Here is a 57,671-nt window from a genome sequence, read left to right on the forward strand (position 1 = left end):
TTGCGGGCGGTGGCCAGGATCAGACCGCAGGCCAGTTCGGCGGCGGTCACGATGTTGGAGGTCGGGGCGTTGACGACCATCACACCGGCCTTGGTGGCGGCGGAGACGTCGACATTGTCCAGACCGACCCCGGCGCGGGCGACGACCTTCAGTTTCCTCGCGGCGGCGATGGCCTCGGCGTCGACCTTGGTCGCGGAGCGGATCAGGATCGCGTCGACGTCGGCGATGGCGGGGAGCAGTTCGGCGCGGTCCGCGCCGTTGCAGTGCCGGATCTCGAAGTCGGGGCCGAGCGCGTCGACGGTGGCGGGCGACAGCTCTTCGGCGATGAGTACGACGGGGTTCGAGCTCACGTGAGTCCTCACATGTCCGATGCGGACGGCCGTCCCGACGGCCGCAGGCGGTGGAGGGGGAGCACACCGGGCTTGGCCGGTGTCGCTTGGCCGCGTGGAAGACGCACGACGCTGTGGGCCTGACGCGTATGTAATACGGCAGTGTATCGGCGCGGCACCGGGCGTCTTACGCCTCCGCGGAAGGATCACCCGGAAGGGAAACTCCAGTGTGTATGAGTTCCTCGCAGGTCCGGGCAACCGCCCGTGGCGGTGCCCCGTCGTCGGGGCACCGCCACGGAACGGATACGGCTCAGGCGTCCTCGTTCACCCAGGACATCAGCTTGCGCAGCTCCTTGCCGGTGGTCTCCAGCAGGTGCTCGGCGTCCTGCTGCTTGTACTCGTTGTACTTCTTCAGACCGCCGTGGTACTCGTCCATCCAGTTCTGGGCGAAGGTGCCGTCCTGGATCTCGGCGAGGACCTTCTTCATCTCGGCCTTGGTGGCGTCGGTGATGATCCGCGGGCCGGTGACGTAGTCGCCCCACTCGGCGGTCTCGGAGACCGACCAGCGCATCTTCTCCAGGCCGCCCTCGTACATCAGGTCGACGATCAGCTTCAGCTCGTGCAGGCACTCGAAGTAGGCGATCTCCGGCTGGTAGCCGGCCTCGACCAGGGTCTCGAAACCGGCCTTGACCAGGGCGGACGTACCGCCACAGAGGACCGCCTGCTCACCGAACAGGTCGGTCTCGGTCTCCTCGGTGAAGGTGGTCTTGATGACCCCGGCGCGGGTACCGCCGATGCCCTTCGCGTACGAGAGCGCCAGCGCGAAGGCGTTGCCGGTGGCGTCCTGCTCGACGGCGGCGATACACGGAACGCCGCGGCCCTCCTCGTACTGGCGGCGGACCAGGTGGCCGGGGCCCTTGGGGGCGACCATGCAGACGTCGACACCGGCGGGGGCCTTGATGAAGCCGAAGCGGATGTTGAAGCCATGGCCGAAGAACAGCGCGTCGCCGTCCTTCAGGTTCGGGGCGATGGACTCCTCGTAGACCTGGCCCTGGATGGGGTCCGGGACGAGGATCATGATGACGTCGGCCTCGGCGGTGGCCTCGGCGGGGGTGACCACGCGCAGGCCCTGCTCCTCGGCCTTGGCCTTGGACTTGGAGCCCTCGTGCAGACCGACACGGACGTCGACACCCGAGTCGCGCAGCGACAGCGCGTGGGCGTGGCCCTGGCTGCCGTATCCGATGACCGCGACCTTGCGGCCCTGGATGATGGACAGGTCGGCGTCGGCGTCGTAGAACAGCTCGGCCACTTTGGGTTCTCTCCTTGGGGTGCAGATGGTGCGTCCCACCGTATGACGGCGGGGGGAGGGGAAGTCTCGGGGTCTCGAAATACGGGCGGCACCGGGGCTTGTCCCGGGCCGCCCGGCCTCCGGTGTTACGCGGACCGGTCCAGGGCGCGCAGCGACCGGTCGGTGATGGAACGGGCGCCGCGGCCGATCGCGATGGTGCCGGACTGGACCAGTTCCTTGATGCCGAAGGGTTCCAGCATCTTCAGCATGGCCTCCAGCTTGTCGCTGGAGCCGGTGGCCTCGATGGTCACGGCCTCCGGGGAGACGTCCACGGTCTTGGCGCGGAACAGCTGGACGATCTCGACGATCTGGGAGCGCGTCTCGTTGTCGGCGCGGACCTTCACCAGAACGAGTTCGCGCTGGACGGCCGAGCCGGGTTCCAGCTCGACGATCTTCAGCACATTGACCAGCTTGTTGAGCTGCTTGGTGACCTGTTCGAGGGGCAGTTCCTCCACGCCCACCACGATGGTGATGCGGGAGATGTCGGGGTGCTCGGTGACCCCGACGGCCAGCGAGTCGATGTTGAAGCCGCGGCGGGAGAACAGGGCGGCGATCCGGGCGAGGATGCCGGGGGTGTTCTCCACCAGGACGGAGAGCGTGTGCTTGGACATGATCGTGGGGTTCTCTCTCGCTCGGTCTCGCTCAGTCGTCTTCGCTGTCGCCGAAGTCGGGGCGGACGTCCCGGGCGGCCATGATCTCGTCGTTGGAGGTGCCGGCGGCGACCATCGGCCAGACCATCGCGTCCTCGTGGACGACGAAGTCGACGACGACCGGGCGGTCGTTGATCGCGTTGGCCTCCTCGATGACCTTGTCCAGGTCCTCGGGGGACTCGCAGCGCAGGCCCACACAGCCCATGGCCTCGGACAGCTTCACGAAGTCCGGCACGCGGGTGCCCTTGGCCTGCGGATTGACATCGTCGGGGCCGGAGTGCAGCACGGTGTTGGAGTAGCGCTGGTTGTAGAACAGGGTCTGCCACTGGCGGACCATCCCGAGGGCGCCGTTGTTGATGATGGCGACCTTGATCGGGATGTTGTTCAGGGCGCAGGTGGTCAGTTCCTGGTTGGTCATCTGGAAGCAGCCGTCGCCGTCGATGGCCCAGACGGTCTGGCCGGGGGCCCCGGCCTTGGCGCCCATGGCGGCGGGCACGGCGTAGCCCATGGTCCCGGCGCCGCCGGAGTTCAGCCAGGTCGCGGGCCGCTCGTACTGGATGAAGTGGGCGGCCCACATCTGGTGCTGGCCGACGCCCGCCGCGAAGATCGTGTCCTCGGGGGCGAGCTGTCCGATGCGCTCGATGACCTGCTGCGGGGAGAGCGAGCCGTCGGCGGGCTGGTCGTAGCCGAGGGGGTAGGTCTCGCGCCAGCGGCTGAGATCCTTCCACCAGGCGGTGTAGTCGCCCTGGTGGCCGTCGGCGTGCTCCTTCTGGACGGCCTGGACCAGATCGGCGATGACCTCGCGGGCGTCCCCGACGATCGGGACGTCGGCGGCGCGGTTCTTGCCGATCTCCGCCGGGTCGATATCGGCGTGCACGATCTTGGCGTACGGGGCGAAGCTGTCCAGCTTGCCGGTGACGCGGTCGTCGAAGCGGGCTCCGAGGGCGACGATCAGGTCGGCCTTCTGCAGCGCGGTGACGGCGGTGACCGATCCGTGCATACCCGGCATTCCCACGTGCAGCGGGTGGCCGTCGGGGAATGCGCCGAGCGCCATCAGGGTGGTGGTGACGGGCGCTCCGGTGAGTTCGGCGAGGACCTTCAGCTCGGCGGTGGCGTGGGCCTTGATGACCCCGCCGCCGACGTAGAGGACGGGCCGCTTCGCGCTGGTGATCAGCTTGGCGGCCTCGCGGATCTGCTTGGCGTGCGGCTTGGTCACCGGGCGGTAGCCGGGCAGGTCCATGACCGGCGGCCAGGAGAAGGTGGTGCGCGCCTGGAGGGCGTCCTTGGCGATGTCGACCAGGACCGGGCCGGGGCGGCCGGTGGCGGCGATGTGGAACGCCTGGGCGATGATCCGGGGGATGTCCTCGGCCTTGGTGACCAGGAAGTTGTGCTTGGTGATCGGCATGGTGATGCCGACGATGTCCGCCTCCTGGAAGGCGTCGGTGCCGATCGCCTTGGAGGCGACCTGGCCGGTGATGGCGACCAGGGGCACCGAGTCCATATGGGCGTCGGCGATGGGGGTGACCAGATTGGTGGCGCCGGGTCCTGAGGTGGCCATGCAGACGCCGACCTTGCCGGTGGCCTGGGCGTAGCCGGTGGCGGCGTGCCCGGCGCCCTGCTCGTGGCGGACCAGGACGTGACGCACCTTGGTGGAGTCCATCAGCGGGTCGTACGCGGGAAGGATCGCACCACCGGGAATGCCGAATACCGTGTCGGCCCCGACCTCCTCAAGCGAGCGGATGAGGGACTGCGCACCCGTGACGTGCTCGGGGGCGGACTGCTGTCCTCCGGATCGGGGCCGCGGCTGCGGATGATGGGCCCCGGTGGCCTGCTCGGTCATCGGCATTCTCTTCTCGATGCTGAGGGTTTTTGCGAGGTTTGTACGGTGTACGACTGCTGTACGGGCGGTGCTGGTGCAACAAAAAACCCCTCGTGCCGAAAGGCAAGCGAGGGGAGCGCGCCGGGTGTGGTCGCTGGGTTCCGGAGTCCGATCCGGTGATTCCCAGCTCAGCCGACGCGCTGTCCAAGTACGAGAATTCGGGTGCGCATGGCACAGACCCTCCCCCTCCCACACACTCACTGTCAAGTGGGTGGGACGGGAGTCTCATTATGTGAGCGCAGGGGCGATCCGCCGCCGAACACCGTACCGACCCCCGGCCCGCCGTACATCCCGGCGCCACTGCTCTCCATGGCCCGCTCCCCGCGCGCGCCCGCGTAGGCGGGTTCGACCGGGGAGGAGGGCGGCGCGCAGTGGCCCGAGGACAGGGCCCGGCGCAGCCGGTACTCGTCCAGCGGACCGGAGAACGCCATCCCCTGGCCGTGGGTACAGCCCATCGCGCGCAGCGCCGCCGCTTGCTCCGGCAGATCCACCCCGTCGGCCACGGACTGCATCCCGAGGTCGCCCGCGATCCGCAGCAGCCCGGCGGTGATCTTGTGCAGCCGGGCGGACTCCACCACGCCCTCGACCAGGGTGCGGTCGAGCTTGACGAGGTCCAGCGGGAGTCTGCCGAGGACGGTGGCGGGCGCGCAGCCGGTGCCGTAGCCGTCGAGGGCGATGCGGACGCCGAGTCTTCTGAGGGCGGCCAGCCGCCGCTCCAGCTCGTCCAGGGAGCCGCCGGTCTCCGGGTCGCACAGCTCGATCTGGAGCGCCCCCGGCGACAGCCCGTGCCGGGTGAGCAGCGCCTCGATGGAGCCGAGCGGCAGTGAGCGGTCCAGCAGCCGGCGGGCGCTCAGCCGGACCGCGACCGGCACCGCGATCCCGGTGGCGGTGCGCTCGGCGGCCTGCTCGACGGCCTCCTGGAGCATCCACCGGCCCAGCTCCGCGGTCCGGTCGCCGTCGGCGGCCACCCGCAGGAACTCCGCGGGGGTGAACAGCACCCCCTGCGAGGAGCGCCAGCGCGCCTGTGCGGCGACCGCGGTGATCCGGCCGTCCTCCAGCCGCGCCACCGGCTGGTGCAGCAGGGTGAACTCCCCGTCGTGCAACGCGGCCCGCAGCCGGGTGGCCAGCTCCGCCTTGCGGACGACGTCCTGCTGCATCTGCGGCTTGTACAGCTCGACGCGGCCCTTGCCGGCCGATTTCGCCCGGTACATCGCGAGGTCGGCGTTGCGCAGCAGCTCCCCCGCCCCGAGGCCCGGTTCGGCGAAGGCGACCCCGATGGAGGCGGCCACCCGGACGTCGTTGCCATCGATGTCGTAGGGCTGTGAGAGGGTCAGTCTGAGCCGGTCGGCCAGTTCCAGGATGTGGCGCTCGCGGGCCGCGCGGTCGCGGGTGGAGTCGCCGACGATCAGGGCCGCGAACTCGTCGCCGCCGAGCCGGGAGGCGGTGTCGGTCTGGCGGACCGAGTCCTGGAGCCTGCGGGCGGCGTGCACCAGCAGTTCGTCCCCGGCCTGGTGGCCGATGGTGTCGTTGACGGCCTTGAAGCCGTCGAGGTCGATGAAGAGGACCGCCGTGTTGCGCAGTGCCGGGCCCCGGTCGGAGCTGCGGCGGCCGGCGAGGGCCTGCTGGACGCGCCGGGTGAACAGGGCGCGGTTGGGCAGATCGGTGAGCGGGTCGTGCTCGGCGTTGTGCTGGAGCTGGGCCTGGAGCCGGACGCGTTCGGTGACGTCCCGGCTGTTGAAGATCAGGCCGCCGTGGTGGCGGTTGACGGTGGACTCGACGTTCAGCCAGTCGCCGCCGCCGGAGCGGAAGCGGCACTCGATGCGGGTGATGGGTTCTTCGAGCGGGTTGGCGGTGAGGAAGCGGCGCACCTCGTGCACCACACAGCCCAGGTCGTCCGGGTGGATCAGCTCGGCCAGCTCGGAGCCCACCAGGTCCTCCGCGGGCCGCCCGTAGACCCCCGCGGCGGCCGGGGAGACATAGCGGAGCAGGCCGGTGGGGGTGGCGATCATGATGACGTCGCTGGACGACTGGACCAGGGAGCGGAAGTGGTTCTCCTTGTGCGCCAGTTCCTGGGTGAGGGTGATGTTGTCCAGCAGCATGATCCCCTGGCGGACCACCAGGGCGAGCACGACCGTGCCCCCGGTGAAGAGCACCACGCGGTCGACGCTGCGGCCGTTGAGGACGTTGTAGAGGATGCCCAGGGTGCAGACGGCCGCCGCCAGATAGGGCGTGAGGGCGGCCAGCGAGCCGGTGATCGGGCGGGTGGCCGGATACCGGCCGTGCTCGGCGGGCGGCAGCGGGGGGCGCGGCCCGGGGACCGGGGGGCGCATCCCGCGCGGGTGGGCCTCGGCGGCGCGGCGGGCGCAGCGGACGGTGGCCCAGGGGGCGTAGGCCAGCAGGACCGAGCCGGCGAACCAGCCCGCGTCGAGGAGCTGGCCCGAGCGGTAGTTGCTGTGCAGCAGCGGTGAGGTGAACAGGGCGTCGCACATCACCGTCAGGGCCAGGGCGCCGATCGCGGTGTTGATGGCCGAGCGGTTGGCGCCGGAGCGCCGGAAGTGCAGGGCGAGGACCATGCTGACCAGCGCGATGTCCAGCAGCGGGTAGGCGAGGGAGAGCGCGGTGTGGGCGACGCCGGCGCCGCCGGAGCTGGCGGTCTGGGCGAGGGCCAGGCTCCAGGACAGGGTGAGCAGCGAGCCGCCGATCAGCCAGGCGTCCAGCCCGAGGCAGACCCAGCCGGCCCGGGTCACCGGCCGTTTGGCCAGGACGAGCAGTCCGATGATGGCGGGCGGCGCGAAGCAGAGGAAGAACACGTCCGCCGAGCTGGGGGTGGGGACCTGGCGGTCGAGCACCACCTCGTACCAGCCCCAGACCAGGTTGCCCATGGCCGCCATCGCCGAGGAGAGGGCGAACAGCAGCCAGGCGGCCCGGAAGCGGACCCGGCGGGTGCGGGCGTAGAGGAAGCAGGAGACGGCCGCGGCGCCCGCGGCGGCGCTCAGCCCGAAGTCGCCCATGATCAGGGCGAGTTGCTCGGATCCCCAGCCGAGGGCGGAACCGACGCCGTAGCCCGCGCAGACCACGGCCAGGGCGAGTTGATGGAGGGTGCTCCAGCCGCCGCCGAGGGCCGGCGGGGCGGGGCGGGGCCTCGGTACGGACTGGGGGCGCGGCCCTGCGTCGAGGGCGGCCGTGGGAGGTGACAGCGAGTTCACCGGGTCCTCCCGGTCCGTGCCGCCGCGGGGTCCCGCGGGTCCCGGAGTGCGCCGTTCCTTCGGTCGCCATGCCTGCGGTGGTGGCAGTGATGGCCGCCGTGCCCCGTGTGATGACCGCGTCTGTGCGCGGCCGTGCGCCAGGGCCGTCGCCGGCCTCGCCGCGTCGGATCGTTCGTCCATAGGCCGTGCATCGCCCGTCGCCCCCCTCACAGTCTGAAATGTCCATCCCCGGCGCGCGCCGAACGGCGCGCGGCGCAGCCCCTGTCCGGGACGATACACCAGTCTCGTCACTCAGGGACATAGTCTCTCTACGCTCCGTGACGACCAGCGGGGATGTCGGCACGGACCGCTTCCGGGGGACTGCGGAGGGTGCACGAAGCGGAGTCCGGGCCCGCGCGCGGGGGTCGCGGGCCCGGCGGGCGGCTCCGGCCAACCGCCCCTCGTGCGGGGCCGGTTGGCCGGATCCGCCGGTGGTCGGGCGGTGGTCGGTCAGTGGATCCGCCGGTGATCTGCCGGTGATCCGCCGGCAGTCGGGCGGTGAGCGGTCAGTGGTCCCCGGGAGGTTCCGTCGTAAGGATCACGTTCGCCAGGGGCTCCCGGTTCACATAACGGGTCAGCTGGTCGACCAGCAGCCGCCGGGCGCGCGGCATGAACGCGGAGGTGGGGCCGCCGACATGGGGGCTGATGAGCACGCCGGGCGCCCGCCACAGCGGATGCTCGCGCGGCAGCGGCTCGGGGTCGGTGACATCGAGGGCGGCGGTGATCCGCCCGGTCTCCAGCTCGGCCAGCAGGGCCTTGGTGTCCACCACCCCGCCACGGGCGATGTTCACCAGCAGCGCCCCGTCCCGCATCCGCGCCAGAAACGTTTCGTCGACCAGACCGCGGCTGCTGTCGTTCAGGGGCGTGGACAGGATCACCACATCCGCTTGCGGGAGCAGAGCGGGCAGTTCGGCGAGTGGATGCACGGGACCACGTTCGGTTGTGCGCCCGGAGCGCGCGACGCGCACGACCCGCGCGAGCTCAAACGGTACGAGCCGGTCCTCGATGGCGGCACCGATGGACCCGTACCCCACGATCAGTACGGTCCGGTCGGCGAGGGCGGGGCGGAAGCCGCCGAGCCACTCGCCCCGGTCCTGGGCCCGCACGAAGTCGGGGATGCCGCGCAGCGAGGCCAGGATCAGGGCGAGCGTCAGCTCGGCGGTGCTCGCCTCATGGACCCCGCGCGCATTGCACAGCCGTACACCGGGGCGCAGTTGCTTCAGGCCGGGCTCCACATGGTCGATCCCGGCGGACAGCGTCTGCATCACCTCCAGCGAGCGCATCGCGGGCATCGGGCGCATGACGACCCCGGGCGACTGCATGTAGGGCACGACGTAGAACGCGCAGTCGGCCGGGTCCTCCGGGTAGTCCTCGCCGCCGTTCCAGTAGCGGTAGTCGAGGCCCTCCGGGAGCCCTTCGATGTCGTCCGGGGGGATGGGGAGCCATACATGTGCGGTGGTCATGTCCAGGAGGCTAGGGCCTGTCGCCGTGTTCCTCTCCCCCGGGCGGCGTCAGGGGCGGGCGCGGGCAGAGGTTAGGTTGGGTGCCGCGGACAGGGAGGGTTACGGGCAGGTGGAGCGCAGGACGATCGGCGCGACGGCGCTCGCGGTGGGGGCCGTCGGACTCGGGTGCATGCCGATGAGCTGGGGGTACAGCTCCTCCCGGCAGCGGGGGGACACATCGCTGAGGACCGTGCACCGGGCCCTGGACCTGGGCGCGAATCTGCTGGACACGGCCGATATGTACGGCCCCTTCACCAATGAGCTGCTGCTGGGGCGGGTACTCAGGGAGCGCCGCGCGGAGGCGATCGTCTCCACCAAGGTGGGGCTGCTGGTGGGCGAGCAGCACATCGTGGCCAACGGCCGGCCCGGCTATGTGCGGCGGGCCTGCGACGCCTCGCTGCGGCGGCTCCAGACCGATGTCATCGACCTCTACCAGTTGCACCGCCCCGATCCCGAGGTGCCCGTCGAGGAGACCTGGGGTGCGATGGCGGACCTGGTGCGGGCCGGGAAGGTGCGCGCGCTGGGCTTCTGCGCGGTGGGCGCGCGGGGCGGCCGGCGCACCGGGACGGGGCTGTACGACACCACGATCCGCCAGCTGGGGCGGGTGCAGCAGGTGTTCCCGGTGAGCGCGGTCGAGGCGGAACTGTCGGTGTGGTCCCCGGAGGCCCTGGAGTCCCTGCTGCCGTGGTGCGCCGCCCGGGGTGTGGGCCTGCTCGCGGCGATGCCGCTGGGGAACGGTTTCCTCACGGGCACACTGACGCCGGGCGAGGGCTTCGAGCCGGACGACATGCGGGCCCGGCACCCGCGCTTCACCGCCGAGATGATGGCCGCCAACCAGCCGATCGTCGCCGGGCTGCGGCGGATCGCCGCCCGGCGCGGACCGGAGGTGACCCCGGCGCAGGTGGCCCTGGCCTGGACGCTGGCCCAGGGGCCCCAGGTGATACCGGTGCCGGGGACGAAGCGGGAGCGGTGGGTGACGGAGAACGCCGGGGCGGCGGAACTGCGGCTGACCCCGCGGGACCTGGCGGAGCTGGAGTTGCTGCCGGGGGCGCGGGGGTCGTGGGAGTGAAGGGGAGGGAGGGGAGAGGGGGGAGGTGCGATGAGGGAGGAAGAGGGAGGAGAGGGGAGGAGGGGGAGAGCGGGTGGGGGGAAGTGGATTTCTTGATCGGGAACCTGTGGGGCGCGAGCGGTGTATGACAAGTAGGAACCGCGGGAACCGTGGGGACCGCGAGGGAAGAACGGGGGGAGACCCCGCGTCGAAGGGACCCTGATCGTGCAACGTCATGCTGTGACGGCCGTGCTGGCCGCGACCGCGCTGCTGCTGACGGCCGGCTGCACCTCCGACGACCCGGGCGGCACCTCCCCACCGAGTACGACGGGCAGTGCGACGGGCCCGAGCCCGGGGGCGGGCTCGGGGTCACCGTCCGGGCCCGCCACCGACGCCCCGCCGCCCGCCAAGGGCTCGGCGGAGGTGGTGCGCACGGTCGCGGAGGGCCTGGACAGCCCCTGGGGCGTCGCCCCGCTGCCGGGGGACGGCGGGCTGCTGGTCTCCTCGCGCGACGAGGCGACGATCTCCCTGATCGACACCGAGAGCGGGCAGCGCACGGAGGTGGGCGAGGTGCCGGGCGTCTCCCCGGCGGGCGAGGGCGGGCTGATGGGCCTGGCCCTCTCCCCCGACTACGCCTCGGACCACATGGTGTACGCGTACTTCACCTCCACCGGGGACAACCGCGTGGTGCGGATGCTCTACGACCCCGAGGAGCCGGCCGGCCAGCAGCTCGGCGCTCCGGACACGGTCTTCCGGGGCATCCCCAAGGGCGTGATCCACAACGGCGGCCGGATCGCCTTCGGCCCGGACAAGATGCTGTATGTGGCCACGGGCGAGGCCGGGGACACCGGGCTGTCCCAGCAGCGGGACTCGCTGGGCGGCAAGATCCTGCGGATGACCCCGGAGGGCGAGCCCGCGCCGGGCAACCCGTTCCCCGACTCGACGGTCTACACCCTGGGGCACCGCAATGTGCAGGGTCTGGCCTGGGACTCCGAACAGCGGCTCTTCGCCGCCGAGTTCGGCCAGGACACCTGGGACGAGCTGAACGCCATCGAGCCCGGCGCCAACTACGGCTGGCCCGAGGTCGAGGGCGAGGCGGACGACAGCCGGTACCGCGATCCGCTGGCCCAGTGGAGCACCGACGACGCCTCCCCCAGCGGGATCGCCTTCGCCGAGGGCTCGATCTGGATGGCGGGCCTGGGCGGCGAGCGGCTCTGGCGCATCCCGCTGGACGGCACGGAGGCTTCGGCGGAACCGCAGTCCTTCCTGGAGGGCGAGTACGGGCGGCTGCGGACGGTGGTGGCGGCGGGCGACGGCAGACTCTGGGTGGTGACTAGCGAGACGGATGGGCGTGGGTCTGTGGAGGATGGGGACGATCGGGTTTTGGAGGTGGAGGTGAGGTAGGGGGTGGGTGGGGGGTTGGGGTGCGGGGGGGGGGCTGGGGTGCGTGGGGCGTTGGGATGCGTTGGGGGCTGGGGTGCGTGCGGGTCTGGGGTGGCCTGGGGCTCTGGGGCTCGGGTCGCCTTAGGGGCTCGGGCCGCCTTAGAGGTTAGGGCTGGCGCCGGTTGTCCTTGCCGGTGGTATCGCCGGTGGTTTCTTCGCCGGGGTCGGGGGCGTCCGGGGCGGGGGCGTCCGGGGCGGTGGTTGGCTCCGCAGTGTCCGGTCCGGCGGTGGTGGGCTCGGGGGTGGTCGGCTCGGCAGCAGCCTGCTCGGCGGTGGTCGGCTCGTCCGGTGGGGTCGGGCGGACCACTACCCTTCCCGACTCCAGGTCTATCGGGCCCCGGCCCGGGTCCGCGTCGCCGACGTCCTCGCGGGTCAGTGCCAGGCGGTTCTGCTCGTCGGTGGTGTGTTTGCGGCCGGGGGCGAAGAGTTCCTCGAACGGGTTGAACATGGCTCTCCCTGGTCGCGGTCCGGCTCGGCGGCTCTGGCCGAGCGGCCCTGGCTGGGCGCCTTCGAGCGGGCGGCTCTGCGTGGGCGGCTCTGCACAGCGCCCTCAAAGGCGTTCACAGGCACAACGACCGGGGGTTCCCGCATCATCCCGCCGCGAGATGCCCGCCGTCGGCCGTGGCCGGGAAGAGGCCCAGCCGGTGGGAGAGGGCAGCGGCCTCGCCCCGGCCGGAGACTCCGAGCTTGCCGAGGATGTTGGAGACATGGACGCTCGCCGTCTTCGGGGAGATGAAGAGTTCCTCGGCGATCTGGCGGTTGGTGCGTCCGGCGGCGACCAGGCGCAGGACATCGCGTTCCCGGCTGGTGAGGCCGAGGGCCTCGGCGGGGTCGGCGGGGCTGAGGACACGGTCCTGGTCCCGGCGGAGGGTGAGGCGGGCGCGCTGGGCGAGGCGGCCGGTGGCCTCGGCGAGCGGGCGGGCGCCGAGATGGTCGGCGACGGTGTGGGCGAGGCGGAGCAGTTCGGTGGCGCGGGCGCGGTGGTCCTCGGTGAGGGAGGTGGCGGTGTCCGGGGCGTCGCCGGGGGCGTCCGGGCCGGTGGCGAGGAGGGACTCGGCGAGGCGGTGGCGGACGCGGGCGAGGTCGTAGGGGCGTTCCAGATGCTCGAAGGCGGTGACGATCTCGGACCAGGTGTCGGGGGTGGCGGTGCCGTCGGCGCGGCGGAGTTCGGCGCGGACCCATTTCTCATGGGCCTGCCAGACGGGGGCGCCGGTGGTGAGGTGCTTGGCGGTGTCCAGGATGCGGGTGAGGGCGGCCTCGCGGCCCGGGGCGGCGTCGGGCAGGGTGCGGTGGTCGGCCTCGGCGCTCGCGGCGGCGACGAGGAGCTTCCAACCGAAGACCTGGGTGCCGGGCGGGAGACCCGCGTCCAGGGCGCGGTCCAGGGCGGCGCGGGCGTCGGCGATGCGGCCCTCGGCGGCGGCGACGCCCAGGGCCAGGGCGGCGACGGGTATCCACTGCTGGGGCATCTGGTCATGGGTGCCGAAGTGGGCCTCGGCGGCGGCCAGTTGGCGGGCGGCCTCGGCGATGTCGCCGCGGGCCAGGGCGATCTGGGCGAGGCAGAGGGCGCTGGCGCCCTGGGGTTTGTCGCCCAGGCCGCGGCGGCGGGCGGTGCCGGCGGCGTCCGCGGCCTCCGTCCAGCGGCCGAGGGAGAACAGGGAGTCGGAGAGATTGCCCCAGATCCAGGTCTCGGAGCCCAGCAGGCCGTAGCGGCGGGCGAAGCCGACGCCCTCCTGGAGGAGGTCGACGGCCTCCTGGGAGCGGCTGACGGTCTCCAGGCCGTGGGAGAGATTGACGTAGGCGCGGCCGGCGGCGTGGGGGATGCCCTCGGCCAGGGCCAGATCGCGGACCTCGTACAGCTCGTCCAGGCCGGCGTCGGTGCCGCCCGAGTCGACGAGGAGGATGCCCCGGGTGACACGGGCGTCGAGTTCGATCTCCCGGGAGTGGACCATGCGGGCGTAGTCGACGGCGCGTTCGGCGGCGGCGAGGGCCTCGGCGCCCGGGGTGTGCAGCATGCACCAGCCGGCGACATTGCTGAGCACCTCGGCGTGCACCTCGGACGGGGGCAGCCCGCGGACCAGGTCCTGGGCGGTGGCCAGTTCCGTCCAGCCGTCGCCGCGGCCGTTGCCCTGGACCAGCCGGGAGCGCTGGACCCAGAACCAGGCGGCGAACAGCGGGTCGTCCTCCTCGTCCAGCAGCCGCAGGGCCCGTTTGGTGATCTTCAGGGCGCGGTCGCGTTCGCCGCAGAAGCGGCCGGCGTCGGTGGCGGCGGCCATCAGATCGAGATAGCGCAGCGGGGTGGGGGCGCAGTCGCCGGTGTCGGGGGTGCGGTAGATATCGGCGTAGTCGGCGGGGCGCAGGGCGGCGCGGACGGGCTCGGGGGCGCTGTCCCACAGCTCCATCGCGCGCTCCACGAGCCGTAGTTGCTCGGCGTAGGCATGGCGGCGGCGGGCGGCGACGGAGGCGTCGAGCACGGCGGGGAGGGCCTTGGCGGAGTCATGGGCGTGGTACCAGTAATTCGCCAGGCGCATCAGGCGCTCGCCCTCGGGGACGAGGGTGGGGTCGGCCTCCAGGGCCTCGGCGTAGTGGCGGTTGAGGCGGGAGCGCTCGCCGGGGAGCAGATCGTCGCTGACGGCCTCGCGGACCAGGGAGTGGCGGAAGCGGTAGCCGTCGGCCTCGGGGGTGGCGAGCAGGATGTTGGCGCCGACCGCGGCGCGCAGGGCCTCGATCAGATCGTCCTCGGTGAGCCCGGCGACGGCGGCGAGCAGCCGGTACTCCACGGTGGAGCCGCCCTCGGCGACGATCCGGGCGATCCGCTGGGCGCTCTCCGGCAGGGCCTCGACCCGGACCAGCAGCAGATCGCGCAGCGAGTCGGTCAGCCCGCCGGCCTGGCAGCCCTCGCTGGCGGCGACGGCGAGTTCCTCGACGAAGAAGGCGTTGCCGTCGGAGCGTTCGAAGATGGCGTCGACCTGGGCGGGGTCGGGTTCGGCGGCGTGGATGCCGGCGAGTTGGCGGGCGACCTCCGCGCGGTTGAAGCGGCCCAGGTCGAGCCGGCGGACGGTGCGCAGCCGGTCGAGTTCGGCGAGCAGGGGGCGCAGCGGGTGGCGGCGGTGGATGTCGTCGGCCCGGTAGGTGGCGAGGACGACGAGACGGCCGGTGCGCAGGGTGCGGCAGAGGTAGGCGAGGAGGTGGCGGGTGGAGGCGTCGGCCCAGTGCAGATCCTCCAGGACGACGACGACCGTGCGGTCGGTGGCGACGCGCTCCAGGAGGCGGGCGGTGAGTTCGAAGAGGCGGGCCATGCCCTCCTCGTCGTGGCGGCCCGCGCCGGTCTCGCCCAGCTCGGGCAGCAGCCGGGCCAGTTCCCCCTCCTGGCCGGCGGCGGCGTCGGCGAGGGCCTTCGGCAGGGCGCGGCGGACGGCGCGCAGGGCGGCGGAGAAGGGGGCGAAGGGGAGGCCGTCGGCGCCGATCTCCACGCAGCCGCCGAGGGCGACGACGGCGCCCCGGCGGTCGGCGGTCGCCGCGAACTCCTCCACGAGGCGGGTCTTGCCGACGCCTGCCTCGCCGCCGAGGAGGAGGACCTGGGGTTCTCCTGTGGGGGTGGTCGCGGCGCGGGACAGTGCGTCTTCGAGCGCGCTCAGCTCGTCTGTGCGGCCGACGAATACGGGGCTGAGGGACCTGTTCTCCACGAGGGCGAGCATGGCATGGGGGTCTGACATCGGGAGAACGGTTTTTGGGGGTGGGGGGGTTAGGGGGTGGGGGGTGCGGGTGGCTGTTGGCTGGCCCGGCGTCGTGGTTTTTCGCGCAGTTCCCCGCGCCCCTTCCGGGTTCGGCTCGCCCGCCGTCGTGGTTGCTCGCGCCGTTCCCCGCGCCCCTTCAGGGTTCGGCTTGCCCGGCGTCGTGGTTGCTTGCGCCGTTCCCCGTGCCCCTTCAGGGCGTGGGGGTTCGGGGGGTGATGGGTTCGGGTGTGCGGCAGGGCCGGCGGCCGGGGGGTTCCCGGTGCCGGCCCTGGCCCCCGTTGTCATGCGGCTCTGGGGAAGCGGAGGCGGCGGTGGCGGGGGGTATGGTCCTCGCCGGTCGCGCCGCTTCCCTGGGTCTGTTGCTCCGCCTCGCGGCGGGCGTCGCGGCTGCGGCGGACGGTCTCGCGGGCCAGCCGCGCCCGGTCGGCCTGCCGGATCAGCTCGTCGGAGCGGTACCGGTGGATCTCGTACTCGTACATCTGTTGCTCCTGGGAGAGGTGGTCGCGGGGAGTGTTCTCCGCGATGCCTCTACCTTCGTCTCCCAGGGGGTGCCGCCACATCGGGAGAGTTCCGCATCTTCGACGGCGGCCGGGGCCTTGGAAACAGCTAAGGGGCCTCAGGACGTACGGGAATGACCTAGGTACGTTCTGAGGCCCCCCGAGGAAGGCCCCCTGAGCAGGGTCAGCTGGTGGCGGGGAGGCCGAGCAGCAGGTCGGTGTACTTCAGGACGGCCAGGATCAGGCCGATGACACCGAGGGCCGCTCCGGCCCAGGCCACGGACTTGATCCAGGCCGGCTGCGGCGCCCCCGGCGCCCCGAACGCGGGCCGGACCAGCGTCACGACCGCCACGAGCAGTCCGAGCAGGGCGAAGGCGCCCGCGTAGAGGGCGGTGGCGTTCCAGGCGTCGCCGTAGCCCTCCTTGACGATGGCGGCCACATCGGTGGATCCGGAGGTCTGCATCCCACCGATCAGGGTCTCGCGCGCGGAGGCGACCGTACCGATCCAGCCACCGGTCAGGGAGACCAGGCCGAGCACGGCGGCGACGATCGCGGCGGCGCCCTGGCCGACGAAGCTGTTCTCCGTCACCGGGGGCTCGGTCCCGTCGGTCTCGTCGACGTCGTCCGGCTCCTCGGTGTCGAGGGCGGCGCCCGTGGTGTCCTGCGGGGTCACCGGGGTTCCGGGGGTCTCCTTCTGGAGGGCCACGCGCGTGCCCGCCGCCTCGTCGTTCTCGGTGGCGGGCGTCCCAGCCGCCTCGTCAGTCGTCTTGGTTCCCATGCCGGGCACCGTACGGACCGAGTCTGAGAAGTCCCTTAATGATCGTTGTGGGGGGGCAGGGGGCCGCCGGGGTCAGGTCGCGTCGCGGGCCGTGCGCCATTCGTCTGCCAGGACCGCCCAGATCTCGGTGTCCTGGCGGACGCCCTTCCAGGGGAAGGATTCCCGGAGCACTCCCTCGCGGGTGAAGCCGAGGCGCTGGGCGGTGCGGACGCTGGCGGTGTTGAGGGCCGCCGCGTGCCATTCGACGCGGTGCATGCCGCGGTCGTCCACGGCCCAGTCGATCAGGACCCGGCAGGCGCGGGTGATCAGACCGCGTCCGGTAGCGGCGGGTTCCAGCCAGCAGCCGATCTCGCAGACACCGGTGGCGGCGTCGAAGATCCGGAAGAGGACCCCGCCGACGAGCGTGCCGTCCAGCCACAGCCCGTGCAGGGACCCGCTGTCGGTGCCGCGGAGATCGGCGTACCGCTTGAGGATCTCGCGGGCGGAGTCGGTGTCGGTGGCCTGGGCGCCGAAGGGGATGTACCGGGTGATGAAGTCCCGGCCGCGGTCGAGGTGGGCGAGGAACTCCTCGGCGTGCCAGGTCTCCAGGGGGCGCAGTTCGGCTCTGTCGTCACCCAGTGATATCGCGTACATCCGGTCTCCGCTCCGTACCCTGGCCTTCGAATCCTTGACCTTCGAATCCTTGGCCTTCGAACTGTTCTGCGACTGCCGAGAGCCTCTCATGGATGGGATCCGGCGGGCTCAGGGACCTCTGGCGGCACTCGGGCGGCTCGATGCTGATCCGGGGCAGCCGCCGGTCCAGGGCCTTGGGCAGCCACCAGTTGGCGCCGCCCAGCAGATGCATCAGGGCCGGCACCAGCAGGGTCCGCAGGACGAAGGCGTCCAGGGCGACGGCGGCGGCCAGCGCGATGCCGAACATGGCGATCACCCGGTCGCCGCTGAGGACGAAGGCGAGGAAGACGGAGATCATGATGACCGCGGCCGAGTTGATCACCCGCCCGGTCTCGGCGAGCCCGACCCGGACCGCGCGCCGGTTGTCGCCGGTCTCCAGCCACTCCTCGTACATCCGGCCGACCAGGAACACCTGGTAGTCCATGGAGAGGCCGAAGAGGACCGAGACCATGATCACGGGGAGGAAGGGCTCGATGGGCCCGGCGCTGCCGAGGCCGAGCAGTTCGCTGCCCCAGCCCCACTGGAAGATCGCGACGACCACCCCGAACGCGGCGGCGACCGCGGCCACGTTCATCGCGGCGGCCTTGAGCGGTATGCCGATCGAGCGGAACGCCAGAAGCAGCAGCAGACAGCCCAGGCCGACGACCACGCCGATGAACAGCGGGAGTTTGCCGATGATCACATCCGCGAAGTCGTCATGGCCCGCGGTGACCCCGCCGACCTGGAGGTCGAGGGTGGTGCCGGTCTCGGCGCGGGGCAGGACGTCCGCGCGCAGCCGGTCGACCAGGTCGCTGGTGGCCCCGGACTGCGGGGCGGATTCGGGGACGACGGTGAGGTAGGCGGTGTCGCCGCCGGAGTTGAAGACCACCGGGGTGGCGGAGGCGACGCCCTCGGTGCCGCGCAGGGTGGCGTCCAGGTTGTCGAGGGCGAGCTTGTCGGCGGCGCCGTGGACCTCGGTGACCACGGTGAGGGGTCCGTTGACGCCGGGGCCGAAGCCGTCGGCGAGCAGGTCGTACGCCTGCCGGGTGGTGCTGGACGCGGGGTCGTTGCCCTGGTCGGAGGTGCCGAGGCGGAGCGCGAGGGTGGGCAGCGCCAGCACCGTGATCACCAGCAGGGCGAGGGCGCCGAGCTTCTTGGGGTGCCGTTCCACGAACGCCGACCAGCGGGCGGCGAACCCGGTGGGCAGTTCCGGTTCGGGCCCGTGCTCGGCCAGTCGGCGCCGCTCGCGGCGGCTCAGCGCCCGCATCCCGATCAGGGAGAGCAGGGCGGGCAGCAGCGTGATGCAGGCGGCGACGGTGAGCAGCACGGTGAGGGAGGCGGCGACGGCGACCCCGTTGAGGAAGCTCAGCCTGAGGATCAGCATGCCGAGCAGGGCGATGCAGACCGTCGCACCCGCGAACACCACGGCTCGTCCGGTGGTCGCGACGGCGTTGGCCGCGGCCTCGGGGACGTCCATCCCGCGTTTCAGTCCGCGCCGGTGCCGGGTGACGATGAACAGGGCGTAGTCGATGCCGACCCCGAGCCCGATCAGCATCCCGAGCATGGGCGCGAAGTCGGCCACGGTCATGACGTGGCCGAGCAGCACGATCCCGGCGTAGCCGGTGCCGACGCTGACCAGGGCGGTGGCGATGGGCAGCAGCGAGGCGGCGAGCGACCCGAACGCCAGGAACAGCACCACGGCGGCCACCGCGACCCCGACGACCTCGGCGAGATGCCCGCCGGAGGTCGGGGTCCCGCCGGTCGCGGTGCCGCCGACCTCGACCTGGAGCCCGTCGGTCGCCGCCGCCCGCGCGGTGTCCGTCACGGCCCGCACCGGCGCCTCACCGACCTCTCCGGCCGGGCCGTCGAAGGTGACCCCGGCGTAGGCGGTCCGGCCGTCGGCGCTGATCCGGGCGGCGCCCTGGTCGTCGTAGGGGCCGCTGACAGCGGTGACGGAGGGCAGGGCGGCGATCTCGTCCAGGGCGCGGGTCATGGTCTGCTCGACATCGGCGGCGCGGACGGTGCCGCTCGCGGTGTGCCAGACGATGGTGGCGTCCTCGCCTCCGACGCCGGGGAATCCATCGGCCAGGAGCTGGGTGGCGCGGCCGGACTCGGTGCCGGGGACCTCGTAGTCGTTGGAGTAGGCGGAGCCCATGACGGTGGCGGCGGCGCTGACGCCGCCGAACGCGAGCAGCCAGAGGAGAACGGCGACGAGGCGGTGCCGGACACACCAGCGCGCGAGGGCTGCCACGAAACGTGCTCCCAGAGGTGGAGGGTGGTCTTTGACCGGGACCGGGAGCAGTCGGGAACCATCGGAAACAGTCGTCCGCGCGCTGAACGGCCCGCAAAGAACGGATGAGCAGTCGCGGACCACTCTTACAGGCGGAAATGATCGTTTGCCGGGTTCGTGTGGTTTTTCACAAGACCCGGTCACTCAGATGAACGGGCACCGGCCGCCGAGGGTTCCCGGACCCGGAACCGGACATGGGGAAGGGCCGCACCGATGCCGGTACGGCCCTTCCCACCAGGGAAAATGCCCGGTCAGGACAGTGCCCGGTCAGCCCTCGGCAACGCCCAGCCGCTCCAGGATCAGCTCCTTGACGCGGGCCGCGTCGGCCTGGCCGCGGGTGGCCTTCATGACCGCGCCGACCAGCGCGCCGGCCGCCGCCACCTTGCCGCCGCGGATCTTGTCCGCGATGGCCGGGTTCCCGGCGATGGCCTCGTCCACGGCGGTGCCGAGCGCGCCCTCGTCGGAGACGACCTTGAGGCCGCGCTTGTCGACCACCTCGTCCGGGGTGCCCTCGCCCGCGAGGACGCCCTCGATGACCTGGCGGGCCAGCTTGTCGTTGAGGTCGCCGGACGTCACCAGCTCGGTCACCCGGGCGACCTGCGCCGGGGTGATGGCCAGCTCCTCCAGCGCCGTACCGGACTCGTTGGCGCTGCGGGCCAGTTCGCCCATCCACCATTTGCGGGCGGAGGCCGCGTCGGCACCGGCGTCGATGGTGGCGACGATCGGTTCCAGCGCCCCGGCGTTGAGGATCGCCTGCATCTCGGTGCCGCTGATCCCCCAGTCCTCGCGGAGCCGGTTGCGGCGCACCAGCGGCAGTTCGGGCAGCACGGCCCGCAGCTCCTCGACCCAGGCGCGGGACGGGGCGACCGGGACCAGGTCGGGCTCGGGGAAGTACCGGTAGTCCTCGGCCTCCTCCTTGATCCGGCCGGAGGTGGTGGAGCCGGTGTCCTCGTGGAAGTGCCGGGTCTCCTGGACGATGGTGCCGCCGGAGTCCAGGACCGCCGCGTGGCGCTGGATCTCGAAGCGGGCCGCGCGCTCCACGGACCGCAGCGAGTTGACGTTCTTGGTCTCGCTGCGGGTGCCGAACGTGTCGGCGTCCTTGCGCATCAGCGACAGGTTGACGTCGCAGCGCATCTGGCCCATCTCCATCCGGGCCTCGGACACGCCGAGCGCGCGGATCAGCTCGCGCAGCTCACGGACGTACGCCCGCGCGACCTCGGGGGCGCGCTCCCCGGCACCGGTGATCGGCTTGGTGACGATCTCGATGAGCGGGATGCCCGCGCGGTTGTAGTCGAGCAGCGAGTGCGAGGCGCCGTGGATCCGGCCGGTCGCGCCGCCCACATGGGTGGACTTGCCGGTGTCCTCCTCCATATGGGCGCGCTCGATCTCGACGCGGAAGGTCTCCCCGTCCTCCAGCTGGACGTCGAGATAGCCGTTGAAGGCGATCGGCTCGTCGTACTGGGAGGTCTGGAAGTTCTTCGGCATGTCCGGATAGAAGTAGTTCTTCCGGGCGAAGCGGCACCATTCGGCGATCTCGCAGTGCAGTGCGAGGCCGATCTTGATCGCGGACTCGACACCGGTCGCGTTGACGACGGGCAGCGCGCCGGGCAGACCGAGGCAGGTGGGGCAGGTCTGGGTGTTCGGATCGGCGCCGAGGGTGGTCGAACAGCCGCAGAACATCTTGGTGCTGGTGCCGAGTTCGACATGGACCTCAAGGCCCATGACGGGGTCGTAGGACGCGAGCGCGTCCTCGTACGACACCAGGTCGGTCGTGGTGGTCACGGTGGAAACTTCCCTCTCAGCCCAGCAGGACGTCGTCGTCGCCCAGCCGCTTCAGCTCGCGGTAGAGGATGGCGAGGCCGGTGACGATGGCGACGGCGGACACGGTCGCGTCGATGAGCCGCAGATTGTCGTGCTCGGCGCGGGCCTTCTTGATCTGCTTGGCGACACTCACCGCGCCGAACGCGGTGGTGGCCATGGACAGGTACGTGCCGGACTTGGACTTCTTGAAGCCCTTGGCCTTGGACAGTGCATTGCTCACAGCGACGGAGCCTCCTCCAGGAGCGGATGTCCCCACTTTTCCACGAAGGCGGCCTCGACGGCGGCGCCGACCTGGTAGAGCCGCTCGTCCTTCATCGCCGGGGCGATGATCTGGAGACCGACCGGGAGGTTGTCCTCCGGGGCCAGACCGCAGGGCAGCGACATGGCCGCGTTGCCCGCCAGGTTGGTGGGGATGGTGCACAGGTCTGCGAGATACATCGCCATCGGGTCGTCGGCGCGCTCACCGATCGGGAAGGCGGTGGTCGGGGTGGTCGGCGAGACGATCACATCGACCTGCTCGAACGCCTTCTCGAAGTCCTGGGTGATCAGCGTACGGACCTTCTGGGCGCTGCCGTAGTAGGCGTCGTAGTAGCCGCTGGACAGGGCGTAGGTGCCGAGCATGATCCGGCGCTTGACCTCGGGGCCGAAGCCAGCCTCGCGGGTGAGCGAGGTGACCTCCTCCGCCGAACGGGTGCCGTCGTCACCGGTACGGCGGCCGTAGCGCAGACCGTCGAAGCGGGCGAGGTTGGAGGAGCACTCGGAGGGCGCGATCAGGTAGTACGCGGAGAGCGCGAGGTCGAAGGACGGGCAGTCCAGCTCGACAATCTCGGCGCCGAGGCCCCTGAGCAGCTCGACGGACTCGTCGAACCGCTGGATGACCCCGGCCTGGTAGCCCTCCCCGCGGAACTGCTTGACCACGCCGACCCGCATCCCGGCGACCGTGCCGTTGCGGGCGGCCTCGACCACCGGGGGGACCGGGGCGTCGATGGAGGTGGAGTCCAGCGGGTCGTGCCCGGCGATCACCTCGTGCAGCAGCGCCGCGTCCAGCACCGTACGGGCGCAGGGCCCGCCCTGGTCGAGGGAGGACGAGAACGCGACCATGCCGTACCGGGACACCGCCCCGTAGGTCGGCTTGACGCCCACCGTGCCGGTCACGGAGGCCGGCTGGCGGATGGAGCCGCCGGTGTCGGTGCCGATGGCGAGGGGCGCGAGATAGGCGGCGAGCGCGGCGGAGGAGCCTCCTCCGGAACCGCCGGGGATCTTGGTGAGGTCCCAGGGGTTGCCGGTCGGGCCGTAGGCGCTGTTCTCGGTGCTGGACCCCATGGCGAACTCGTCCATGTTGGTCTTGCCGAGGATCACCACGTCGGCGGCCTTGAGCCGCTTGGTGAGCGTGGCGTCGTAGGGGGGGATCCAGCCCTCGAGGATCTTGGAGCCGACGGTGGTCGGGATGCCCTCGGTGGTGAAGATGTCCTTGAGCGCGAGGGGGACCCCGGCCAGCGGGCCGAGCGTCTCGCCCCGCTCCCGCTTGGCGTCCACCGCGCGGGCCTGGGCGAGCGCCCCTTCCCGGTCGACGTGCAGAAAGGCGTGCACCTTCTCGTCCACGGCGTCGATCCGGGCGAGATGGGCCTCGGTGACCTGGACGGCGGTCAGCTCGCCGGAGGCGATCCTCGCGGCGGTCTCGGCGGCGGTGAGCTTGATGATGCTGTGGTGGTCCATCACGTTGTCCGTCATGGCGGTCACTCCTCTCCCAGGATCTGCGGCACCTTGAAACGCTGCTGCTCCTGGGCCGGGGCGCCGGAGAGCGCCTGCGCGGGGGTGAGCGACGGACGGACCTCGTCCGGCCGCATGACGTTCGTCAGCGGCAGCGGGTGGGAGGTCGGGGGTACGTCTTGGTCGGCGACCTCGCTGACGCGTGCGACCGCGCCGATGATGTCGTCGAGCTGGCCGGCGAAGTGGTCGAGTTCTTCGGGCTTCAGCTCCAGACGCGCCAGCCGGGCGAGGTGGGCGACCTCCTCGCGCGTAATGCCAGGCATGCAGCGATCCTCTGGTGGTGGTGTGTGGTTTGGCTCAATCCTATGGGGAGGGGGTGGGTGGGCGTTAAACGGTTCGGGGACGGCGCCGGGCGGGCGCGGGGGAATCGCCGGGGGGCGCGGGGATCCCCGTGGTGCGCGGGGGACTCCCCGGGGTGACGGAGAGCCGCCGGCGGCGGGACGCCCGACCGGCGACGGTCACTTGTCATCGGGGCGTCATAGGCGGCCGGGGTGGGAAAACTACTCGGGAAGCGCCGCGGGCTCGCGCTGGGCCCCCCGCGCCCGCAACCACGCCGTGGTCTCCTCCGGCGGCATCGCGGCAGCGACGAGCCACCCCTGCACCGCGTCGCACCCCAGATCGCGCAACCGCTCCCACGTCTCGTCGTCCTCCACGCCCTCCGCGACGACCAGCAGCCCCAGCGAGTGCGCCAGATCGACCGTGCAGCGCACGATCTCCGCGTCCTCGGTGTCCACCGCGAGCCGGGCCACGAACGACCGGTCGATCTTCAGCTCGCTCACCGGCAGCCGCCGCAGATGGACCAGCGACGAGTACCCGGTGCCGAAGTCGTCCAGCGACATCTTCACCCCGTGCCCGGTCAGCCCGGCGAGGGTGTCCGCGGCGCGCTGCGGGTCCTCCAGCAGCACATGCTCGGTGATCTCCAGTTGGAGCGCTCCCGCGGGCACTCCGTGCCGGGCCAGCCGGGCTGCGACGGATCCGGCGAAGCCCGGGGTGTGCACATCGCGCGGCGAGACATTCACCGCGACCGGCACGAACAGCTCCTGCGCCCGCCACCGGGCGACCTGGGCCAGCGCGGTGTCCAGGACGTACTCGGTGAGATGCGGCATCAGCCCGGACGACTCGGCGATGGCGATGAACTCGTCCGGCGGCACCTTCCCCCGCTCCGGGTGCACCCAGCGCACCAGCGCCTCCAGCCCGGCGACCTCGCCGTCGAAGCGCACCTTGGGCTGGTAGTGCAGCTGCACCTCGTGCGCGTCGAGCGCGCGGCGCAGATCGGCCAGCAGGCCGAGCCGGTCGGGGGTGTTGGAGTCCCGCTTGGACTCGTAGACCTCGACGCCCGTACGGTCCCGCTTCGCCTGGTACATGGCGACGTCCGCGCGCCGCAGCAGCCCCTCGGCGTCCAGCGCGTGGTCCGGGTAGACGGCGACCCCGGCGCTGGCCTCCAGGACCAGGGTGAGCCCGTCCAGGTCGAGCGGGGAGCCCAGTTCGGCGACGATGGAGCGGGCGATGCGGGTGGCGGCGGTGATGGAGTCGGCGATCGGCAGCAGGACGGCGAACTCGTCGCCGCCGAGCCGGGCGACCTCCGCGCCGCGCGGCAGCGCCTTGCGGACCCGGTCGGCGGTCTGGAGCAGCAGCCGGTCCCCGGCGAGATGGCCGAGGGTGTCATTGACCGAGCGGAAGCGGTCGAGGTCGATCAGCATCAGGGCGGTGCGGGCGCCGATGCGTTCGGCGTCGTCCAGCGCGGTCCAGATGCGCTCCAGCAGCCACTGGCGGTTGGGCAGGCCGGTGAGGGGGTCGCGCAGTTGCTCCTCGGCGCGGGCGCGGGCCATCCACAGGGCGGAGTCGAAGGCGATCAGGGGGATGGCGAACAGCGGCAGCAGGATCGGCTTGGCGATGGCGATGACGCAGATCAGCGGGGCGATCCCGAGCAGGGCGAGGGCGAGGAGGCCCTGTCTGACCAGGGTGGTGCGGGCGACGGTGGGGAGCTTCCCGGCGCGCGGCGCGTTCAGGTACCAGAGCAGGGCGCGGGTGACGGCGAGATAGGCGAGCGCCACCAGGATCACATCGGTGGCGGTGTAGGGGGTCCAGGTCTCCGGCAGCCAGGGCCGCTCCACCGAGGGCACGGGTCCGAAGAAGGACCGCAGCAGGGCGGCGGCGCCGATGCCGAGGATGTCGACCGCGCCGACCAGCACGCCCTGCCGCCAGCGGTGGCGCCGGGCTATCCCGACCAGGACGACGACGGTGAGGCTGACCATGCCGGCCGGCAGCCAGCCGTAGAGCAGCAGGACGGCGAGGGTGAGGGCGGCGCCGGAGCCGGTGCCGCCGCTCCAGCGGGCCCGGCCGAGCAGCACCAGATGGCCGACGACGATGCCGGTGAGCAGCGCCAGCGACCAGCCGACCGCGCCGGACGGGAACAGCGCGTGCCGGCTGGTGAAGGCGTGGTAGAAACCGGCGCCGAGGACGAACGCCGCGGCGGCGACGACCGCCGCGGGGAGCGCGGGCCAGGTGTGCCGCTCGCCGTCGGGGTCGCTGTCGGGGGGAACGGCGGTGTGGAGCACGGGTGGCCGGACGGTGACCGGCGCGTCCGCCGGGGGCCGCGCCGCCACGCGCCCCGGTGCGCCCGCCCGGCCCGGCGGTGTACGGCTCTCCCGCCAGGCGCCGGCCAGTCGGCGCAGCCGTGAGTCCGGGGCGGCGCTCTCGGTCGGTTCCATTCCCGTCCCTCTCACGGCCGGCGGTGCCCGTGCCAGGCGGCCCGATGCCCGACTTCGATCCAGGGCACCGCGTCGGAAAGCCCTTTCCCCGGCTCCTGAACAGCACGGGGCTGCCCCGACCGCAGCTCGGCACGGCAGGCGCACCTCTCAACAGTAGGCCGCGAAGGGCTTCCACGGGCAGCGGTCGGCGACGGTTGCCCGAATGCGCCCCGGCCACCCGTATGCGTCGGATATGCGCCGAACGGGTGGCCTTCGACCGCCATTTCACCCCCGGCGGGCGTGGCGCGCTGGACTCAGCCGGACGCCTCCGCCACCGGAAGCGCCGCGTCCGCCGCGGCCTCGGGCCCCTGTTCGAGCAGCACGGTGAAGCCGTCCTCGTCCAGCACCGGCACCTTCAGCTGCATCGCCTTGTCATACTTCGATCCCGGATTGTCCCCTACGACCACAAAGGATGTCTTCTTCGAAACCGAACCGGTCACCTTTGCTCCACGCCGCTGGAGTTCCTCCTTGGCGCCGTCCCGGGTGAAGTGCTCCAGCGTGCCGGTGACGACGACGGTGAGGCCCTCCAGGGGGCGCGGCCCCTCGTCCTCGGCCGAGCGCTCGTCCGCCATCCGGACGCCCGCGGCTCTCCACTTCCGCAGGATCTCCTGGTGCCAGTCCTCGGCGAACCACTCCTTGAGCGAGGCGGCGATGATCTCGCCGACCCCCTCGGTGTCGGACAGCTCCTTCTCGCTCGCCTGCTCGATCCGATCGAGGGAGCCGAACGCGCGCGCGAGCGCCTCGGCCGCCACCGGGCCGACATGACGGATCGACAGCCCGGTCAGGAACCGGGCCAGCGGACGCTCCTTGGCCGCCGCGATGTTCGCCAGCATCGCCACCGCGTTCTTCTTCGCCTCGCCCTGCTGGTTGGCGAAGACCGTGGCGATCTTCTCCTCGCCGGTCTTCGGGTCCCGCTTGGGCAACCCGCTGTCCTGGTCCAGGACGTACGCCTTGATGGGCAGCAGCTGCTCCACCGTCAGATCGAACAGATCGCCCTCGTCGGCGAGCGGCGGCTCGGCCGGCTCCAGCGGCTTGGTGAGGGCGGTGGCGGCCACATAGCCGAAGTGCTCGATGTCCAGCGCCTTGCGGCCCGCGAGATAGAACAGCCGCTCCCGCAACTGGGCCGGGCACCCGCGCGCGTTGGGGCAGCGCAGATCGACATCGCCCTCCTTCATCGCCTTGAGCGGCGTACCGCACTCGGGGCACTCGGTGGGCATCTCGAACGGGGTCTCGCTGCCGTCCCTCAGATCGGCCACCGGGCCGAGGATCTCCGGGATGACATCACCGGCCTTGCGCAGCACCACCGTGTCCCCGATGAGCACGCCCTTGGCCTTGACCACGTCCTGGTTGTGCAGGGTGGCGAACTCCACCTCCGAACCGGCCACCGTCACCGGCTCCACCTGCGCGTACGGGGTGACCCGGCCGGTGCGGCCGACGCCCACCCGGATGTTGACCAGCTTGGTGTTGACCTCCTCCGGCGCGTACTTGTAGGCGATGGCCCAGCGCGGGGCGCGGGCGGTGGAGCCGAGGCGGCCCTGGAGCCGGATCTCGTCCAGCTTGACGACCACTCCGTCGATCTCGTGCTCCACCGAGTGGCGGTTCTCGCCGAAGTGGGCGATGAACCGCCGTACGCCGTCGAGGCCGTCGACCACCCGGTTGTGCGGGGAGGTGGGCAGGCCCCAGGTCTTGAGCAGGTCGTACGCCTCCGACAGCCGGTTCATGCCGTCGAAGCCGGCGAGCGCGCCGATGCCGTGCACCACCATGTGCAGCGGGCGGGTGGCGGTGACCCTCGGGTCCTTCTGGCGCAGGGAACCGGCCGCCGCGTTGCGCGGGTTGGCGAACGGTTTGTCACCGGCCTCGACCAGCCGGGCGTTGAGCGCCGCGAACTCGTCCATCGGGAAGTAGACCTCGCCGCGGATCTCCACCACGTCCGGCACCCGGTCGCCGTGCAGCCGGTCCGGGATCTCGGCGATCGTGCGCACATTGGGGGTGATGTCCTCGCCCGTGCGGCCGTCGCCGCGGGTGGCGGCGCGGGTGAGACGGCCCTGCTCATAGGTGAGGTTGACGGCGAGGCCGTCGACCTTCAGCTCGCACAGGAAGTGGTACTCCTGCTCGCCCAGCTCGCGCGCGATGCGGTCCGCCCAGGCGGCCAGCTCCTCGTCGTTGAACGTGTTGTCCAGGGACAGCATGCGCTCGCGGTGCTCGACGGCCGTGAACTCCGTGGCATAGGACCCGGCGACCTTCTGGGTCGGGGAATCCGGCGTGCGCAGCTCCGGGTACTGCTCCTCCAGCGCCTCCAGCGACTTCAGGAGCTGGTCGAACTCCGCGTCGCTGACGACCGGAGCGTCCTTCACGTAGTACCGGAAGCGGTGCTCCTCGACCTGCTCCGCGAGCCTGGCGTGCTTCTCGCGTGCCTCGGCGGGCACCGCCGTCGTCTCCGCTTGCTTGTCGCCGGCCACCGTGTCGTCCTCCCGTTACTCTGGGTTGTCCGCGAGGGATCTCGCCGCCCGGACGCAGTGGGCGAGGGCCGTGCGGGCGTAGTCGGGCGAAGCGCCCGCGAGACCGCACGCCGGGGTGATCGTGACGGCGTCCGCGAGCAGGCCCGGATGCAGCCCCAGCCTGCGCCACAGCGTCCTGACACCCATGACGCTACCGGCAGGGTCTGACAATGGGCCGTCCGTGCCCGGCACGACACCCGTGAACAGCCGGGTACCGGCCTCCACGGCCTCGCCGATCGCCTCGTCGTCACGCTCGGTGAGGAGGCTGAAGTCGAAGGAGATCCCCTTCGCCCCGGCCCGCCGCAGCAGCGCGAAGGGCACGTCGGGGGCGCAGGAGTGCACCACGACCGGCCCTTCGGCATGGACGCCGATGACGTCCCGCAGGGTTGCCTCGATCACCTGCCGGTCCACGGCCCGGTGGGTCCGGTAGCCGCTGGCGGTCCGCACCTGCCCGCGCAGTACGGCGGTCAGGGAGGGCTCGTCGAGCTGGAGCAGGAGCCGGGCCCCGGGGATACGGCGGCGCAGTTCCGCGAGATGCAGGCGCAGGCCCTCGGCGAGGGAGGCGGCGAGGTCGCGGCAGGCGCCGGGGTCGGAGAGCGCGGCCTCGCCGCCGCGCAGCTCCAGCGCGGCGGCGAGGGTCCAGGGGCCGACCGCCTGGACCTTGAGGGGGCCGGTGTGGTCGTAGGTGAACTCCTCCAGGGCGTCGAGGTCCTCGCCGAGCCAGGAGCGGGCCCTGCGGGTGTCCCGGCCGGGCCGGTCCCCGATCCGCCAGCCGCTGGGCTCCACGCGCGCGTACACATCGACCAGGAGTCCGGCGGTACGGCCGATCATGTCGGCGCCGGGGCCTCGGGCGGGCAGCTCGGCGAGATACGGAAAGTCCTCGAAGGTCCCGGTGACGGTCCTGGCCGTCTCCCTGGCGTCGCCGCCGGGCATGGACCCTACGCCGGTGGCTCCGCCGAAGCGGGGGGTGTTACGGGGGGTGTTGTCGCTCACCCCCGAAGCGTACGTACCCGGCGACGCGGTGACCGCGCCTGGGCTCCGCCCCGCTCCCCGTGACCGCCCCGCCCCTCGCCGTGACCGCCCCTGGGGGCTCCGCCCCCAGACCCCCGGACCTATGCCCACCCTGCCACCCGTCTCGGGACGTGAAAGAGGGAACCGCCCAAGCGGCCCCCGCCGCCCGCCTCGGACACCCCACAACCCCAGCCCCTACCCTCCCCGCCCCTACCTCCCCGGCCGGACCGTCACGTCGGTCAGTTCCGCATCCCCCGGCAGGTCCAGTGCCGTCACGATCGTCGTCGCGACCGACTCGGGGTCGATCCAGCGGGTCGGGTCGTAGTCCTGGCCCTCCTGCTGGTGGGTGCGGACCTGCATCGGCGTCGCCGTGCGGCCGGGGTAGACCGAGGTGACCCGGACCCCGTTGCCGTGCTCCTCGTGCCGCAGGGAGTCGGCGAGGGCCTTCAGACCGTGCTTGGAGGCGGCGTACGCCGACCAGTCGGCGCTGGCCCGCAGTCCCGCGCCCGAGTTCACGAACAGGACGTGCCCGCGCGCGGCCCGCAGCTGGGGCAGGAAGAGCCGGGTCAGCTCGGCGGGGGCGATCAGATTGACGTCGAGCTGGTGGCGCCAGGTCTTGGGGGTGAGGTCCCCGACCGGCCCGAGGGCGATGACCCCGGCGATGTGGAGGAGGGAGTCGACCCGGTCGGGGAGCGTCTGGTGGGACAGGGCCCAGGAGAGCCGCCCGGGGTCGGCGAGGTCGCCGACCAGGGTGCGGGCGCCCGGGAAGCGGGCCGCCAGTTCCTTCGCGCGGCCCGCGTCGCGCGCGTGGAGCACGACCTCGTCCCCGCGCGCGTGCAGCCGCCCGGCGACGGCCGCGCCGATACCGGAACCGGCCCCGGTGATCACATGTGTAGCCATGCCGCCATGCTCGCATCACCGCGAGGGGCATCCGTGGGACGACCCCCATCGGACGACCCCGTCAGACAACCCCCGTCGGACGACCCCCACCCGACAACCCCGATCGGATAACCCCCATCGGACGACCCCCGTCGGACAACCTCCGTCAGACGCCCCCCATCAGACAGCCCCCGCCCGACAACCCCCGTCAGACAACCCCCATCGGACGACCCCCGTCAGACAACCCCCGCCCGACAACCTCCATCGGACAACCCCCACCGGACGACCCCCGTCAGACAACCCCCCCGGACGACCCCGTCGGACAGCCCCCGTCACACGACCCCCACCGGACAACCCCGACCGGACAGCCCCCGTCAGACAACCCCCGCCCGACAACCCCCGTCAGACACCCCCCCGCGTCTCCTCCAGATGCGCCAGCGCCCCCACCGGCTCCTCGGCGAAGAACACCAGGTCGGTCAGCGGGATCGGGAGGAAACCCTCCTCCTCCATCCGCCGGAACTGCTGCTTGAGCCCGTCGTAGAAGCCCGCGGTGTTCAGCAGGACGACCGGCTTGTCGGTGTGCCCGTGCTTCTTCAGCTCCAGGATCTCGGTGGCCTCGTCGAGCGTGCCGGTGCCGCCGACCATGACGACGACCGCGTCGGCCTTCTCCAGGAGCAGCTTCTTGCGCTCGGCGAGGTCCCGGGTGATCACCATCTCGTCCACCCCCGGACGGGCCTTCGCCGCCAGGAACTCCACCGAGACGCCCACCAGGCGCCCGCCGGTCTCCTGCACGCCGTCCGCGACGACCTTCATCAGACCGGTGTCCGAGCCGCCCCAGACGAGGGTGTGCCCGCCCTTGCCCATCAGTTCCGCGAACTCGCGCGCGGGGCGGGTGTAACGGTCGGCGAGATCGTTGGCGGAGAGGAAGACACAGATACGCATGGGGACAACCGTACGGGGGTGTGTCGGGGAAGAACCGGGGGCCGGTGCGCGCTGACGCCTTTATGACTGCTGACGGACACACGATCACCATCGAACCCAGCCCGGACCGGGTGCGCGCGGTCCACGACGGCCAGGTGCTGGCCGAGAGCGACCGGGCCCTCGTGCTGCGCGAGACCGGCTGTCCCCCGCGCTTCTACATCCCGGCCGAGGATGTTCGCCTGGACCTCCTCACCCCGTCCGAGACCCACACCTACTGCCCCTTCAAGGGCACGGCGTCCTACTGGTCGCTACTGCCGGATGCCACCGATCTGGTGTGGGGGTATCCGGAGCCCAAGGACGGCGTGGCGCGGATCAAGGACCATCTGTGCTTCTACGAGGTGGAAGTGGACCGGGCCCGGTAGACCGGATCGGCGTCAGACCGCCGCCGTCGTCGCGGTCGCCGCCGTCGCCCGCGTGGTCGCCGCGATCGTCGCCGAGCCGACCACCCGGGTGCCGTCGTACAGCACGATCGCCTGGCCGGGGGCCACCCCCCGGACCGGGTCGGTGAAGCGGACGCGCAGTTCGCCGCCGTCGACGACCTCCGCGCGGACCTCGGTCTCGCCGCCGTGGGCGCGGAGCTGGGCGGTGTAGGTGCCGGGGCCGGTGGGGGCCGTGCCGCACCAGCGGGGGCGGATCGCGGTGAGGGCGGTGACGTCGAGGGCGGCGGCGGGGCCGACCGTCACCGTGTTGTCGACCGGGGAGATGTCCAGGACGTAGCGCGGCTTGCCGTCGGGGGCCGGGGTGCCGATCTTCAGGCCCTTGCGCTGGCCGATGGTGAAGCCGTAGGCGCCCTCGTGGGTGCCGAGGCGGGTGCCGGACTCGTCCACGATGTCGCCCTCGGCGGTGCCCAGGCGGCGGGCCAGGAAGCCCTGGGTGTCGCCGTCGGCGATGAAGCAGATGTCGTGCGAGTCGGGCTTCTTGGCGACGGCCAGGCCGCGCCGCTCCGCCTCCGCGCGGATCTCGTCCTTGGTGGTGAGGGTGTCGCCGAGCGGGAACAGGGCGTGCGCGAGCTGCCGCTCGTCCAGCACGCCGAGGACGTACGACTGGTCCTTGGCCATGTCGGAGGCGCGGTGCAGTTCGCGCGAGCCGTCCGCGAGGGTGACGACCTTGGCGTAGTGGCCGGTGCAGACCGCGTCGAAGCCGAGCGCGAGGGCCTTGTCCAGCAGCGCCGCGAACTTGATCTTCTCGTTGCAGCGCAGGCAGGGGTTCGGGGTGCGGCCCGCCTCGTACTCGGCGACGAAGTCCTCCACCACGTCCTCGCGGAAGCGGTCGGCGAGGTCCCAGACGTAGAAGGGGATGCCGATGACGTCCGCGGCCCGGCGGGCGTCGCGGGAGTCCTCGATCGTGCAGCAGCCGCGCGCGCCCGTGCGGAAGGACTGGGGGTTCGCGGAGAGGGCCAGGTGGACGCCGGTCACCTCATGGCCCGCTTCGGCGGCTCGGGCGGCGGCGACGGCGGAATCGACCCCGCCGGACATGGCGGCGAGGACGCGGAGGGGACGGGTGCGCTGCGGGGTGTCAGTCATAGCCTCTCCAGGGTAAGGGGGCTCGGGAACCAGGGCCCGCGAGTATGCGTTCTCGATCACATGGAGGACACGAAGACGCCCGGCTCGGGTGCGCGGATCGGCAGGCGGGCGCTCATCGCCGGGGGTGCGGCGGCGGTCGTCGGCGCGGGCGCGTGGGCGGCGCACGACCGGTTGTCGCGGCTGTGGTGGCAGGTGCCGGGGGTGGAGAAGCCCCGGGTCGAGGGCGCGGTGGACTTCACGGGCGCGAGCTGGGTGGCGGCCTCCTCGGCGAACTGGCGGCGCGCGGACCGGCCCGCCGACTACTCGGTGGACATGGTGATCGTCCATGTCACCCAGGGCAGTTTCGACAGCGCGGTACGGGTCTTCCAGGACCCGGGGCACGGCGCCGCGTCGCACTACATCGTGGGGCAGGACGGCGCGATCACCCAGATGATCCGCGAGCTGGACGTGGCCTACCACGCGGGCAACCGGGACTACAACGAGCGCAGTGTGGGCATCGAGCACGCCGGTTTCGTGGACCGCCCGGAGGATTTCACGGACGCGATGTACGAGGCGTCCGCCCGGCTGACGGCCGGGATATGCGGGCGGTACGGCCTGCCCGTCGACCGGGAGCACATAATCGGCCATGTGGAGGTGCCGGGCACGGACCACACCGACCCGGGGCCGCACTGGGACTGGGACCGCTATCTGGGGCTGGTGCGCAACGCGTTCACGGCGTCCGTGACCACCGCCCCGAGCCCGGGACCGTCGTAGAGCCCCGGCCCCGTCCGGTTCAGCTCAGCCCGGCCGCCCGCGCCCGCTCCACCGCCGGGCCGATCGCCTTGGCGACCGCCTCGACATCCGCCTCGGTGGAGGTGTGGCCCAGGGAGAAGCGCAGGGTGCCCCGGGCGAGGTCGGGCTCGACGCCCGTCGCCAGCAGCACATGGCTCGGCTGGGCCACCCCGGCCGTGCAGGCGGACCCGGTGGAGCACTCGATGCCCTGGGCGTCGAGCAGCAGGAGGAGGGAGTCGCCCTCGCAGCCGGGGAAGGTGAAGTGCGCGTTGGCCGGAAGTCGCCCCCCGGGCTCGGGGTCGCCGCCCAGGATCGCGTCCGGTACGGCTGTGCTGACCGCGGTGACCAACCGGTCCCGCAGCGCCCCGATCTCCCGCCCGAACCACTCCCGCCGCTCGGCGGCGAGCCGCCCCGCGACGGCGAAGGAGGCGATGGCCGGCACATCCAGCGTCCCGGAGCGCACATGCCGCTCCTGCCCACCCCCGTGCAGCACGGGTACGGGGCTGTACTCCCGGCCCAGCAGCAGCGCCCCGATCCCGTACGGCCCGCCGATCTTGTGGCCGGAGACGGTCAGCGCGGCGAGCCCGGACGCCCCGAAGTCGACCGGCACCTGCCCGAACGCCTGCACGGCGTCGGAGTGCAGCGGGATCCCGAACTCGGCGGCGGCGTCGGCGAGTTCGCGGACCGCCATCACCGTACCGATCTCGTTGTTGGCCCACATCACCGTGGCGAGGGCGACATCGTCCGGGTCGCGGGCGATGGCCTCGCGCAGGGCGTCGGGGTGGACGCGGCCCCGGGAGTCGACGGGGAGGTACTCGACGGTGGCCCCCTCGTGCTCCCCGAGCCAGTGCACGGCGTCCAGCACGGCGTGGTGCTCGACCGGGCTGGCCAGCACCCGGGTGCGGGCCGGGTCGGCGTCGCGGCGGGCCCAGTACAGGCCCTTCACGGCGAGATTGTCGGCCTCGGTGCCGCCGGAGGTGAGGACGACCTCGCTGGGCCGGGCGCCGAGCGCCTCCGCGAGGGCCTCCCGGGCTTCCTCGACCGTGCGGCGGGCGGCGCGGCCGGACGCGTGGAGGGAGGAGGCGTTGCCCGTGATGCCCAGATGGGCGGTGAGTGCCTCGGCCGCCTCCGGAAGCATCGGAGTCGTCGCGGCGTGGTCGAGATAAGCCATGGTGTGCCGATTCTACGGCGGACCGGCGGGCTCGTTCCCCGGGGGGACGGGCCGGTCCGGGAACGGCCGACGACTGCCGGGGGCACAGGGCGTCACACCCCGAACGGCGGGGTGGCGCGCGGCCGGTGCACCCACCCCTGGCGACCGGCCCGCGGGGCCCGCAGGGCCCGACAACGGACCGGAGGTCAGCGCATCCGTACCCGCGCCAGCTGCCGCGACTGTGCCACCAGCCGGTCCGCGCTGTCCCAGACCTCCGCGTCCTCCTCCAGGAAGCCACCGGCGAGATTGCGGGTGGTGAGGGAGACCCGGAGCGGGCCGGGGGCCGGCCGGCAGCGGACATGGACGGTCAGCTCGATCGTGGGCACCCAGCCCATGATCCCCATCTCGAACGCGGTCGGCGGCAGCGCGTCCACCGCCAGCAGCAGGGAGAGGGGGTCGGCGTCGCGGCCGTCGGCCAGGCCGAACCAGGCGCGCATCTCGCCCTTGCCCGAGGGCCGCCCGAGCGCCCAGCCCAGCGTCGCCGGGTCGAGTTTGATCATCAGCCGGTCGGTCATGGTGGAGTCGCCCGGCATCGGGGCGGGGGCGTCCTCCGGGCCGAAGCATCCCGCCGGCGGCGGGATCGCGGGCGGGCGGGCCGAGGTCCGGACATCGTCCGGGAGCGCGTCGAGATCGCCGTACGAGGCGAGGACCCTCAGGCGTTCGACCTCGCGGCCCTCGTCGTCGTACTGGAACAGGGACGCCTGGCCGGTGGAGAGGGTGCGGCCGGAGCGGACTACGTCGGTGCGGATCACCGCCGGGCCGGGGTGTGAGGCCGTGAGGTAGTGGGCGGAGACGGTGAAGGGGTCGGGGTGCGGCAGCGCGTCCTGAAGGGCGCGGCCCAGGACGGCCAGCAGATAGCCGCCGTTGACGGCGCCGAGGATCGTCCAGCCGGGCGAGAGATCGATGTCGTAGACGCCCTCGGAGCGGGGGGTCACCGCGGTGTCGCGGTCGAACTCGCTGTCGCCGATGATCGCCTGGGATGCCTGAGCCATGCCGGTACGGTACATCAATCACATACTAAGCGGTAGCTTTTCCGGGTCGGGCCACCAGGCCGCTCACGCCCCCTCCCCCTCCCGTACCGTCGACCGCCGGTTCCACGCCCTCGGGGCCCGCCAGTGGTAGCGCATCGCCAGCAGCCGCAGCACGAACGCGGTGACGACGGCGAGGCCGCTGGTCAGTGAATTGAGGGCGTCGTAGCGGATGCAGAGCACCACCAGGAGCGCGCCGACGATCGCGGGGACGGCGTACAGATCGCGGTCCCAGCGCAGCAGGGACGGGACCTCGTTGGCCAGGACGTCCCGCAGCACCCCGCCGCCCACGGCGGTCGCGAGCCCGAGGGCCGCCGCCGCGTGCAGCCCGAGCCCGTACTCGTACGCCTTGATGGTGCCCGTCACGCAGAACAGGCCGAGGCCGGCCGCGTCGAAGACGTTCACCCCGGTCTGGATCCGCTCCACCTGGGGGTGGAGGAAGATGACCAGCAGGGCGGCGAGCAGCGGGGTGAGGAAGTAGCCGAGGTTGGTGAAGGCGGCCGGGGGCACCGCGCCGATCACCACGTCCCGGAACAGCCCGCCGCCCAGCGCGGTGACCTCGGCGAGGACGGCGATGCCGAAGACGTCGAAGTTCTTGCGGACCGCCAGCAGCGCGCCGGAGATCGCGAAGACGAAGATGCCGATCAGGTCGAGCGTGTGCTGGACGGAAGGGCTGAAGAACGGTTCGAGCACCCTGACATTCTGACGCAAGGAGCGGCCCCCGCCTTACGAAGCAAGGCAGGGGCCCGGTGTCGCATGCGTCTCTTCTACTTCTCGCCGACGCCCTTCTCGCCGACGCCCTTCTCCGGAGCGGCCGTCTCCTCGGCCACCGCCTTCGCCACCGCCGCGCTGGTCTCCGCCGACTCCGCCAGCACCTCGTCGGCGACCAGTTCGGCCGCCTCCTTGGCCACCGTCAGCAGCACGGTGTCCTGCGGGGCCTGGTCCTCGAAGTTCTCCGGGTGGTGGCAGGCCACCCGCTGGCCGGGGCGCAGCTCGATCAGCGGCGGCTCCTGGGTCGTGCAGATCTGCGTCGCCTTCCAGCACCGGGTGTGGAAGCGGCAGCCGCTGGGCGGGGAGATCGGCGAGGGGACGTCCCCACGCAGCAGGATGCGCTCGCTCTTCGCGGACCGCCGCGCCGGGTCCGGGATCGGCACCGCCGACATCAGGGCCTTGGTGTAGGGGTGCATCGGCGACTTGTAGAGCAGATCGCGGTCGGCCAGCTCCACGATCTTGCCGAGGTACATCACCGCGATCCGGTCCGAGACATGCCGGACGACGGACAGATCGTGCGCGATGATCACATAGGTCAGGCCCAGCTCGCTCTGGAGGTCGTCGAGGAGGTTGACGACCTGGGCCTGGATGGAGACGTCCAGCGCGGAGACGGGCTCGTCGGCCACCACCAGCCGGGGGTTCAGGGCGAGCGCGCGGGCGATGCCGATGCGCTGGCGCTGGCCGCCGGAGAACTCGTGCGGATAGCGGTTGTAGTGCTCGGGGTTGAGCCCCACCACCGACAGCAGCCGCTGCACCTCCTTCTTGACCCCGCCCTCGGGCGTGACGCCCTGGAGCTTGAAGGGGGCGCCGATGATCGTGCCGATGGTGTGGCGCGGGTTCAGCGAGGAGTACGGGTCCTGGAAGATCATCTGGACATCGCGGCGCAGCGGGCGCATCGCGCTCACCCCGAGATGGGTGATGTCCCGGCCCTCGAACTCCACCGTGCCGGCCGTCGGCTCCAGCAGCCGGGTGATCAGCCGGCCCATGGTCGACTTGCCGCAGCCGGACTCGCCGACCACCCCGAGGGTCTCCCCGGCGCGCACCTCGAAGTCCAGGCCGTCGACCGCGCGGACCGCGCCGACCTGCCGCTTGAGCAGGCCCTTGCGGATCGGGAAGTGCTTCTGGAGCCCGCTCACCCGCAGCAGGACCTCACCGGGGGCGGGGTCCTCGGCCAGGGTGGCGGTGCCGGGGCCGCTCTGGGCGGGGATGGTCACCTGGGTGCTCTCGGCTTTGCCGTCTTTGTCGTCACTCACAGCTTCGGCGCAATCTCTTCGGTCCAGATCCGCTCGCGCTGCTCCGTGGACATATGGCAGGCGGCCCAGTGCCGGCTGCCGACCTCGGCCAGTTCCGGGCGGACCGTACGGGTCACATTGTCCTTGGGGACATCGGCGTAGGGACAGCGCGGGTTGAAGGCGCAGCCGGACGGGAGGTTGATCAGGGAGGGCGGGGAGCCCTTGACGGGCACCAGCCGTTCCTGCTGGTCGCGGTCGAGGCGGGGCATCGAGCCGAGCAGACCCCAGGTGTAGGGGTGGCGGGGCTCGTAGAACACCTTCTCGGCCGGGCCGCGCTCCACGCACCGGCCGCCGTACATCACCAGCAGGTCGTCGGCGAGTTCGGCGACCACGCCCAGGTCGTGGGTGATGATGATGACCGCCGAGCCGAACTCCGTCTGGAGGTCGCGGATCAGATCCAGGATCTGCGCCTGGACGGTGACGTCCAGGGCGGTGGTCGGCTCGTCCGCGATGAGCAGTTCGGGGTTGTTGACCAGCGACATCGCGATCATCGCGCGCTGGCGCATCCCGCCGGAGAACTCATGCGGATAGTTGTCGACGCGCTTGTCGGGCTGCGGGATGCCGACCCGGTCGAGCATCTCGACGGCCCGCCGCTTGGCGGTCTTCTTGTCGACGTCGTGGTGGATCCGGTACGCCTCCACGATCTGCTGGCCGATCGTGTAGTACGGGTGCAGCGCGGACAGCGGGTCCTGGAAGATCATCGCCATCTCCCGGCCGCGCATCCGGCGGACCTGGTCGGCGGGGGCGGACAGCAGCTCGGTGCCGTTGACCCAGATCTCGCCGGAGATACGGGCCTTGCGCTTGCCGTACTGTCCTGCCGTGTGCAGGCCCATGATGCCGAGGCTGGTCACCGACTTGCCGGAGCCGGACTCGCCGACGATACCGAGGGTCTTGCCCTTCTCCAGCTGGAAGCTGAGCCCGTCGACGGACTTGACCAGGCCGTCGTCGGTCGGGAAGTGCACCTTCAGATCGCGCACCTCAAGGAAGGCGCTCGGCGCCTTGGCGGCCACGGGCTCGCCCACCGCCGCTCCGGTCTTGCTCAGGTCGGTCATGCGAGCCTCACTCGGGGGTCGATCACGGCGTACAGGACGTCCACCACGAGGTTGGCGATGAGCACCGCGAGCGAGGTGATCAGGGTGACGCCGAGGATGATCGGCAGATCCTGGTTCTTGATCGCGCCCAGCACGGCCTGGCCGAGGCCGGGCAGGCTGAAGGTGGTCTCGGTCAGGATCGCGCCGCCCATCAGTGCGCCGATGTCCATGCCCAGCATGGTCAGGATCGGGGTCATCGTGGAGCGCATGGCGTGCTTGCGGATGACGACCGTCTCGCGCAGGCCCTTGGCGCGGGCCGTGCGGATGTAGTCCTCGCCGAGGATCTCCATCATGGTGGCCCGGGTGATCCGGGCGTACATGGCGGCGTAGAGGAACGCCAGGGTGATCCACGGCAGGATCATGCCGCCGAACCAGCCGGAGACGCTCTCCTCGAAGGGCACGTACTGGGCGTCGATCCAGCCCAGTCCGTAGGAGAAGACCGCGAGGCTGAGCAGACCGGTGAAGTAGATCGGCAGGGAGACACCGGCGAGCGCGACGACCATCGCGCCGCGGTCCCACAGGGTGCCCCGCTTGAGCGCGGAGATCACACCGGCGGTGACGCCGATCAGCAGCCACAGCACCGCCGCGCCGACGGCCAGCGCCAGGGTGACCGGGAAGCGGTCGGTCAGCACCGGCCAGATCGCCTGCTCGCTGCGGAAGGAGTAGCCGAAGCAGGGTGCGGAGCAGTGGGTGACATCGCCGCCGGAGGCATAGGTGCGGCCGGTGAAGATGCCCTTGAAGAACTCCCAGACCTGGACGTAGATGGGCTCGCTCAGCCCCAGCTTGGTCCGCACGGCCTCGACCGCGGCCGGGTCGGCCTGCTTGCCCACGAAGCTCGTGGCGATGTCCACGCCCGCCCACTTGGGGACGAGGAAGAAGATGCTGAAGACGACGACGATGACGACGACCAGCATCACAACGGCGGCGAGCAGCCGCCTGATGAGATAAGTGAGCACAGCGCTCGGCCCGCGGCACGGACCGCGGACCACCCGAGATCTTCAGATGGTCCGCGGTCCGGCCACGCCGGCCTTCACCTGCCTTTCGTGCCGTACGGCGGGTGTACCGGTTACTCCGCGGAGGCGGACGACTTCAGGCCGAGGTTGACGAAGTCGTACATCCCGCTGTAGCCGTCGGAGGTGTAGACGTTCGCCAGGCGGTCCGAGCGCCAGTTGATGAACTTCTCGAAGACGAAGGGCAGGTAGTAGCCGCCCTCCATCACCTTGTGGTTGATGTCCTGGGCGATCTGGGTCTTGCCGGCGTCGTCCAGGGTGTTGACGTAGTCGTCGAACAGGCCGTCGATGGCCTGGTCCTCGATCAGCGCGTAGTTGTTGTTGCCGCTTTCGAGGATGTAGCTGCTGTCCCACAGCGGCAGACCGAAGCCCTGCACGGACGGGAAGTCCGGGCCCCAGCCCATGATGATGATGCCGTAGCCCTTCTTCTCCACGTTGGAGGGGCTGCCGATGATGCCGGCGGTCTGCGAGCCGTCGTACTGGTCGATCTCGGCGTCGATGCCGATCTTCTTCAGGGACGCCTGGAGCGACTCGGCGGTGGCCACCTCGACCGGCTTGTTGTTGCGGACCGCGATGGTGGTTTTGAAGCCGTTGGGCTGGCCGCACTCGGCGAGCAGCTTCTTGGCCTCCTCGACATTGCCGCTCTTGTTGTCCGTGGCCAGCTTGTACGGGTCGTACGCCTGGCCCTCGGAGCCCGGCACCGACGGCGGGAGCATGTTGGTGCCGATGTCACCACCGGCGATGGGGCCGCCGCGGGCGTTCTGGAGCGAGACATGGTCGGCGCCGTAGATGACGGCCTTGCGGCAGGCCGCGTTGTCGAACGGCTTGACGCTCTGCGGGAAGACCGCGTAGCGGATGTAGCCGGAGACCGGGTTGTCCAGGTTGGCCTTGTGCTCCTTCAGGGCGGTGGTGCGGCCCTGCGGGGACATACCGGTCTGGTTGAGGTCCAGATCGAAGTCGCCGTTGATCAGACGGGCGTCCATGTCATTGGCGTTGGTGAAGAAGTTCACCGTGATCTTGTCCGGGTACGCCTTGCGCACCGGGTCGGACGCCTGGTCCCAGCTGGTGTTGCGGGTCAGCGTCAGCGACTTGCCGGGCTCGTAGGACTCGAACTTGTACGGGCCGGAGGAGAACGGCTTCAGACCGTACTTGGACTTGGTGTCCATGTCCTGGCGGACCGGGGACGCCGAGGTCAGCGCCAGCATCTCCTCGAAGTCCGAGTTGGCCTTCGGCAGCTTGAAGACGATGGTCTTGTCGTCCGGCGTCTCGATCGCCTTCAGACCCAGCTTGTCGGCGGACTTGTCCTTGTAGGGGCCCGGGTACTCGCCCTCGGGGTCCAGGACGTCCTTGAGGTAGACCGGCCCGCCGGCCAGCACATCCTGCGCCCACTGGCGCTCGATGCCGTACTTCACGTCCTTGGACGTGATCGGCTTGCCGTCCTCCCAGGTGACACCGTCACGCAGGGTGTACGTGTAGGTCTTGCCGTCGTCGCTGACCTCGGCGACCGCGGTGGCGAGGTCCGGGGCGATCTCCGCGCCGGCCTTGCCGGGCTCCGTCTTGTTCGTGACGAGCTGACGGGCGTAGTAGCGGGAGAAGTTCCACATGAAGCCGTAGTAGCCGCGGGTGGTGTCCCACGAGTCGGCGTCCTGGGCCGCGGCGAACTTCAGCGTGCCGCCCTTCTTGACCTGCTCGGCCTGGGCGACCTTGTTGTTGGCCGCGTCGAAGCCGGCCGCGCCGTTCTTCGAGCCGCCGCCATCGTTGTCGTCGTTGCCACCGCCGCCGCCGCACGCCGCCGTGGCCAGCAGCGCGGCGACCACCGCGGCAGCGGCCATGGCCTTTTTGCGCCGCCCTGAGGTGCGTTGGGTAGTCACGATCTCGGATCCTCCGGATTTGATGAGAGACCCCGTGAAGATCCACGGGTCGCTTGGGGGTACGGCCGCTCTGTACGGCGGTGTCAGCGGGAGCCCTTGGGGTCGAGCGCGTCGCGCACGCCGTCGCCGAAGAGGTTGAACGCCAGAACGGTGATGAAGATCGCCACGCCCGGGATCACCATGTACATGGGGTCCGAGTCGTAGTAGTCGATCGCGCTGGAGAGCATCTGCCCCCAGGACGCCGTGGGCGGTTTGACGCCCACGCCCAGGAAGCTGAGCGCCGCCTCGGTGAGGATGTTGGTGGGGATCATCATCGTCGTGTACACGATGATCGGGGCGACGAGATTGGGCAGCAGTTCCTTGAAGAGGATGTAGAAGCGCCCGGCGCCCAGCGATCGGGCGGCCTCGACGTACTCCCGTTCGCGCAGGGAGAGCGTCTGGCCGCGCACCACGCGTCCGATGTAGGGCCAGCCGAAGAAGCCGATGACCAGGATCATCACGAACAGCCGGACCCCGGTGCCGGTGAGGCCCAGCATCTCGTTGGGCATCACGGAGACCAGGGCGATGATGAACAGCAGCTGCGGGAAGGCCAGCAGACCGTCCATCACCCGGCTGATGGCCGAGTCGACCCAGCCGCCGAAGAAGCCCGCCAGGATGCCCAGCACGGTGCCGAGCACCACCGCGACCAGCGCGGACAGAAAGCCGACCAGCAGCGAGATCTGGGCGCCGTAGACGATCCGGGCGAAGATGTCGCGGCCGTTGACGGGTTCGACGCCGAGCCAGTGGTCGCCGCTGATGCCGCCGAGGGAGCCGGTCGGGGTGCCGAACAGCGGGTCGATGAGGTCCTCGTGGTGGGACTCGGGGTCCTGTCCGGCGAGCGAGGTGATCACGGGGGCGAGCACGGCGACCAGGATGAGCAGGAGCACGAGGACACCGCCCGCGAGCGCGAGCTTGTCCCGCTTGAGGCGCTCCCAGGCGATCCGCCCCAGGGACCGGCCCTGTACGGCCTTCGCGGCGCCGGCCGCCGTCGCTTCCTCGGCGGCGCTCGGGGCCGCCTCGGCGGTCGGCTCGTGCAATGGTGCCGTCATCTGGCAGGGACCCCTCTCAACCGGCGGTAGCCGGCCCGCACTTGCCGCGGTGGCGGCGTCTTCAGTCCGTCGTACACAGGGAGCGCACACCTGGTCCACACCCCTGGAGCGGGAGTCTTCAACGCTTTGGCGATCTGTTGCCAGACTTGACGGTGAATGGATGCGCAACCGTGATGCTGTCCTGGGAGTTCCGTTATCCGGACAGCGGGTGGCGGCGGCAGGACAAGGATGAATCCAGACAAGTCTGCTGAACGCCCTTTAATCCACCCACTTCTACGCGCGGAGAGAGGGCTCGCGCCCGGTCACCGGGATGCGACTGTCCACAACGTGGGCAGCCGTCGGGGCGCGGCGAAACGCGCGGGAGGGGCGGGGTGGGGAGGGGTGAGGTGGGGTGGAGCGGGACGGCGGGCGACGGCCGGAGCCGACCGGTCAGTAGCTCCGGGGCGGAGGGTAGCCGTAGCCGCCGCCGGGCACCTGGGCCGGGGCGGGCGCGGCCGGGGCGTGTGCCTCCCGGTCGTAGAACGGCCGGGCGTTGGCCCGCATCCACATCGCCACCGGGCAGTACGCGTCGGACATCGCCACCGTGGACACCGGCAGCCCGTCCGGGCAGGCGCCGATCGACTGGTGCATCATCGCCCGCACCGCGTCCACCGCCGTCGGCGAGGTGTCGTACACCTCCAGACCGATGGCGAGATACGGCGCTCCGAGCGCCGGCTGCACCCAGGCCCGGCGCAGGGAGCGCAGCGCGGGGGTGCGGTGGGCGTTCTGCGCCAGCAGCGCGTAGAACTGGGGGATCTCGACGGTGGGCTCGGCCAGCCGCAGCGGTCCGGCGGGCTGGCGGTCGAGGCCGGTGGCGATCCGGCGCAGATCGAGCCAGGGCACTCCGACGCCGCCGCCCGGGGCGTGCGGGTTGAGCCAGAGGCCGTAGTGGTCGGGGTAGAGGGTGCGGGCCACGTCGAGGGCGTCGACCACCTCGTAGGAGCGGTTCCAGCCGCTGGCCGACAGCTCCTGGGCGGAGGTGACGCACGGGGCGTACGCGTAGCCCTCGACCTCCATGTTTCCGTACTGCGCGTCGGGGGAACCGGCCTGGCCGTGCCACAGCAGCATCCAGATCTGGCCCGCGGTGGGGGTGGCGAGGGCGTGCAGCAGTGCCTCGTAGGTGTCGTACCGACCCGGCGTCACCTGTCGCAGGGTGTGCTCGACCTGGCCGGTTGCGGCGGTGCCGCTCGCGCTCACTGTCTTCCCCGCCCCTTCGTGGGCTGCTTGCAACGCCCTTTTTTCGACCGTGACACTAGCTTACGTGCGGCGCCGGATCCGGGGCCCGGCGCGGCTCGGCGCGCTCGCCGCGAGCGGGTCATGCGTCCCGGGTGTAGAACGGCCGCACCTGGTCCCGCATCCAGGTCCCCACCGGGTCCTGCGCCACGTCCAACAGCACCAGGTTGACCGGCCACTTGGGCGCGGCGGCGGTCACCGCCCGCTCCAGGGCGGCCAGCGGAAGCGCCCGGATGTCGCCCTCCCAGCGGTCGAGTTCGACCCCGACGAACAGCGCCGGTTCGGCGGTCTCGACGGCGGCCAGACAGCGGCGGGCGGTCACCACCACGCCGAGGGCGGCGAACTCGGCGGACGCGGCGGCGAGGAAGTCGACCGGATCGTCCTGCCAGTCCGGCTCGAACAGCCGCACCCGCCCGCCGCCCGCCGGGCCGTCCAGCGCGGTACGGCCCGCCCGGCACAGCTCGGCCACGGCGGGCGGCGGCAGCGGGATGCCCACCGTGCCGCCCGGGTTGAGCACGATCCCGGCCTGCGGCGGCAGGCCCCGGGCGAACTCGACGGCGGGCGCGATGGCGAACGACATATGGGCGCCGACGACCTGGCGGAACTGCTCCTCGGAGGTGAACACCGGGACGTAGACCTGGCCGTCGATCTCGGTGGTGGGCAGGTCCAGGGGGCCGCTGTCGGGTCCGCCGCCGCCCGGCAGCGGCACCCAGAGGAAGCTGCGGCCCAGCACCTCCACGATCCGCGGGCCCGCCGAGGGGACCCCGAGGGCGGCGGAGAGCACCTCCTCCAGCTCATTGCCGGGCCAGCCACCGTGCGGGTGGGGGTGCGCCCCCACCGGGAAGTCCGCGGGAAGGTCCGCCGGGAAGTCCATCTTGTTACCGCCTGCCGAGTACCACGTACCACTGCCACTGCTCTTCGGGCTGAAAAGGCTAGCGGGTGGGACCGGGTGGGGGTCCGGGGTGTCCGCGCCCCGGACGGGGGCCCTGGCATCCACCGGGCGCACGGCAGCGGGCCTGACCCTGATCCCGGCCGGTCCTTCGGGGGTAGCTGGGTGGTGGGGTGGGCTGTGGGCGGCGCCGGGGTTCCGACCTCGGGCAGGCGGGCGGGGCGGGGCCTGGTACGGCGGCTGGCGGCTGGCGGCTGGCGGCTGGCGGCTGGCGGCTGGCGGCTGGCGGCTGGCGGCTGGCGGCTGGCGGCTGGCGGCTGGCGGCTGGCGGCTGAGTACGGACGGAGGCCCGGCGTCCGCGGTTCCGGGGCCTGGGCCCGACGCCCGGCGCCGCTGCGGGTGCGGCCCACGCCGCTGTCGCGCCGCGCCCGGCGACGGAGGTGGGACCGGCGGGCCCACCCTCGCGCGGAGCCAGGCGTCGATACGGTCCGACCATGCCGACGTGCCCGGCGCCCGCATCGGCGCGCGTGGCCCGCCGCCCCTCGGGGCCTGAGGCCCGACCGGCCGGCCCTCACACGCGAACACCCGGTCGACGGGCGCGACCGGCAGACGCAGCCCGCCTGTCGCCCCGCGTCCGCCGTCCTTCTGGGCCTGGGCCAGGCCGCCCGGCCCTCACACGCGAACACCCGGGTCCAGCGCGATCCGCAGGCGCGGACCACCCGTCGCCCTGCCCCCAACGCGGGCCACCATTCGTCACACCTCGGGCTGCGAGCCGGACCGGCCGCCCTCACTCACCGGGCCCGTGTGCGGCGCGACCGGCGGACGCAGACCTCCATCACGCCACCCCCACCACCCCGGACCCCGCCCCTACCCCGTGAACCCGATCCGGCGGAGCCGGTCCGCGGCGTCGCGGTCGAGGAGGACCGCCGAGCCGACGCCGCTCGGCAGGCGGCCCTTCTGGATCCTGCGGAGCAGCCGCGCCGCGACCCCCCGGTGGCGGCGGAAGGCGTAGCGGGAAACGCCCCGGCCGCGTTCGCGCTGGCCCTGGAGGGCCTGCTCGGGGGTGACGTCGAGGAGGAGGATGTGCAGTCGGCCGCCGCGCCGCCGGGCCTCGCGGGCCAGCCAGGCCCGTACCCATGCCTGGGTGCCGCAGTCGTGGACGACGACGCCCTCACCCGTGCGCAGGGCCCGGTACAGCCCGGTGTAGTGCGCTATCCGGACCAGGGGGCGGTAGGCGGTGTACGGGAGGAGGGCCGGGGTGCGCTGGTCCCAGCGGTCGCGGGTGTCCTGGGAGTCGATGCGGGCCGACTTCACCGTGCGCCGCATCAGGGTGGACTTGCCACTGCCGGGCAGGCCGGTGACCACCACCAGGTCGCGGGGGCCGAAGAGCAGGGCGTGCGGGCTGCGGCCGGCCCGCTCGCGCAGATCGCGGACCACCGGGGCGGGCAGCGAGGGACATGCCTCCCGGGCCGGGGCGGGAGGCTGCTCGGGCAGCGCGGCGCCGGTGGTGGTCACGTACGCCGTGGTCCTGTTCACCGTGATCGTCCTCCCCTGGGGCGGTTCACGAGGTTCCCTCCCCGTCGAGTGTAAAGAGAAGGTAATTCGCGGTGTCTCGTCATTCCGTTCGCATCGCGCAACAAGCCTGCTACAGAGAGCTTTCGATCTCCGTGCCCACTCTCCGTGCCCACTGAGCGTGCCCTGTCAAACCTCCCCTTTCGTCGCCGATGCCCGATGGCCTCCCCTGCCGTACCGGGCGGAGGCGTGCAATGATGGCGGCGCCTACGACAGGTCCTAACTGCATACCGGCCGCTTGAATCCGCGCGGGAGAGTCCCCGGTCTCCACCGGGGCGCCGAAGGAGCAAGTCCCTCCCTTGAATCTCTCAGGCCCCGTACCGCGCGGGCGAGGCACATCTGAAAAGCGGGCCGCTGCCGCAGTGGCTCCACCCAAGGTGCAAGCCGTGATCGTCGATGATCATGGCGAACCTCTCAGGTTCCGATGACAGATGGGGAGGACCCCCTCACCGTCCCCGCGACGGAGAGGGCCGCCCCGCCGTCACGCCGTGCCGTCATGCCTTGGGAGACCGACCGATGAGCAGTGCCGCACCCCGTCGTACCGCGCTCGATGCCCTGCATCGCTCGCTCGGGGCGACGATGACCGACTTCGCGGGCTGGGACATGCCCCTGCGCTACGGCTCCGAGCGGGACGAGCATCTCGCCGTCCGCTCCCGGGCCGGGCTCTTCGACCTCTCCCACATGGGCGAGATCACCGTCACCGGCCCGGGGGCCGCCGCGCTCCTGAACTTCGCCCTGGTCGGCAATATCGCCGCCGTGGGCACCGGCCGCGCCCGCTACACCATGATCTGCCGGGCCGACGGCGGCATCCTGGACGATCTGATCGTCTACCGGCTCGACGAGACCGAGTACCTGGTCGTCGCCAACGCCTCCAACGCCCAGATCGTGCTGGACGCCCTCACCGAGCGGGCGGCAGGCTTCGACGCCGAGGTCCGCGACGACCGGGACGCCTACGCGCTGCTCGCCGTCCAGGGCCCCGAGTCCCCCGGCATCCTGAAGTCCCTCACCGACGCCGACCTCGACGGCCTGAAGTACTACGCCGGGCTCCCCGGCACGGTCGCGGGCGTCCCCGCGCTGATCGCCCGTACCGGGTACACCGGCGAGGACGGCTTCGAGCTGTTCGTGCAGCCGGAGGACGCCGTCGTGCTGTGGGAGGCGCTGACCGAGGCCGGGGCCGCCGCCGGGCTCGTCCCCTGCGGGCTGTCCTGCCGGGACACCCTGCGCCTGGAGGCGGGCATGCCGCTGTACGGGCATGAGCTGACCGCGGACCTCACCCCCTTCGACGCCGGGCTCGGCCGGGTGGTGAAGTTCGAGAAGGAGGGCGACTTCGTCGGGCGGGCGGCGCTCGCCGACGCCGCGAAGCGGGCCGAGACCGACCCGCCCCGGGTGCTGGTCGGCCTGATCGCCGAGGGCCGCCGGGTGCCGCGCGCCGGGTACCCGGTGGTCGCCGACGGCCGGGTGATCGGCGAGGTCACCTCCGGCGCCCCCTCCCCCACCCTGGGCCGCCCGATCGCCATGGCGTACGTGGACGCGGCGCACGCCGCGCCCGGCACCGCCGGGGTCGGCGTCGACATCCGCGGCAGCCATGAGCCGTACGAGGTCGTGGCCCTGCCGTTCTACAAGCGCCGGAAGTAGCGCCCACGGCCCCTCCGGTGCCACCGGCACTCCCCCCTGCCCCTCATCAGCCACCCCGTACAGGAGAATTCAGGCCATGAGCAACCCCCAGGAACTGCGTTACAGCAAGGAACACGAGTGGCTGTCGGCCGCCGACGAGAACGGTGTGGCCACGGTCGGCATCACCGAGTTCGCCGCGAACGCGCTCGGTGATGTCGTCTACGCCCAGCTCCCGGAGGCCGGGACCGCGGTCAGCGCCGGGGAGACCTGCGGCGAGCTGGAGTCCACCAAGTCGGTCTCCGACCTCTACTCCCCGGTCACCGGTGAGGTCGTGGAGTTCAACCAGGACGTGGTGGACGACCCGGCGCTGGTGAACTCGGCGCCCTTCGAGGGCGGCTGGCTGTTCAAGGTGCGGATCGCCGACGAGCCGGCCGAGCTGCTCTCCGCCGACGAGTACGCCGCCTTCACGGCCAGCTGAGGGGACGGATCACCGATGACTGCCCAGGACCACTCCATGAACACCCCCCTGCACCAGCTCGACCCCGAGGTCGCCGCCGCGGTCGACGCCGAGCTGCGCCGCCAGCAGTCCACGCTGGAGATGATCGCCTCCGAGAACTTCGCGCCGGTCGCGGTGATGGAGGCGCAGGGCTCGGTGCTGACCAACAAGTACGCCGAGGGCTACCCCGGCCGCCGCTACTACGGCGGCTGCGAGTACGTCGATGTCACCGAGCAGCTCGCCATCGACCGGGTGAAGGAGCTGTTCGGCGCCGAGTACGCCAATGTCCAGCCGCACTCCGGCGCCTCCGCCAACCAGGCCGCGCTGTTCGCCCTCGCCCAGCCCGGGGACACCATCCTGGGCCTGGACCTGGCGCACGGCGGCCACCTCACCCACGGCATGCGGCTCAACTTCTCCGGCAAGCAGTTCGACGTCGTCGCCTACCATGTGGACGCCGCCGGGCTGGTCGACCTGGCCGAGGTGGAGCGGCTCGCCAAGGAGCACCGCCCGAAGGTGATCATCGCGGGCTGGTCGGCGTACCCGCGCGAGCTGGACTTCGCCGCGTTCCGGCGGATCGCCGACGAGGTCGGGGCGTACCTCTGGGTCGACATGGCGCACTTCGCGGGGCTGGTCGCGGCCGGGCTGCACGACAACCCGGTGCCGTACGCGGACGTCGTCACCTCCACCACCCACAAGACGCTGGGCGGGCCGCGCGGCGGGATCATCCTGGCCCGCTCCAAGGAGTTCGCGAAGAAGCTGAACTCGGCGGTCTTCCCCGGCTTCCAGGGCGGCCCGCTGGAGCATGTGATCGCGGCCAAGGCGGTCTCCTTCAAGGTCGCCGCGGGCGAGGAGTTCAAGGAGCGCCAGCGGCGTACGGTGGAGGGGGCGCGGCTGCTCGCCGAGCGGCTGACCGCCGAGGACGCCCGCGCGGCCGGGGTGGCCGTGGCGACCGGCGGCACGGATGTGCATCTCGTCCTGGTGGATCTGCGCGCCTCCGAGCTGGACGGACAGCAGGCCGAGGACCGGCTGCACGAGGTCGGGATCACGGTCAACCGCAACGCCGTCCCCAACGACCCGCGCCCGCCGATGGTGACCTCCGGGCTGCGCATCGGCACCCCGGCGCTGGCCACCCGGGGCTTCACGGCGGAGGACTTCGCCGAGGTCGCGGATGTGATCGCCGAGGCGCTCAAGCCGTCCTACGACGCGGCGGCGCTCAGGGCCCGGGTCACCGTCCTGGCCGAGAAGCACCCGCTGTACCCCACTCTCACCAAGTAGTTCCCCGGTGGGGGCACCCGAGGATGTGTGCCCCCACCCGCTCTGGAGGTTGTTCCCGTGGCCATCTCGGTCTTCGACCTGTTCTCGGTCGGCATCGGCCCGTCCAGCTCGCACACGGTCGGCCCGATGCGGGCGGCGGGCCTGTTCGCCCGCCGGCTGCGCAACGAGGATCTGCTGCCCGCCGTCGCCTCGCTCCGCTGCGAGCTGTACGGCTCCCTGGGCGCGACCGGCCACGGCCACGGCACCCCGAAGGCGGTCCTGCTCGGCCTGGAGGGCGACTCACCGCGCTCGGTGGATGTGGAGAAGGCCGACGACCGGGTCGAGGAGATCAAGGCCACCGGGCGGCTGAGCCTGCTCGGCGAGCGGGAGATCCCGTTCGCCTTCGACACCGACCTGAAGCTCCACCGCCGCAAGGCCCTCCCCTACCACGCCAACGGCATGACCCTGTGGGCGTACGGGCCGGACGGCACCGAACTCCTCTCCAAGACGTACTACTCGGTCGGCGGCGGGTTCGTCGTCGACGAGGACGCGGTGGGCGCGGACCGGATCAAGCTGGACGACACGGTCCTGAGGCACCCCTTCCGCACCGGCGACGAGCTGCTGCGACTGACCCGGGAGACCGGGCTGTCGATCTCCGCGCTGATGCTGGAGAACGAGCGGGCCTGGCGCAGCGAGACGGAGATCCGCGAGGGCCTGCTGGACATCTGGGGGGTGATGCGCGCCTGTGTCACCCGGGGCATGTCCCGGGAGGGCATCCTGCCGGGCGGTCTGAAGGTCCGCCGCCGCGCCGCGACCACCGCCCGCAAGCTCCGCTCCGAGGGCGACCCCCAGGCCCTCGCCATGGAGTGGATCACGCTCTACGCGATGGCCGTGAACGAGGAGAACGCGGCCGGCGGCCGGGTGGTGACCGCCCCGACGAACGGGGCCGCGGGCATCATCCCGGCGGTCCTGCACTACTACCTCAACTTCGTGCCGGGCGCCGACGAGGACGGCGTGGTCCGCTTCCTGCTCGCCGCGGGCGCGATCGGCATGCTCTTCAAGGAGAACGCCTCCATCTCCGGCGCCGAGGTCGGCTGCCAGGGCGAGGTCGGCTCGGCCTGCTCGATGGCGGCGGGCGCGCTCGCCGAGGTGCTGGGCGGCTCCCCGGAGCAGGTGGAGAACGCGGCGGAGATCGGGATGGAGCACAATCTCGGCCTGACCTGCGACCCGGTCGGCGGCCTCGTCCAGATCCCGTGCATCGAGCGCAACGGCATGGCCGCGGTGAAGGCGGTCACGGCCGCCCGGATGGCGATGCGCGGCGACGGCAGCCACAAGGTGTCCCTGGACAAGGTCATCAAGACGATGAAGGACACCGGGGCGGACATGTCGGTGAAGTACAAGGAGACGGCGCGCGGTGGGCTCGCGGTGAACATCATCGAGTGCTGACGAGCGCCCCGCGTCAGCGCCGCCGTTCATGGGCATGGGCCCTACGGCAACATCCGTACACCAACTCCCCTCCCTCTCCCCCCACGCACTCTCCTGGGAGTCCCCTTGCTCAACGGCATCGACGTCAGTTCCCACCAGTCGTCGACCTACGACACCGACGGGCTGTCCTTCGTCTTCATCAAGGCGACGGAGGGCCGCAGCTTCACCAATCCGAAGCTCATCGACCAGACCAAGCGCGGCCGGGACGCCGGGCTGGTCGTCGGCTTCTATCACTTCCTGTGGCCGGGCAACCTCACCGCCCAGGCCGAGTACTTCGTCACCCAGGCCCCCGACAAGCCCGGTGACCTTCTCGCCGTCGACTGGGAGACCACCGGCGCGGGCACCTACGCCTCGAACGCGGAGAAGGACAGCTTCATCAAGAAGGTGAAGGAACTCCGCCCGGACAACCGGGTGGTCCTGTACTGCAACCGCAACTTCTGGCTGAACGTCGACTCGACCTCGTACGCGGGCGACGGTCTCTGGATCGCCGACTATGTCACCGCGGGCGAGCCCCGGATCACGGCGAAGTGGCGCTTCCATCAGTACACGGACACCCCGCTGGACAAGAACGTCGGGGACTTCGCGTCCAAGGCCGCCCTCAAGGAGTGGGCGGGCGGCGCCTGAAAAGGGGGGAGGGGGAGAGGCTCGCCGGGCCTCTCCCCCTCCCCCCTCGGCTCACTTGTTCAGGTGCGCCCAGAACTCGTCGAACGACAGCAGCTTGTCGCCGTTGAGGTCGCGGCTCGCGATGATCGCCTCGGCCACCGTCTCGGTGACATTCCAGTCGCCCCCCTGCGCGAGAGCGGTCTTGAACTCCGCCGCGGTGATCTGTCCGTCACCGTCGGTGTCGATCCGCTCGAACTCCTTGCGCGCCGCCTCGATGTCCGCCACCGGTCCGCCCCTTCATCGTGTCTGTGCTGGTGTACGAGGGTCAGATTATCGGGCCGCCCGATGGCGCACGGCGGCGACCACCCACGCGAACTCCTCCCGGTGGGCGGCGGCCGGTCCCCTGCCCTTCACCCGGGACACCAGTTCCCGGTAGCGGGCCACCCGGTCGTCGGTCATCGCCTCCAGCCGTTCCTGTACGGCGGTCCAGTCCACACCGTCCGCGCCTTCATGGGGCACCAGGTCCCGCAGGAGTCGGCCGGCCTCCGGTGACTGCGGTGCGATGCCCCGGGCCACGCCCTGCGCGCCGAGCTGCACCAGGCGCCGCGCGAACCACATCGACGCCCCGTCGGGGCTCTCCCGGCCCTCCGCGTTGTACCGGGCGGCCTGCCGCATCCGGGCCCGGAACTCGGGTTCCTGGAGCAGTTCGGCCAGCTCCACCCAGGCGTCCACCTGCTCCGGGGTCGGTTCGTCGGGCAGATCGACGGCCATGTCGCGCATCCGCTCCCGGATCACCGGGTCGGCGGTGTCCAGGCCGTGGAACATCTCCTCCACGAACTCCTCCAGGATCCGGCCCCGCTCGGCGGCCGACAGCCGTGCCAGTCTGTTCACCAAGGTCATCTCCTCCGTACCCGATCCGCGTCTGGCCACGGTCGACAGCACGGCCCGGGTGAGCTTCAGCGTCCGGATCTGCGCGTCCAGCGCCGCCACATGCGCCGCCGCCACCTCCGCGACCGTGGTCTCCCCGGCCAGCACCTGCCGTACGTGGTCCAGGCCGAGGCCCAGTTCGCGCAGGGTGCCGATCAGTTCGAGCCGGGTCACCGATTCGGCGTCGTAGAGCCGGTAGCCGCCCGAGGAGCGGGCCACCGGGGTGAGGACGCCCTCGTCGGACCAGTAGCGGATGGTGCGCACGGACAGTCCGGTGGCACGGGCGAGCCTGCCGATGGTGAGAAGTCCGGTGCCGGTGTCGATCATGTGTGTGAGTCTGGGCCTTCCAGGGGGTGGAGACTCAAGGACGGGAGCGGGGCGGATGACGGGGCGGATGGCGGGGACGGGGCTGCGGGAGATTCTGGCGGATGCGGGGCGGGGGGTGTTTCCGGCGCCCGACGGGTCGGCCGTCGTCGTTCCTCAGGACAACCGGCGGGACGCCGGGGTTCTCGCCTTCACCGCGCACTCCGTCGTCTTCACGGACGAGGATCCCGCCTGGGTGTACGCGATGCTGGCGGCCACCCCCGCCGATCCGCTGGCCGCGGCCATGCACCCGTCCTTCCTGGGCGCCCTCCTGACCCGTACCGGTCGCCGTACCGACACCGTCGATGTGCTGGCCGTGGCGGGTCCGCTGCCGGGGGCGCCCGGGGCCGCGCTCACGGAGGTCGGGGATCCCTCGCATCCCCGGGTCGTCAGCTCCCTGCGGCGGCGGGACGGGGTGCGGGTGTGGGAGGACGGGGAGGGCGGGGTGCTGGTGCTGGGGCGCGGGGTCGGGGGGCGGCTGGAGGTCGCGGTGGAGGTGGCCGAGGGGGCGCGGCGGCGGGGAGCGGGGCGGCGGCTGGTGACCGAGGCGCGGCGGCTGTCCGGGGGTGAGCCGGTGTGGGCGCAGATCTCGGCGGGGAACGCCCGCAGCCTGCGGGCGTTCCTGGCGGCCGGTTACCGTCCGGTGGGGTCGGAGGCGCTGTTCACCGAGGAGTGAGGAGCAACGGGTCAGCGGTCGGCCACGCGCATCTCGAACCAGGTGGTCTTGCCGCGGGGCAGCAGATCCACGCCCCAGCGGTCGGCGAGTTTGTCGACCAGGAACAGGCCCCGGCCGCTGATGTCGAGTTCCTGGACCGGCATCAGACAGGGCAGGCCGCGGGACGGGTCGCGGACCTCGACGCGGATCCAGCCCCGGCGCCGGCGCATCCGCAGGCCGAAGATCCGGGCACCGGTGTGCCGTACGGCGTTGCCGACGAGTTCGGAGACCAGCAGGACGGCGTCCTCGGTGAGCTTGGGGGTGCAGCCCCATTCGCGCAGCACGACCACCTGGGCGAGCCGGCGGGCGGTGGCGGCGGACTCGGGGCGGGAGGGGAGGGCGACCTCGGCGACGGTGGGATTGCCGAACAACTCCATGGCCCTGAGCGCCCGTTCGTCCTCGACCGCGGGCGACCAGCGCGCCGCGGTCGCACGGCCGTGTCCCCGCGGCTGTTCGATGCCGTCCAGCCCCGCCATGGACCCATCATGGCCGTCCGGTGGACCGGGCGTGGCCGTTCCGGTGGAATACGCCGCCCGGAACTTATCGTTCCGGTGCTGTCGATCGGCATATGCCGTCGGCAGTTCGGGCTCCGGCAGGGCCCGTCCGACCTGCGGAGACGGCTCGGAGGATGGCAACAAGCGGTCTCCCTCGACACGGCAGGCTTAAGGCTGCCTTAAGGCTGCCATAAACCGCCCCATCGAGGGACCCGGAATGAGACATCGCGTCAATTGCAAGCCCCGCGAAGCCCCTTGAGCACGGACTTCAGAGGAACTTCGCCTTGCCGGGGCCGTCCTGGACGAAGCTGCGCATCCCCCGCTCCCGGTCCTCGGTGGCGAACAGCCCGGCGAACCAGGTGCGCTCCACCGCGAGCCCGGTCTCGATGTCCGTCTCCAGCCCGCTGTCCACCGACTCCTTCGCCGCGCGCAGCGCCAGCGCCGGGCCCTTGGCGAGCCGGGCGGCCCAGGCGTGCGCCTGCTCGTAGACCTCGGCGGCGGGGACCACCCGGTCCACCAGACCGAGGGTGAGCGCCTCGTCGGCCCGCACCTGACGGCCGGTGAAGATCAGGTCCTTGGCCTTGGACGGGCCGATCAGCCGGGCCAGCCGCTGGGTGCCACCGGCGCCCGGGATCAGCCCGAGCAGGATCTCCGGCTGGCCCAGCTTGGCGTTGTCCCCGGCGATCCGGTAGTCCGCGCACAGGGCGAGTTCGCAGCCGCCGCCGAGCGCGTACCCGGTGACGGCGGCCACCACCGGCTTGGGGATCCGGGCGACCGCGGTGAACGACTCCTGGAGGGCCCGGGAGCGCAGGACCATCGCGGTGTGGTCCATGTTCTCCATCTCCTTGATGTCCGCGCCGGCCGCGAACACCTTCTCGCCGCCGTAGATCACCACCGCGCGGACGTCGTCGCGGGCGGTGGCCTCCTCGGCCAGCACCTTGAGCCGGTCCTGGGTGGCGACGTCCAGCGCGTTCATGGGCGGACGGTCGAGGCGGAGTGTGCCGACGCCTTCGGCGACTTCGAGATTCACGGTCATGGGAGCAGGTTAACGGCGCCTAACGGGCCGGGCCCGGTGCGGTCGGTCACACCGGGCCCGGGTCCCGCCGGCGGGCGCTACGCCGTCCAGTCCGCCCAGGACATGTTCCAGCCGTTGAGACCGTTGTCCGGGGCGATGGTGTCGTCGTTGGACTTCTTCACCACGACCACGTCCCCGAGCATCGAGTTCTCGAAGAACCAGGCGCCCGGCGCCTTCTCGTCCCAGGCGCCCTTGACGTCCCGCAGGCCGATGCAGCCATGGCTGACATTGCGGTTGCCGAAGGCGCTGCCGCCCCAGTAGTTGCCGTGGATGAAGGTGCCGGAGTCGCTCAGCCGCATCGCGTGCGGTACGTCCGGGATGTCGTACTCGCCGTCGTAGCCGACGGTGGCGCCGTCCATCCGGGTCTCGACATGCTTCTCGGTGATGACCATCTGCCCGTTCCAGGTCTCGTAGCCGGGCGCGCCGGTGGTGACCGGGAGGGTCTTGACTACCTTGCCGTCCCGCTTGACCTCCATGGTCAGCTTCTTGGCGTCGACCACGCTGATCTGGGAGCGGCCGATGGTGAAGTCGACGGTCTTGGCCTGCTCCCCGTAGACACCGGGGCGGCCCTCGACGCCGTCCAGGCCGAGCCGGACGGTGACCTTGGTGCCGGGCTTCCAGTACTCCTCGGGGCGGAAGTCGAGGCGGTCGTTGCCGAACCAGTGGCCCTGGACGTCGACGGCCGGTTCGGTGGTGATCTCGATGGCCTTCTCGACGGCCGCCGGGTCGGTGATGCCCCGGTCGAAGCGGATCGAGAACGGCATCCCGACGCCGACCTTCGAGCCGTCCTCGGGGGTGAAGGTGCCGGTGAAGGTGGCCTTCGGGGTGAGGGTGGTGAAGCGGGACTCCCGGGTCGCGCTGCGCCCCTCGGCGTCCTCGGCGACCGCCCGCACCTGATAGGTGGTGGCGGCGGCAAGATGGCGGGACGGTGTCCAGGAGGCGCCGTCCGCGGCTATCTTCCCGTCGACCTCGGCGCCCTCGGCGTCCGCCACGACGACCTCGGTCAGCTTGCCCCCGGCGGCCGTGACCTTGAGGTCGCCGCTGGTGTCCACCGCCTCGGCGCCGTTCTTCGGGGCGATCGAGACGACCGCCCGTGACTCCTTGCTCTGCGCGGCCGTGGAGTCCTTGCCGTCGCCCTTGCCCTCGTCGGTGCCCGGTCCCGGCTCCGACCCGCCGCCGCAGGCGGTCACGGTCAGCAGCAGCACACCCGCCAGCAACGCTCCCGCGCGCGCCCGCGCCCGGTGTGCCCCGCGTGTGCGCGCCCCGACCGACGCCCCCGATATCGGTCCCGCTGTCAAGTTCTCTCTCCCCTTCCCAGGTGTCCCCGGGCTCCCCGGGTTCTCCCGGGTCCCCTGGACCCCGGGCCGGCGCGTCCCACGCGCGCTGGCCGCATCGTAACCACAAGGTCAGGAGGGCCGGACGGGCGCGAAGGTCACCGTTTCGTCCCAAACCCGGGACCGAACCCGGGACCCAACCCGGGGGCCGACCCGGGACCGACCCCGGGGCCCAACCCGGCGGCCGGGCGGCTCACTTCAGGGCGCTGCCCGCCGTCCACCGCTGCCATCCCATGTTCCAGCCGCCGAGGCCGTTGTCGGGAGCCACCGTCCGGTCCTTGCTGTGCACGACCTCGATGACATCGCCGACGAGGGTGCGGTCGAAGAACCAGCCCGCCGGGGTGTCCCCGGCGCCGCCCTTCACATCGCGCAGCCCGACACAGCCGTGACTGATGTTGGTGCGGCCGAACACCGAGGCGTCCGCCCAGTAGTTGCCGTGCAGGAAGGTGCCGGAGTCGGTCAGCCGCAGGGCGTGCGGCACATCCGGGATGTCGTACTCGCTCTTGCCGTCGGACTTCTTGAAGCCGACGCTGGCCCCGTTCATCCGGGTGATCTCGAACATCTCGGAGACCACCATCCGGCCGTTGTAGGTGGTGGACTTCGGGCCGCCCGCGGTGACCGGCACGGTGGCGAGGAGCGCGCCGTCGCGGCGCACCTCCATGGTGTGGGCGGCGGCGTCCACCCGGGAGACCTGGCTGCGGCCGACGGTGAAGGAGACCGTCTTGCGCTGGAGCCCGTACACCCCCGGGGCGCCCTCGACATCGCGCAGGGCGAGTTCGACGGTGACGCGGGTGCCGGGGGTCCAGTAGCGCTCGGGGC

At 71.7% G+C, this 57,671-nt stretch carries 49 protein-coding genes and 1 riboswitch (2 of these 50 cut by a window edge); of the genes, 10 read left to right on the forward strand and 39 right to left on the reverse strand.

From position 1 onward, the window contains the following. The 6 genes from serA to ABZX40_RS27350 all read right to left on the reverse strand — a co-directional run. On the reverse strand, positions 1-350 hold the 5' portion of the coding sequence (gene serA / locus ABZX40_RS27325) for a phosphoglycerate dehydrogenase (protein WP_355743975.1). Its footprint begins 1,240 nt before the window's first position; only the first 350 of its 1,590 coding nucleotides appear in the window; the start codon lies at positions 348-350; the stop codon falls past the left edge of the window. A gap of 289 nt (positions 351-639) precedes the next feature. Continuing rightward, positions 640-1,638, reverse strand: coding sequence for a ketol-acid reductoisomerase (gene ilvC / locus ABZX40_RS27330; RefSeq protein ID WP_355743972.1), 999 nt, complete (start codon positions 1,636-1,638; stop codon positions 640-642). Between the two features lie 125 nt (positions 1,639-1,763). Further along, complete coding sequence (gene ilvN / locus ABZX40_RS27335) at positions 1,764-2,288, reverse strand: acetolactate synthase small subunit (RefSeq protein ID WP_355743970.1); 525 nt, start codon at positions 2,286-2,288, stop codon at positions 1,764-1,766. Between the two features lie 31 nt (positions 2,289-2,319). Next, entirely contained in the window at positions 2,320-4,167 is a 1,848-nt protein-coding gene (locus ABZX40_RS27340) for an acetolactate synthase large subunit (RefSeq protein WP_355743967.1), read from the reverse strand. A 242-nt stretch (positions 4,168-4,409) separates the two neighbouring features. Further along, positions 4,410-7,592, reverse strand: coding sequence for an EAL domain-containing protein (locus ABZX40_RS27345; protein WP_355743964.1), 3,183 nt, complete (start codon positions 7,590-7,592; stop codon positions 4,410-4,412). Between the two features lie 365 nt (positions 7,593-7,957). Continuing rightward, complete coding sequence (locus ABZX40_RS27350) at positions 7,958-8,914, reverse strand: 2-hydroxyacid dehydrogenase (protein WP_355743961.1); 957 nt, start codon at positions 8,912-8,914, stop codon at positions 7,958-7,960. A 109-nt stretch (positions 8,915-9,023) separates the two neighbouring features. Here ABZX40_RS27350 and ABZX40_RS27355 point away from each other — a divergent pair, with 109 nt between their 5' ends. Then, a complete protein-coding gene (locus tag ABZX40_RS27355; protein ID WP_355743958.1) occupies positions 9,024-10,022 on the forward strand; it encodes an aldo/keto reductase in 999 nt (332 codons plus the stop codon). Positions 10,023-10,220: 198 nt separating this feature from the next. Further along, positions 10,221-11,405, forward strand: coding sequence for a PQQ-dependent sugar dehydrogenase (locus tag ABZX40_RS27360; RefSeq protein ID WP_355744119.1), 1,185 nt, complete (start codon positions 10,221-10,223; stop codon positions 11,403-11,405). A 145-nt stretch (positions 11,406-11,550) separates the two neighbouring features. On the opposite strand, the gene ABZX40_RS27365 is transcribed toward ABZX40_RS27360, so the two are convergent. From ABZX40_RS27365 to ABZX40_RS27435, 15 genes are all read right to left on the reverse strand, one after another. After that, positions 11,551-11,892 carry a DUF6191 domain-containing protein gene (locus tag ABZX40_RS27365; protein WP_355743955.1) on the reverse strand — a complete coding sequence of 114 codons (342 nt, stop codon included), beginning with the start codon at positions 11,890-11,892 and terminating at the stop codon, positions 11,551-11,553. A gap of 142 nt (positions 11,893-12,034) precedes the next feature. Further along, on the reverse strand, positions 12,035-15,139 hold the full coding sequence (locus tag ABZX40_RS27370) for an AAA family ATPase (protein WP_355744116.1): 3,105 nt from the start codon (positions 15,137-15,139) through the stop codon (positions 12,035-12,037). 320 nt (positions 15,140-15,459) lie between these two features. After that, positions 15,460-15,657, reverse strand: a complete 198-nt coding sequence (locus tag ABZX40_RS27375) for a hypothetical protein (protein WP_355743953.1) — start codon at positions 15,655-15,657, stop codon at positions 15,460-15,462. 202 nt (positions 15,658-15,859) lie between these two features. Beyond that, positions 15,860-16,453, reverse strand: a complete 594-nt coding sequence (locus tag ABZX40_RS27380; RefSeq protein WP_355743950.1) for a hypothetical protein — start codon at positions 16,451-16,453, stop codon at positions 15,860-15,862. A gap of 72 nt (positions 16,454-16,525) precedes the next feature. Then, positions 16,526-17,086 (reverse strand): GNAT family protein, encoded by a 561-nt coding sequence (locus tag ABZX40_RS27385; RefSeq protein ID WP_355743948.1) that lies wholly within the window; start codon positions 17,084-17,086, stop codon positions 16,526-16,528. Further along, positions 17,064-19,355: an MMPL family transporter gene (locus tag ABZX40_RS27390; protein WP_355743945.1), complete on the reverse strand. Its 2,292-nt coding sequence runs from the start codon at positions 19,353-19,355 to the stop codon at positions 17,064-17,066. Before ABZX40_RS27390 ends, ABZX40_RS27385 begins: the two co-directional genes overlap by 23 nt. A 306-nt stretch (positions 19,356-19,661) precedes the next feature. Continuing rightward, complete coding sequence (gene gatB / locus ABZX40_RS27395; RefSeq protein ID WP_355743944.1) at positions 19,662-21,176, reverse strand: Asp-tRNA(Asn)/Glu-tRNA(Gln) amidotransferase subunit GatB; 1,515 nt, start codon at positions 21,174-21,176, stop codon at positions 19,662-19,664. 16 nt (positions 21,177-21,192) lie between these two features. After that, positions 21,193-21,435 (reverse strand): hypothetical protein, encoded by a 243-nt coding sequence (locus ABZX40_RS27400; protein ID WP_355743942.1) that lies wholly within the window; start codon positions 21,433-21,435, stop codon positions 21,193-21,195. Further along, the gene (gene gatA, locus ABZX40_RS27405) at positions 21,432-22,931 is read right to left on the reverse strand and encodes an Asp-tRNA(Asn)/Glu-tRNA(Gln) amidotransferase subunit GatA (protein WP_355744113.1); all 1,500 of its coding nucleotides are present in this window, start codon (positions 22,929-22,931) and stop codon (positions 21,432-21,434) included. The genes ABZX40_RS27400 and gatA overlap by 4 nt, the downstream gene beginning before the upstream one ends. A gap of 20 nt (positions 22,932-22,951) precedes the next feature. Continuing rightward, entirely contained in the window at positions 22,952-23,248 is a 297-nt protein-coding gene (gene gatC, locus ABZX40_RS27410; RefSeq protein WP_023546575.1) for an Asp-tRNA(Asn)/Glu-tRNA(Gln) amidotransferase subunit GatC, read from the reverse strand. Positions 23,249-23,485: 237 nt separating this feature from the next. After that, on the reverse strand, positions 23,486-25,696 hold the full coding sequence (locus ABZX40_RS27415; RefSeq protein WP_355743939.1) for a bifunctional diguanylate cyclase/phosphodiesterase: 2,211 nt from the start codon (positions 25,694-25,696) through the stop codon (positions 23,486-23,488). Positions 25,697-25,989: 293 nt separating this feature from the next. Continuing rightward, positions 25,990-28,194: an NAD-dependent DNA ligase LigA gene (ligA, locus tag ABZX40_RS27420; RefSeq protein WP_355743937.1), complete on the reverse strand. Its 2,205-nt coding sequence runs from the start codon at positions 28,192-28,194 to the stop codon at positions 25,990-25,992. Between the two features lie 15 nt (positions 28,195-28,209). Beyond that, positions 28,210-29,226 carry a methionine synthase gene (locus tag ABZX40_RS27425; protein ID WP_355743934.1) on the reverse strand — a complete coding sequence of 339 codons (1,017 nt, stop codon included), beginning with the start codon at positions 29,224-29,226 and terminating at the stop codon, positions 28,210-28,212. Positions 29,227-29,454: 228 nt separating this feature from the next. Beyond that, positions 29,455-30,144 (reverse strand): SDR family oxidoreductase, encoded by a 690-nt coding sequence (locus ABZX40_RS27430; protein ID WP_355743931.1) that lies wholly within the window; start codon positions 30,142-30,144, stop codon positions 29,455-29,457. Between the two features lie 381 nt (positions 30,145-30,525). Continuing rightward, the gene (locus tag ABZX40_RS27435) at positions 30,526-31,065 is read right to left on the reverse strand and encodes a TIGR00730 family Rossman fold protein (RefSeq protein WP_355743928.1); all 540 of its coding nucleotides are present in this window, start codon (positions 31,063-31,065) and stop codon (positions 30,526-30,528) included. Positions 31,066-31,127: 62 nt separating this feature from the next. Here ABZX40_RS27435 and ABZX40_RS27440 point away from each other — a divergent pair, with 62 nt between their 5' ends. Beyond that, positions 31,128-31,466, forward strand: a complete 339-nt coding sequence (locus ABZX40_RS27440) for a DUF427 domain-containing protein (RefSeq protein WP_355743925.1) — start codon at positions 31,128-31,130, stop codon at positions 31,464-31,466. 12 nt (positions 31,467-31,478) lie between these two features. Here ABZX40_RS27440 and mnmA read toward each other — a convergent pair whose 3' ends face one another. Further along, positions 31,479-32,627 (reverse strand): tRNA 2-thiouridine(34) synthase MnmA, encoded by a 1,149-nt coding sequence (gene mnmA, locus ABZX40_RS27445; RefSeq protein WP_355743922.1) that lies wholly within the window; start codon positions 32,625-32,627, stop codon positions 31,479-31,481. Between the two features lie 60 nt (positions 32,628-32,687). Between mnmA and ABZX40_RS27450 the strand changes: the two genes are divergently transcribed. Beyond that, positions 32,688-33,380: an N-acetylmuramoyl-L-alanine amidase gene (locus ABZX40_RS27450; protein WP_355743919.1), complete on the forward strand. Its 693-nt coding sequence runs from the start codon at positions 32,688-32,690 to the stop codon at positions 33,378-33,380. A gap of 19 nt (positions 33,381-33,399) precedes the next feature. Here ABZX40_RS27450 and ABZX40_RS27455 read toward each other — a convergent pair whose 3' ends face one another. The 11 genes from ABZX40_RS27455 to ABZX40_RS27505 all read right to left on the reverse strand — a co-directional run bounded on the left by ABZX40_RS27455 (position 33,400) and on the right by ABZX40_RS27505 (position 46,456). Continuing rightward, positions 33,400-34,569 (reverse strand): cysteine desulfurase family protein, encoded by a 1,170-nt coding sequence (locus tag ABZX40_RS27455; RefSeq protein WP_355743916.1) that lies wholly within the window; start codon positions 34,567-34,569, stop codon positions 33,400-33,402. A gap of 185 nt (positions 34,570-34,754) precedes the next feature. Continuing rightward, positions 34,755-35,600, reverse strand: coding sequence for a thioesterase family protein (locus tag ABZX40_RS27460; RefSeq protein ID WP_355743913.1), 846 nt, complete (start codon positions 35,598-35,600; stop codon positions 34,755-34,757). Between the two features lie 63 nt (positions 35,601-35,663). Continuing rightward, a complete protein-coding gene (locus ABZX40_RS27465) occupies positions 35,664-36,329 on the reverse strand; it encodes a trimeric intracellular cation channel family protein (RefSeq protein WP_355743910.1) in 666 nt (221 codons plus the stop codon). Between the two features lie 74 nt (positions 36,330-36,403). Beyond that, positions 36,404-37,660, reverse strand: coding sequence for a dipeptide ABC transporter ATP-binding protein (locus ABZX40_RS27470; RefSeq protein ID WP_355743907.1), 1,257 nt, complete (start codon positions 37,658-37,660; stop codon positions 36,404-36,406). Continuing rightward, entirely contained in the window at positions 37,657-38,751 is a 1,095-nt protein-coding gene (locus tag ABZX40_RS27475; RefSeq protein WP_355743904.1) for an ABC transporter ATP-binding protein, read from the reverse strand. The genes ABZX40_RS27470 and ABZX40_RS27475 overlap by 4 nt, the downstream gene beginning before the upstream one ends. After that, on the reverse strand, positions 38,748-39,746 hold the full coding sequence (locus tag ABZX40_RS27480) for an ABC transporter permease (protein ID WP_355743901.1): 999 nt from the start codon (positions 39,744-39,746) through the stop codon (positions 38,748-38,750). Before ABZX40_RS27480 ends, ABZX40_RS27475 begins: the two co-directional genes overlap by 4 nt. 110 nt (positions 39,747-39,856) lie before the next feature. Then, complete coding sequence (locus ABZX40_RS27485) at positions 39,857-41,671, reverse strand: ABC transporter substrate-binding protein (RefSeq protein ID WP_355743899.1); 1,815 nt, start codon at positions 41,669-41,671, stop codon at positions 39,857-39,859. An 83-nt stretch (positions 41,672-41,754) separates the two neighbouring features. Next, positions 41,755-42,759 (reverse strand): ABC transporter permease, encoded by a 1,005-nt coding sequence (locus ABZX40_RS27490; RefSeq protein WP_355743896.1) that lies wholly within the window; start codon positions 42,757-42,759, stop codon positions 41,755-41,757. Positions 42,760-43,188: 429 nt separating this feature from the next. Then, positions 43,189-43,995: an enhanced serine sensitivity protein SseB C-terminal domain-containing protein gene (locus ABZX40_RS27495; protein WP_355743894.1), complete on the reverse strand. Its 807-nt coding sequence runs from the start codon at positions 43,993-43,995 to the stop codon at positions 43,189-43,191. Positions 43,996-44,113: 118 nt separating this feature from the next. Beyond that, positions 44,114-44,905 carry an enhanced serine sensitivity protein SseB gene (locus ABZX40_RS27500; protein ID WP_355743892.1) on the reverse strand — a complete coding sequence of 264 codons (792 nt, stop codon included), beginning with the start codon at positions 44,903-44,905 and terminating at the stop codon, positions 44,114-44,116. A gap of 882 nt (positions 44,906-45,787) precedes the next feature. Further along, positions 45,788-46,456 (reverse strand): AAA family ATPase, encoded by a 669-nt coding sequence (locus tag ABZX40_RS27505; RefSeq protein WP_355743890.1) that lies wholly within the window; start codon positions 46,454-46,456, stop codon positions 45,788-45,790. A 275-nt stretch (positions 46,457-46,731) separates the two neighbouring features. Further along, positions 46,732-46,825, forward strand: a riboswitch (glycine riboswitch). Positions 46,826-47,008: 183 nt separating this feature from the next. Here ABZX40_RS27505 and gcvT point away from each other — a divergent pair. The 5 genes from gcvT to ABZX40_RS27530 all read left to right on the forward strand — a co-directional run bounded on the left by gcvT (position 47,009) and on the right by ABZX40_RS27530 (position 51,965). After that, a complete protein-coding gene (gene gcvT / locus ABZX40_RS27510; RefSeq protein ID WP_355743888.1) occupies positions 47,009-48,127 on the forward strand; it encodes a glycine cleavage system aminomethyltransferase GcvT in 1,119 nt (372 codons plus the stop codon). Between the two features lie 76 nt (positions 48,128-48,203). Then, positions 48,204-48,584 carry a glycine cleavage system protein GcvH gene (gene gcvH / locus ABZX40_RS27515; RefSeq protein ID WP_355743885.1) on the forward strand — a complete coding sequence of 127 codons (381 nt, stop codon included), beginning with the start codon at positions 48,204-48,206 and terminating at the stop codon, positions 48,582-48,584. Positions 48,585-48,599: 15 nt separating this feature from the next. Continuing rightward, positions 48,600-49,877 (forward strand): serine hydroxymethyltransferase, encoded by a 1,278-nt coding sequence (glyA, locus tag ABZX40_RS27520; protein WP_355743883.1) that lies wholly within the window; start codon positions 48,600-48,602, stop codon positions 49,875-49,877. Positions 49,878-49,934: 57 nt separating this feature from the next. Further along, positions 49,935-51,302, forward strand: coding sequence for an L-serine ammonia-lyase (locus tag ABZX40_RS27525; protein ID WP_355743879.1), 1,368 nt, complete (start codon positions 49,935-49,937; stop codon positions 51,300-51,302). Positions 51,303-51,407: 105 nt separating this feature from the next. Beyond that, on the forward strand, positions 51,408-51,965 hold the full coding sequence (locus tag ABZX40_RS27530) for a glycoside hydrolase family 25 protein (RefSeq protein ID WP_355743876.1): 558 nt from the start codon (positions 51,408-51,410) through the stop codon (positions 51,963-51,965). A gap of 51 nt (positions 51,966-52,016) precedes the next feature. Here the strand turns inward: ABZX40_RS27530 and ABZX40_RS27535 are convergent, their stop codons facing one another. Beyond that, positions 52,017-52,229, reverse strand: a complete 213-nt coding sequence (locus tag ABZX40_RS27535; protein WP_355743873.1) for an EF-hand domain-containing protein — start codon at positions 52,227-52,229, stop codon at positions 52,017-52,019. 45 nt (positions 52,230-52,274) lie between these two features. Beyond that, positions 52,275-53,198 (reverse strand): MerR family transcriptional regulator, encoded by a 924-nt coding sequence (locus ABZX40_RS27540; protein ID WP_355743870.1) that lies wholly within the window; start codon positions 53,196-53,198, stop codon positions 52,275-52,277. 55 nt (positions 53,199-53,253) lie between these two features. Between ABZX40_RS27540 and ABZX40_RS27545 the strand changes: the two genes are divergently transcribed. Next, entirely contained in the window at positions 53,254-53,910 is a 657-nt protein-coding gene (locus ABZX40_RS27545) for a GNAT family N-acetyltransferase (RefSeq protein ID WP_355743867.1), read from the forward strand. An 11-nt stretch (positions 53,911-53,921) separates the two neighbouring features. Here ABZX40_RS27545 and ABZX40_RS27550 read toward each other — a convergent pair whose 3' ends face one another. From ABZX40_RS27550 to ABZX40_RS27565, 4 genes are all read right to left on the reverse strand, one after another. Continuing rightward, complete coding sequence (locus tag ABZX40_RS27550) at positions 53,922-54,425, reverse strand: ATP-binding protein (protein WP_355743864.1); 504 nt, start codon at positions 54,423-54,425, stop codon at positions 53,922-53,924. 286 nt (positions 54,426-54,711) lie between these two features. Then, positions 54,712-55,479, reverse strand: coding sequence for an enoyl-CoA hydratase-related protein (locus tag ABZX40_RS27555; RefSeq protein WP_355743861.1), 768 nt, complete (start codon positions 55,477-55,479; stop codon positions 54,712-54,714). Between the two features lie 77 nt (positions 55,480-55,556). Beyond that, a complete protein-coding gene (locus tag ABZX40_RS27560; RefSeq protein ID WP_355744110.1) occupies positions 55,557-56,720 on the reverse strand; it encodes an Ig-like domain-containing protein in 1,164 nt (387 codons plus the stop codon). A gap of 325 nt (positions 56,721-57,045) precedes the next feature. Then, positions 57,046-57,671: the 3' portion of an Ig-like domain-containing protein gene (locus ABZX40_RS27565; protein WP_355743858.1), read on the reverse strand. Its footprint extends 616 nt past the window's final position; 626 of the gene's 1,242 nt are visible here — the last part of the coding sequence; the start codon falls outside the window, past its right edge; its stop codon occupies positions 57,046-57,048.

This window comes from Streptomyces sp. NPDC004610 (assembly GCF_040609715.1).
Classification (GTDB): Bacteria; Actinomycetota; Actinomycetes; order Streptomycetales; family Streptomycetaceae; genus Streptomyces.

Coding starts and splice junctions, on each gene's coding strand:
- ABZX40_RS27350 (WP_355743961.1), bottom strand. CDS start 8,914: ATGACCACCGCACATGTATGGCTCCCCATCCCCCCGGACGACATCGAA.
- ABZX40_RS27500 (WP_355743892.1), bottom strand. CDS start 44,905: ATGGACTTCCCGGCGGACCTTCCCGCGGACTTCCCGGTGGGGGCGCAC.
- ABZX40_RS27550 (WP_355743864.1), bottom strand. CDS start 54,425: ATGGCGGGGCTGGACGGCATCGAACAGCCGCGGGGACACGGCCGTGCG.
- ABZX40_RS27540 (WP_355743870.1), bottom strand. CDS start 53,198: ATGATCGACACCGGCACCGGACTTCTCACCATCGGCAGGCTCGCCCGT.
- ABZX40_RS27440 (WP_355743925.1), top strand. CDS start 31,128: ATGACTGCTGACGGACACACGATCACCATCGAACCCAGCCCGGACCGG.
- gcvH (WP_355743885.1), top strand. CDS start 48,204: ATGAGCAACCCCCAGGAACTGCGTTACAGCAAGGAACACGAGTGGCTG.
- ABZX40_RS27375 (WP_355743953.1), bottom strand. CDS start 15,657: ATGTACGAGTACGAGATCCACCGGTACCGCTCCGACGAGCTGATCCGG.
- ilvN (WP_355743970.1), bottom strand. CDS start 2,288: ATGTCCAAGCACACGCTCTCCGTCCTGGTGGAGAACACCCCCGGCATC.
- glyA (WP_355743883.1), top strand. CDS start 48,600: ATGACTGCCCAGGACCACTCCATGAACACCCCCCTGCACCAGCTCGAC.
- gcvT (WP_355743888.1), top strand. CDS start 47,009: ATGAGCAGTGCCGCACCCCGTCGTACCGCGCTCGATGCCCTGCATCGC.
- gatC (WP_023546575.1), bottom strand. CDS start 23,248: ATGCCTGGCATTACGCGCGAGGAGGTCGCCCACCTCGCCCGGCTGGCG.
- ABZX40_RS27490 (WP_355743896.1), bottom strand. CDS start 42,759: ATGACGGCACCATTGCACGAGCCGACCGCCGAGGCGGCCCCGAGCGCC.
- gatA (WP_355744113.1), bottom strand. CDS start 22,931: ATGGACCACCACAGCATCATCAAGCTCACCGCCGCCGAGACCGCCGCG.
- ABZX40_RS27380 (WP_355743950.1), bottom strand. CDS start 16,453: ATGGGAACCAAGACGACTGACGAGGCGGCTGGGACGCCCGCCACCGAG.
- ABZX40_RS27435 (WP_355743928.1), bottom strand. CDS start 31,065: ATGCGTATCTGTGTCTTCCTCTCCGCCAACGATCTCGCCGACCGTTAC.
- ABZX40_RS27365 (WP_355743955.1), bottom strand. CDS start 11,892: ATGTTCAACCCGTTCGAGGAACTCTTCGCCCCCGGCCGCAAACACACC.
- ABZX40_RS27345 (WP_355743964.1), bottom strand. CDS start 7,592: ATGGACGAACGATCCGACGCGGCGAGGCCGGCGACGGCCCTGGCGCAC.
- ABZX40_RS27370 (WP_355744116.1), bottom strand. CDS start 15,139: ATGCTCGCCCTCGTGGAGAACAGGTCCCTCAGCCCCGTATTCGTCGGC.
- ABZX40_RS27340 (WP_355743967.1), bottom strand. CDS start 4,167: ATGACCGAGCAGGCCACCGGGGCCCATCATCCGCAGCCGCGGCCCCGA.
- ABZX40_RS27450 (WP_355743919.1), top strand. CDS start 32,688: ATGGAGGACACGAAGACGCCCGGCTCGGGTGCGCGGATCGGCAGGCGG.
- ABZX40_RS27430 (WP_355743931.1), bottom strand. CDS start 30,144: ATGGCTACACATGTGATCACCGGGGCCGGTTCCGGTATCGGCGCGGCC.
- ABZX40_RS27415 (WP_355743939.1), bottom strand. CDS start 25,696: ATGGAACCGACCGAGAGCGCCGCCCCGGACTCACGGCTGCGCCGACTG.
- ABZX40_RS27455 (WP_355743916.1), bottom strand. CDS start 34,569: ATGGCTTATCTCGACCACGCCGCGACGACTCCGATGCTTCCGGAGGCG.
- ABZX40_RS27385 (WP_355743948.1), bottom strand. CDS start 17,086: ATGTACGCGATATCACTGGGTGACGACAGAGCCGAACTGCGCCCCCTG.
- ABZX40_RS27475 (WP_355743904.1), bottom strand. CDS start 38,751: ATGACCGACCTGAGCAAGACCGGAGCGGCGGTGGGCGAGCCCGTGGCC.
- ABZX40_RS27460 (WP_355743913.1), bottom strand. CDS start 35,600: ATGGCTCAGGCATCCCAGGCGATCATCGGCGACAGCGAGTTCGACCGC.
- ABZX40_RS27545 (WP_355743867.1), top strand. CDS start 53,254: ATGACGGGGCGGATGGCGGGGACGGGGCTGCGGGAGATTCTGGCGGAT.
- ABZX40_RS27555 (WP_355743861.1), bottom strand. CDS start 55,479: ATGACCGTGAATCTCGAAGTCGCCGAAGGCGTCGGCACACTCCGCCTC.
- mnmA (WP_355743922.1), bottom strand. CDS start 32,627: ATGACTGACACCCCGCAGCGCACCCGTCCCCTCCGCGTCCTCGCCGCC.